The sequence below is a fragment of the Streptomyces capparidis genome (assembly GCF_054782095.1).
In genome coordinates, this window is sequence record NZ_BAAGTD010000056.1 from 1 (window position 1) to 51,139 (window position 51,139).

Annotated in this window: 34 protein-coding genes and 1 pseudogene; 21 read left to right on the forward strand and 14 right to left on the reverse strand. The window is 76.4% G+C overall.

The features are described from left to right. Positions 1–299: 299 nt before the first annotated feature. The 10 genes from ACYVO2_RS31815 (at position 300) to ACYVO2_RS31860 (ending at position 27,225) form a co-directional block, all read left to right on the forward strand. Positions 300–1,037 (forward strand): aspartyl/asparaginyl beta-hydroxylase domain-containing protein, encoded by a 738-nt coding sequence (locus ACYVO2_RS31815; protein ID WP_461011542.1) that lies wholly within the window; start codon positions 300–302, stop codon positions 1,035–1,037. Positions 1,038–1,095: 58 nt separating this feature from the next. Next, complete coding sequence (locus ACYVO2_RS31820) at positions 1,096–5,736, forward strand: type I polyketide synthase (RefSeq protein ID WP_461011543.1); 4,641 nt, start codon at positions 1,096–1,098, stop codon at positions 5,734–5,736. Between the two features lie 55 nt (positions 5,737–5,791). Next, positions 5,792–14,434, forward strand: a complete 8,643-nt coding sequence (locus ACYVO2_RS31825) for an amino acid adenylation domain-containing protein (RefSeq protein WP_461011544.1) — start codon at positions 5,792–5,794, stop codon at positions 14,432–14,434. Continuing rightward, positions 14,431–20,028, forward strand: coding sequence for an SDR family NAD(P)-dependent oxidoreductase (locus tag ACYVO2_RS31830; RefSeq protein ID WP_461011545.1), 5,598 nt, complete (start codon positions 14,431–14,433; stop codon positions 20,026–20,028). Before ACYVO2_RS31825 ends, ACYVO2_RS31830 begins: the two co-directional genes overlap by 4 nt. Further along, positions 20,025–21,980, forward strand: coding sequence for a condensation domain-containing protein (locus ACYVO2_RS31835; protein WP_461011546.1), 1,956 nt, complete (start codon positions 20,025–20,027; stop codon positions 21,978–21,980). Before ACYVO2_RS31830 ends, ACYVO2_RS31835 begins: the two co-directional genes overlap by 4 nt. Continuing rightward, positions 21,977–22,897 (forward strand): ABC transporter ATP-binding protein, encoded by a 921-nt coding sequence (locus ACYVO2_RS31840; protein WP_461011547.1) that lies wholly within the window; start codon positions 21,977–21,979, stop codon positions 22,895–22,897. The genes ACYVO2_RS31835 and ACYVO2_RS31840 overlap by 4 nt, the downstream gene beginning before the upstream one ends. Before the next feature lie 20 nt (positions 22,898–22,917). Beyond that, on the forward strand, positions 22,918–23,778 hold the full coding sequence (locus ACYVO2_RS31845) for an ABC transporter permease (protein ID WP_461011548.1): 861 nt from the start codon (positions 22,918–22,920) through the stop codon (positions 23,776–23,778). Between the two features lie 19 nt (positions 23,779–23,797). Continuing rightward, positions 23,798–26,257: a penicillin acylase family protein gene (locus tag ACYVO2_RS31850; RefSeq protein WP_461011549.1), complete on the forward strand. Its 2,460-nt coding sequence runs from the start codon at positions 23,798–23,800 to the stop codon at positions 26,255–26,257. A 152-nt stretch (positions 26,258–26,409) separates the two neighbouring features. After that, positions 26,410–26,598 carry a hypothetical protein gene (locus ACYVO2_RS31855; RefSeq protein WP_461011550.1) on the forward strand — a complete coding sequence of 63 codons (189 nt, stop codon included), beginning with the start codon at positions 26,410–26,412 and terminating at the stop codon, positions 26,596–26,598. A gap of 129 nt (positions 26,599–26,727) precedes the next feature. Next, positions 26,728–27,225, forward strand: coding sequence for a GNAT family N-acetyltransferase (locus ACYVO2_RS31860; protein WP_461011551.1), 498 nt, complete (start codon positions 26,728–26,730; stop codon positions 27,223–27,225). A 149-nt stretch (positions 27,226–27,374) separates the two neighbouring features. On the opposite strand, the gene ACYVO2_RS31865 is transcribed toward ACYVO2_RS31860, so the two are convergent. From ACYVO2_RS31865 to ACYVO2_RS31875, 3 genes are all read right to left on the reverse strand, one after another. Further along, the gene (locus ACYVO2_RS31865) at positions 27,375–29,135 is read right to left on the reverse strand and encodes a ThuA domain-containing protein (RefSeq protein WP_461011552.1); all 1,761 of its coding nucleotides are present in this window, start codon (positions 29,133–29,135) and stop codon (positions 27,375–27,377) included. Positions 29,136–29,158: 23 nt separating this feature from the next. Then, positions 29,159–31,990, reverse strand: a complete 2,832-nt coding sequence (locus tag ACYVO2_RS31870) for a PQQ-dependent sugar dehydrogenase (protein WP_461011553.1) — start codon at positions 31,988–31,990, stop codon at positions 29,159–29,161. Positions 31,991–32,272: 282 nt separating this feature from the next. After that, positions 32,273–33,427 (reverse strand): sensor histidine kinase, encoded by a 1,155-nt coding sequence (locus tag ACYVO2_RS31875; RefSeq protein ID WP_461011573.1) that lies wholly within the window; start codon positions 33,425–33,427, stop codon positions 32,273–32,275. A 389-nt stretch (positions 33,428–33,816) separates the two neighbouring features. On the opposite strand from ACYVO2_RS31875, the gene ACYVO2_RS31880 reads away from it, so the two are divergent. From ACYVO2_RS31880 to ACYVO2_RS31900, 5 genes are read left to right on the forward strand one after another with little or no spacing between them, the layout of a single operon-like run. Further along, positions 33,817–34,248 (forward strand): Fur family transcriptional regulator, encoded by a 432-nt coding sequence (locus ACYVO2_RS31880; RefSeq protein WP_461011554.1) that lies wholly within the window; start codon positions 33,817–33,819, stop codon positions 34,246–34,248. Then, positions 34,223–34,633: a CobW C-terminal domain-containing protein gene (locus tag ACYVO2_RS31885; protein WP_461011555.1), complete on the forward strand. Its 411-nt coding sequence runs from the start codon at positions 34,223–34,225 to the stop codon at positions 34,631–34,633. Before ACYVO2_RS31880 ends, ACYVO2_RS31885 begins: the two co-directional genes overlap by 26 nt. Then, on the forward strand, positions 34,603–34,908 hold the full coding sequence (locus ACYVO2_RS31890; protein ID WP_461011556.1) for a hypothetical protein: 306 nt from the start codon (positions 34,603–34,605) through the stop codon (positions 34,906–34,908). Before ACYVO2_RS31885 ends, ACYVO2_RS31890 begins: the two co-directional genes overlap by 31 nt. Positions 34,909–34,947: 39 nt before the next feature. Next, the gene (locus ACYVO2_RS31895; RefSeq protein WP_461011557.1) at positions 34,948–35,646 is read left to right on the forward strand and encodes a WD40 repeat domain-containing protein; all 699 of its coding nucleotides are present in this window, start codon (positions 34,948–34,950) and stop codon (positions 35,644–35,646) included. Further along, positions 35,643–36,083, forward strand: coding sequence for a (2Fe-2S) ferredoxin domain-containing protein (locus ACYVO2_RS31900; RefSeq protein WP_461011558.1), 441 nt, complete (start codon positions 35,643–35,645; stop codon positions 36,081–36,083). The genes ACYVO2_RS31895 and ACYVO2_RS31900 overlap by 4 nt, the downstream gene beginning before the upstream one ends. 44 nt (positions 36,084–36,127) lie before the next feature. On the opposite strand, the gene ACYVO2_RS31905 is transcribed toward ACYVO2_RS31900, so the two are convergent. From ACYVO2_RS31905 to ACYVO2_RS31935, 7 genes are all read right to left on the reverse strand, one after another. After that, the gene (locus tag ACYVO2_RS31905; RefSeq protein ID WP_461011559.1) at positions 36,128–37,321 is read right to left on the reverse strand and encodes a GTP-binding protein; all 1,194 of its coding nucleotides are present in this window, start codon (positions 37,319–37,321) and stop codon (positions 36,128–36,130) included. Beyond that, positions 37,318–38,199, reverse strand: coding sequence for an anchored repeat-type ABC transporter permease subunit (locus ACYVO2_RS31910; RefSeq protein ID WP_461011560.1), 882 nt, complete (start codon positions 38,197–38,199; stop codon positions 37,318–37,320). The genes ACYVO2_RS31905 and ACYVO2_RS31910 overlap by 4 nt, the downstream gene beginning before the upstream one ends. Further along, positions 38,196–38,933, reverse strand: coding sequence for an anchored repeat-type ABC transporter ATP-binding subunit (locus ACYVO2_RS31915; protein ID WP_461011561.1), 738 nt, complete (start codon positions 38,931–38,933; stop codon positions 38,196–38,198). Before ACYVO2_RS31915 ends, ACYVO2_RS31910 begins: the two co-directional genes overlap by 4 nt. Continuing rightward, the gene (locus ACYVO2_RS31920) at positions 38,930–40,567 is read right to left on the reverse strand and encodes a TIGR03773 family transporter-associated surface protein (RefSeq protein ID WP_461011562.1); all 1,638 of its coding nucleotides are present in this window, start codon (positions 40,565–40,567) and stop codon (positions 38,930–38,932) included. The genes ACYVO2_RS31915 and ACYVO2_RS31920 overlap by 4 nt, the downstream gene beginning before the upstream one ends. 32 nt (positions 40,568–40,599) lie before the next feature. Next, positions 40,600–42,096: an anchored repeat ABC transporter, substrate-binding protein gene (locus ACYVO2_RS31925; RefSeq protein ID WP_461011563.1), complete on the reverse strand. Its 1,497-nt coding sequence runs from the start codon at positions 42,094–42,096 to the stop codon at positions 40,600–40,602. Positions 42,097–42,213: 117 nt separating this feature from the next. Next, on the reverse strand, positions 42,214–43,875 hold the full coding sequence (locus ACYVO2_RS31930) for a choice-of-anchor M domain-containing protein (protein ID WP_461011564.1): 1,662 nt from the start codon (positions 43,873–43,875) through the stop codon (positions 42,214–42,216). 73 nt (positions 43,876–43,948) lie between these two features. Next, positions 43,949–44,656: a choice-of-anchor M domain-containing protein gene (locus ACYVO2_RS31935; RefSeq protein WP_461011565.1), complete on the reverse strand. Its 708-nt coding sequence runs from the start codon at positions 44,654–44,656 to the stop codon at positions 43,949–43,951. A gap of 82 nt (positions 44,657–44,738) precedes the next feature. Here ACYVO2_RS31935 and ACYVO2_RS31940 point away from each other — a divergent pair. Both ACYVO2_RS31940 and ACYVO2_RS31945 read left to right on the forward strand, forming a co-directional pair. Continuing rightward, positions 44,739–45,299: pseudogene (locus ACYVO2_RS31940) on the forward strand (class I tRNA ligase family protein); the annotation flags it as partial. Positions 45,300–45,450: 151 nt separating this feature from the next. After that, positions 45,451–45,642: a hypothetical protein gene (locus ACYVO2_RS31945; RefSeq protein WP_461011574.1), complete on the forward strand. Its 192-nt coding sequence runs from the start codon at positions 45,451–45,453 to the stop codon at positions 45,640–45,642. A 232-nt stretch (positions 45,643–45,874) separates the two neighbouring features. On the opposite strand, the gene ACYVO2_RS31950 is transcribed toward ACYVO2_RS31945, so the two are convergent. Beyond that, on the reverse strand, positions 45,875–46,018 hold the full coding sequence (locus ACYVO2_RS31950; protein WP_461011566.1) for a hypothetical protein: 144 nt from the start codon (positions 46,016–46,018) through the stop codon (positions 45,875–45,877). A gap of 276 nt (positions 46,019–46,294) precedes the next feature. Beyond that, positions 46,295–46,642, reverse strand: a complete 348-nt coding sequence (locus ACYVO2_RS31955) for a hypothetical protein (RefSeq protein WP_461011567.1) — start codon at positions 46,640–46,642, stop codon at positions 46,295–46,297. Positions 46,643–46,825: 183 nt separating this feature from the next. On the opposite strand from ACYVO2_RS31955, the gene ACYVO2_RS31960 reads away from it, so the two are divergent. Further along, positions 46,826–46,951 carry a hypothetical protein gene (locus tag ACYVO2_RS31960; protein ID WP_461011568.1) on the forward strand — a complete coding sequence of 42 codons (126 nt, stop codon included), beginning with the start codon at positions 46,826–46,828 and terminating at the stop codon, positions 46,949–46,951. Between the two features lie 111 nt (positions 46,952–47,062). Here ACYVO2_RS31960 and ACYVO2_RS31965 read toward each other — a convergent pair whose 3' ends face one another. Beyond that, complete coding sequence (locus tag ACYVO2_RS31965; protein WP_461011569.1) at positions 47,063–47,932, reverse strand: helix-turn-helix transcriptional regulator; 870 nt, start codon at positions 47,930–47,932, stop codon at positions 47,063–47,065. A gap of 280 nt (positions 47,933–48,212) precedes the next feature. On the opposite strand from ACYVO2_RS31965, the gene ACYVO2_RS31970 reads away from it, so the two are divergent. Both ACYVO2_RS31970 and ACYVO2_RS31975 read left to right on the forward strand, forming a co-directional pair. Next, a complete protein-coding gene (locus ACYVO2_RS31970) occupies positions 48,213–48,680 on the forward strand; it encodes a YybH family protein (protein ID WP_461011570.1) in 468 nt (155 codons plus the stop codon). 163 nt (positions 48,681–48,843) lie between these two features. After that, entirely contained in the window at positions 48,844–50,049 is a 1,206-nt protein-coding gene (locus tag ACYVO2_RS31975) for a hypothetical protein (protein ID WP_461011571.1), read from the forward strand. A gap of 224 nt (positions 50,050–50,273) precedes the next feature. Here ACYVO2_RS31975 and ACYVO2_RS31980 read toward each other — a convergent pair whose 3' ends face one another. Then, positions 50,274–50,681 carry a hypothetical protein gene (locus tag ACYVO2_RS31980; protein WP_461011572.1) on the reverse strand — a complete coding sequence of 136 codons (408 nt, stop codon included), beginning with the start codon at positions 50,679–50,681 and terminating at the stop codon, positions 50,274–50,276. A 282-nt stretch (positions 50,682–50,963) separates the two neighbouring features. Between ACYVO2_RS31980 and ACYVO2_RS31985 the strand changes: the two genes are divergently transcribed. Then, positions 50,964–51,139: ATP-binding cassette domain-containing protein (locus tag ACYVO2_RS31985; RefSeq protein WP_461011351.1), on the forward strand; the 176-nt coding region annotated here is incomplete at its 3' end.

Here is a 51,139-nt window from a genome sequence, read left to right on the forward strand (position 1 = left end):
GGCGCGGGCCGCGGCGCGCGGCCGTCCGGCGGGCGCCGGCGCAGCGCGGCGGGACCGGCCGGCACGCAGCCGGCCTGGACGGGAGCGAGGACGGCGGGCCGGGGGGCACGGCCGGCTGAGCCGCGCACCCGCGCCGGGCCGCGGGACGGCGGCCCGGCCGACGACACCGGACGACGACACCCGCCGACAGCGGCACCCGCGAGGGCGCCGCGGGACGGCGACCGAGACCACGCCCGAGACCGCACCGGGGACGGACGCCCGGGGCGGCGCTCGGCACAGCATCAGGAGAGGACCGCCACATGGACGTGGACCGGGTGATGGACGAGCTGCGGGCCGGCTTCGGCGCCGAGGGACTGGAGCGGGTCGAGGAGTGCCTGCGCGTCCTGGCCGGTGAGCGGGCCCCGCACTACCTGCACGAGGACCAGGAGCCGACCCGGCTGTTCTTCCCCGGGATCAGCGCGCTGCCCTGGCACGACACCTCGGCGCTGCCCTGGGTGGCCGGGATGGAGGCGGCCTGGTCCGCCGTCCGGGAGGAGTTCCACGCCCTGCGCGCCGAGCAGGCCAGGTTCGCGCCGTACGAGGACCTGTACACCAAGGAGCTGGGCTGGCAGGGCTGGGACACCTACCAGATCTACCGCGACGGCACCTGGCGGGACGAGGCGCGAAGCCGCTGCCCGGCCACCTGCCGGGCCCTGGCCGCCACCCCGCACGGCCCGCGGGACGGGATGTTCACCATCCTCAACCCGGGCGTGCACATCACCCCGCACACCGGCGGCGTCAACCTCCTGCTCACCGCCCACCTGCCGCTGGTCGTCCCCCCGGGGTGCTCGATCCGGGTCGGTGACGACGAACGCGGCTGGGAGGAGGGCAAGGTCATCCTCTTCGACGACAGCTTCATCCACGAGGCGTGGAACCGCGGCACGCAGCAGCGGGCGGTGCTCCTGTGGGACGTCTGGCACCCGGAGCTGACGCCCGTGGAGGTCCGCGCGCTGGAGTTCCTGATGCCCCGCTTCCAGCGCTACCTGATGGCGGTCTGAACCGCGGCCCACCCGTCCACGGCGCGCGGTGCGCCCCCTCACGACCAGGAGAACGACCTTGACTGCTGCCCCACGCACCCCCGGGGACACCCCGGCCCGCGCCCACCCCGGCGACGGCGACGGTGCCGGCGACGACAGGATCGCGATCGTCGGCATGGCCGGCCGGTTCCCCGGGGCCGAATCGGCCGACGCGCTGTGGGACCTGCTGGCCGCCGGCACCGAGGCGATCGCCCGCTTCACCCCCGAGGAGCTGCGCGCCGACGGCGTCCCCGAGGCGGAGTCGTCCCGGCCGGAGTACGTGCCCGCCAAGGGCGTCCTGGCCGACATCGCCGGGTTCGACGCCCACCTGTTCGGCTACGGCGGGCTCGAGGCGTCGGTCATCGACCCGCAGCAGCGCATCTTCCTGGAGTGCGCCTGGGCCGCCCTGGAGGACGCGGGCTGCGACCCGGACCGGGTCCCCGGCCCCGTCGGGGTGTACGCCGGCTCCCTGCTCAGCACCTACCTGATCCACAATGTGCTGCCCCGCGCCGACCTGCGGGCCTCGCTCGGCGTGCCCCTGCTGTTCCAGGGCAACCAGCCCGACCAGCTCGCCGCGCGGACCGCGTACAAGCTGAACCTGCGCGGCCCCGCCGTGAGCGTGCAGACCGCCTGCTCCACCTCGCTGGTCGCGGTGCACTTGGCCGCCCAGAGCCTGCTGGTCCACGAGTGCGACCTGGCGCTGGCGGGCGGGGTCACCGTCACCGTGCCCCACCGCGCCGGCTATCTGCCGGTGGCGGGCGGCATCGAGTCGCCGGACGGGCACTGCCGGCCGTTCGCGGCGGACGCGGCCGGGACCGTCTTCGGCAACGGCGCGGGCGTGGTGGTGCTCAAGCGGCTCGCCGACGCCCTCGCCGACGGGGACCGGGTGCACGCGGTGATCCTCGGCTCGGCCGTGAACAACGACGGGGCGAGCAAGGCCGGCTACACCGCGCCGGGCGTCGCCGGGCAGACCGCGGTGATCCGCGAGGCGCTGTCGGTGGCCGGCGTCGAGCCGCGCAGCATCGGCTACGTCGAGGCGCACGGCACCGGCACGCCCATCGGCGACCCCATCGAGGTCACCGCGCTCACCTCCGCCTTCCGCGCCGCCGACGCCGCCTCGGACGGGGCGAGCGCCGACGGGGCGACCGCCGACGGGGCCGGCGCCGACGCGGCCGCGGGCACCGGCGACGGTCCGGCGCGGGCGCGCGCCGCGTGGTGCGGCCTGGGCTCGGTCAAGTCCAACCTCGGCCACCTCGACACGGCCGCGGGCGTGGCCGGCCTGGTCAAGACCGTGCTGGCGCTGCGCCACGGCCGGATCCCGGCCAGCCTGCACGCCGAGCGGACCCACCCCGACCTGGCGCTCGCGGACAGCCCCTTCTTCGTGCCCGGGGAGCTGACCGAGTGGCCCGTGCCGGACGGCCCCCGGCGGGCCGCGGTCAGCGCCTTCGGCATCGGCGGCACCAACGCCCACGTCATCCTGGAGCAGGCCCCCGACACCCCGCGCGGGCCCGCCGCCCCCGCGGACCTCCCGGTCGCCCTGCCGCTGTCCGCGCGCACGCCGACCGCGCTCGACGCCGCCGCCGTCCGGCTCGCCGACGACCTCGCCGCCCACCCCGACCGCCCGCTGGCCGACGTCGCCCGCACCCTGCGCACCGGGCGCCGGCGGCTGCCGCACCGGCGGGTCGTCGTCGCCGGGGACACCGCGGGGGCGGTCGCCGCGCTCCGCGACGGGGGACGGCGGGTGTCGGCGCGCGGCCGCGCCGGACGGCAGGACGCGCCCGTGGCGTTCCTGCTCCCCGGCCAGGGCGCCCAGTACCCGGGCATGGCCATGGGCCTGTACCGGGCCCACCCGGTGTTCCGGGACGCCCTGGACGAGTGCGCCCGGCTGCTGCGCCCGCACCTGGGCGGCGACCGCGACCTGGTGGAGCTGCTGCGCGACGGGCACGACGGGGAACTGCGCCGCACCTCGGTGGCGCAGCCCGCCGTGGTGTCGGTGTCCTGGGCGCTGGCCCGGCTGTGGGAGCACTGGGGGGTGCGCCCCGCCGCCCTGCTCGGGCACAGCCTGGGCGAATACACCGCCGCGCTGCTGGCCGGGGTGTTCACGCTGCCGGACGCGCTGGCGCTGGTGGCCGCCCGCGGGCGGCTGATGGAGCGGACCGGGCCCGGCGCGATGCTCGCCGTGCCGCTGGCCGAGGCGGACGCCGCCGAGGCCGCCGCCGCGCACGGCCTGGACCTGGCCGCCGTCAACGGGCCCGGCGCCGCGGTGCTGTCGGGGCCGGTGGAGGCCGTGGAGCGGGCGCAGGCCTCGCTCGCCGAGCGCGGCCTGCGCCCGCTGCGGCTGCCGGTGGACCGGGCGTTCCACAGCGCCCTGTGCGAGCCCGCGGCCGAGCGTCTGGCCGACGCGTTCTCCGGGATCGCCCTGCGGGCACCCCGGATGCCGTACCCGACCAACCTGACCGGGCGGTGGGTCACCGCCGAGCAGGCCACCGACCCGGCCCACTGGGTGCGGCTGGCCCGGGAACCGGTCAGGTTCCACGACGGCCTGCGCCGCCTGGCGGAGCTGGACGAGCACCTGGTGCTGGTGGAGACCGGTCCCGGCGGGGTGCTCACCGACCTGCTGCGCAGCGCCCGCGCGGACGGGCCCCGCCCGGTCACGCCGCCGCTGCGGGAGGCCCGGCGGGGCGAGGACGAGCCGGCCGCGGCCGTGCTGACGCTGGGCGAGCTGTGGACCCGCGGCGCCGACGTCGCCTGGGAGCCCGCCGCGGCCGACGCCCGCGTCACCGACCTGCCCGGCTACCCGTTCGAGCGGCTGCCGCACTGGATCGACCCCGAGCCGGGCGACGCGCCGTCCGGGCCGCGGGCCGCGGACACGGCCGCCGCCACCGGCGACCAAGGGGTGGGAGCGCTCCCCCGAACGGGCGGCGAACCCGACGCCGTCCACGCGCGCCTGGTGTGGCGGCCCCTGGACACCGCGGACGGCCCCGACCCGCTCGCCGGGCGCCGGCAGACCTGGCTGGTGCTCCAGGACCGCGCGGGCCTGGCCCAGCCGGTCGTGGACCTGCTGGCCTCCCGCGGGCAGATCGTCACCAGCGTGCTGCCCGGCACCCAGTACCGGCGGGTGCGCCGCGGCGTGTACGAGCTGGACCCCGCCGACCCGGCCCAGTACGCCAAGCTCCTCGCCGACCTGCGGGGCCTGGTGCGCACCCCGACGGCCGTGCTGTACGCCTGGGGCCCGGACCCGGCCGACGAGACGGCCGGCTACTTCGGCCTGGTCCGGCTGGCCCGCGCGATGTCCCAGGAGAACGTCGTCAACGAGGTGCGCCTGGGGGTGCTGACCGCCGGGGCCTTCCCGGCCACCGCCGCCGACCGGCCCGACCCGGCCGCCGCCCTGCTCAGCGGCCCCGCGCAGGTGCTCCCCGAGGAGTACCCCAACCTCACCTGCACCCACCTGGACCTCGCGGCGGGCGCCACCGTGGGGCCCGAGACCGCCGGGCACGTGGTCCGGGCGGTCCTGACCGCCCCGGCGCGGCTGCTCGCCCTGCGCGACGGGCGCCTGCTCACCCGCGCGGTCGAGCCCGTCGCGCGCCCGGTCCCGGCCGGCGCCCCGGCCCGGCTGCGCCACGGCGGCACCTACCTGGTCACCGGCGGCCTCGGCGGCATCGGGCTCACCCTCGCCGCGTACCTGGCCGGGACCTGCGCCGCCAATCTGGTGCTCCTCGGGCGGCGGCCGGCCCCGGACGGCGGGGACACCGCCCGCGCCCTGCGGGAGCTGCGGAAGCTGGGCGGCGAGGTGCTCACCGTCCGGGCCGACGTCGCCGACGCCGCGGCGCTCGGCCGCGCCCTGGACGCGGCCCGGGCCAGGTTCGGGCCGATCGACGGGGTCGTGCACGCCGCGGGCGTCCCCGGCGGGGGGTCGGTCGGGCGGCGCACCGACGAGGAGATGCGGGCGGTGCTGGCCCCCAAGACCACCGGCCTGCGCAACCTGCTCGCCGCGCTGCGCCCCGGGGAGGGCGGACTACTGGTGCTGTGCTCGTCGCTGGCCACCCTCGTGCCCACCTACGGCCAGGCCGACTACGCCGCCGCCAACGCCTACCTCGCCGCGGTCGCCGAGGCCGAGTCCGCCCGCGGCGAGCGGCACGCCGTCGCCGTGGACTGGGACATGTGGCGCGGCACCGGCATGGCGGACAGCGCCGAGGTCCCCGCCGACCTGCGGGAGTTCCAGCGGCACATGCTCGCGGGGGCGCTCGCCCCGGCGCAGGGCGCCCGGGCGTTCGCCGCGCTGCTGGACGGCCCCGGCGGGCGGGCCGTGGTGGCCAGGGCCGGCGCCGTGGCCGAGGCCGACGGGACGCTGCGCGTCACCGCGGCCCCCGCCGGGCGGGGCCGCACCGCCGCGGCGCACCCCCGCCCCGAGCTGTCCACCCCCTACACCGCCCCGCGGACCGACACCGAGGCGCGGCTCGCCGGGATCTACGCCGAGCTGCTCGGCGTGGAGCCGGTGGGCGTCGAGGACGACTTCCTCGAACTGGGCGGGCACTCGCTGCTCGCCGCGCAGATCACCGCCCGGCTGCGGGCGGAGTTCGCCGTGGACGTGCCCGCCCGGCTGTTCTTCGAGGGCGGGCGGGTCGCGGACGTCGCCGCGGAGGTCGAGGAGCGCATCCTCGCCGACCTGGAGAACCAGTGAGCGCGCGCCGCCGGGGGGCCGCCCCCGCGCCGAGGCCCGCCGAAGGGAAACTGTGATGAGCATCGACGCCGAGCGCGTCCCCGGCACCGGGTCGGCGGAACGCGACGCACGCCTGGCCCGGCTCACCCCGGAGCAGCGGGCCCGCTTCGCGGCGCGGATCCGCGGCCGGGCGACCGCCGACGACGGGCCCGCGGCCGCACCGGGCGTGCCGGCGCGGGACCCGGCCGCCCCGGCGCCGCTGTCCCCGGGGCAGGAGCGGCTGTGGTTCCTGGAGCAGCTCAACCCCGGTCTCGGCGTGTTCAACGAGTACGCCGCGCTGCGGCTGACCGGGCCGCTGGACGAGGCCGCCCTGGACGCCGCGCTGACCGGCCTGACGCTGCGCCACCAGGCGCTGCGCACCGTCGTGGACCCGCACGGCGGGCCCGGCGGCGGCCCGGCGCAGCGGATCGCGGACGACCCCGGGCGGGTGCTGCGCACGGTGGACCTGGACGGCGCGGCCGAGGACGCGGACGCCGCCGAGCGGGCCCTGGCCGAGGAGGAGGCGGCCCGCCCGTTCGACCTGGAGCGCGGGCCGCTCTTCCGCGCCCTGCTGATCCGCTCGGCGCCGCGGCGCGCGCTGCTCGTCGTGGTCAACCACCACCTGGTGGGCGACGCCTGGTCCAGGGCGGTGCTGGTGGACGAGCTGTGCGCCGGGTACCGGGCCCACCGCGGGGAGGGGGCGGCCCCGGCCGCGCCCCGCGTCCAGTACGCCGACTGGGCCGCCTGGCAGCGCGGCCGGCTCACCGAGGAGGCGCTCGCCGACTCCCTGGCCTACTGGCGCGGGCGGCTCGACGGCGCCCCGCACCTGCTGGCCCTGGCCGCGGACCGGCCCCGGCCCGCCGTGCCGAGCCACCGCGGCGGCCGGGTCCAACTGCGGCTCGACGCGGACGCCACCGCGGCGGTGGAGGAGGCCGCCCGGGCCGCGCGGGCGACCCCGTTCATGGTCACCCTGGCCGCCTGGCAGGCCGTGCTGATGCGGCACTCCGGGCAGGAGGACGTGGTGGTCGGCGTGCCGACCGCCGGCCGGGACCACCCCGACCTGGACGGGCTCGTGGGCATGTTCGTCAACAGCCTGGTGCTGCGCTGCGACCTGTCCGGCGACCCCACGTTCGCCGAGCTGCTGGAGCGGGTGCGGGAGGCGGCGCTGGGCGCGTTCGCCCACGAGCGGGTGCCCTTCGAGCGGCTGGTGCGCGAGCTGCGGCCGGAGCGGGACCTCGGCCACGCCCCGCTGTTCCAGGTGCAGTTCGGCTACCGGAACGTGCCGGCCCGCGAGTTCGCGCTGCCCGGCGTCACCGCGCGGCTGGTGGACCTCGACAACGGCTGGTGCCGCACCGACCTCGCCCTGGAGCTGGGCCGGGACGGCGACGGCACCGCGGGCGTGTGCGAGTACAGCCGCGACCTGTTCGACGAGGACACCGTCCGCGGGATGCTCGACGCCTTCACGCGGGTGCTGCGCCTGGGCACCTCGCGGCCCGGCCTGCGGCTTTCGGAGCTGCTGACGCTCACCCCCGCCGAGCGGGACCGCCTGGACGCCACCGCCGACGGCGGCCCGCTCCCGGCCGGGCCCGCCGGGCCGCAGGACGTGGCCGCCGCGTTCACCCGGGCCGCCCGCGCCACCCCGGACGCCCCCGCCCTGGTCGTCCCCGGCGGCCCGCGCCCGGTGTCCCTGACGTACGGCCGGCTGGACGCCCGGGTCGGCGAGCTGCTCGCCCGGCTGCGCGCCGCCGGGGTCGGGCCGGGGGACCGGGTGGGGATCTGCCTGCGGCGCGGCGCCGACCTGCCGGCCGCCCTGCTCGCCGTGCTCCGCGCCGGCGCCGCCTATGTGCCGCTGGACCCCGACTACCCCGCCGCGCGCCTGGCCCATGTGCTCGACGACGCCGCGCCCGCCGCGGTCGTGGTGCACGCCGCGACCCGGGACGCCCTGCCGGCCGGCGCGCCGCTGCTCGACCTGGACGCGCCCGCGGACGGCACCGAGGCCGCCCCGGAGCCGCCCGCCGCCGCCCCGGTGGACCCCGAGGCCGCCGCCTACGTCATCCACACCTCCGGGTCCACCGGCCGCCCCAAGGGCGTGGTGGTCCGCCGGCGCAACCTCGCGGCGTTCTGCGCCGCCATGGACCGGGTGGTGGACGGCGGCGGGCGGCCCGTCACCTGGCTGGCCGTCACCAGCGTCGCGTTCGACATCTCCGTGCTGGAGCTGCTGTGGACCCTCAGCCGGGGCCACCGCGTGGTGCTGGGCCCCGACCCGGCCGCGTCCGCGCCGCCGCCCTCCCCCGCGGCCGCCGCCCCGGCCGTCCCGGACTTCAGCCTGTTCTACTTCGCCAGCGACCCGGCCGCCGCCGAGCCGGGGCCCGGCCAGTACCGGCTGCTGCTGGAGGGGGCGAGGTGGGCGGACACGCACGGGCTCGCCGCCGTCTGGCTCCCCGAGCGGCACTTCCACGCGTTCGGCGGCGCGTTCCCCGCCCCGTCGGTGCTGGCCGCCGCCGTCGCCCGCGCCACCGAGCGGGTGGCCGTCCGCGCCGGCAGCGTCGTGCTCCCGCTGCACCACCCGGTCCGGGTGGCGGAGGAGTGGGCCGTGGTGGACAACCTGTCCGGGGGGCGGGTCGGGCTGTCCTTCGCCTCCGGCTGGCACGCCGACGACTTCGTGCTCGCCCCGGACGCCTACGCCGACCGGCACGCCCGCACGCTGGCCGGGCTGGACGAGGTGCGGCGGCTGTGGCGCGGCGAGCGGGTGCCCTACCCCGGCCCCGGGGGCCGCACCGTCGAGGTGGCCGCGCTGCCCCGCCCGGTGCAGCCGGAACTGCCCTGCTGGCTCACCTCCTCCGGCAGCCCGGAGACCTGCCGCGCGGCCGGCGAGGCCGGGGCGGGCCTGCTCACCCACCTGCTGGGCCAGACCGTCGAGGAGCTCGCGGAGCGGATCGCCGTCTACCGCGACGCCTGGCGGCGCGCCGGGCACCCCGGGCAACCCCAGGTGACGGTGATGCTGCACACCTTCGTCGGCGCGGACCCGCAGGACGTGCGGGCCACGGCCCGGCAGCCGTTCCGCGACTACCTGCGGTCCTCCGTCGGCCTGATCCGGAACCTGGCCCGCGGCCTCGGCACGGACATCGACTCCGCCGGCTTCACCCGCGACGACGAGGAGGCCCTGCTCGACCACGCCTGCGCCCGCTACCTCGCGCGGGGCTCGCTGATCGGCACCGTCGAGGAGCTGGCGCCGCTGGTGCGGCACCTGCGCGGCATCGGGGTGGACGAGATCGCCTGCCTGGTCGACTTCGGCGTCCCGGCCGACGCGGCGCTCGCGGCGCTGCCCCGCCTGGACGCGCTGCGCCGGGCCGCCGCGGCCCCGCCGCCCGCACCGGCGGACACCGCGCTCACCGACCTGATCCGCGCCCACGGCGTCACCCACCTCCAGTGCACCCCCTCCCTCGCCCGCACCCTGCTGGACGAGCCGGACCCGGGCGCGCTCGCCGGCCTGCGGCAGCTCCTGCTCGGCGGCGAGCCGCTGGACGCCGAGCTGGTGCGGCGGCTGGCCCGGCACACGGACGCCGCCGTGCTGAACATGTACGGGCCCACGGAGACCACCGTGTGGTCCACCGCCGACACCGTGCGGCCGGACGAGGCGCGGGTCACGATCGGCCGCCCGATCGCCGGCACCACCGTGCGGGTGCTCGACCCGCACGGCCGCAGGAACCCGGTGGGCGTGCCGGGCGAGCTGCACATCGGCGGCGCGGGCGTCACCGCCGGGTACCTCGGCCGGCCCGACCTCACCGACGAGCGGTTCGTCCCCGACCCGGACGGCGCCGACCCCGCCGCCCGGCTGTACCGCACCGGCGACGTCGTGCGCGTCGCCCGCGACGGCCGCCTGGAGTACCTGGCCCGCAACGACCAGCAGGTGAAGATCCGCGGCTTCCGGATCGAGACCGGCGAGGTGGAGGCCGCCCTGGCGGCGCTGCCCGGGGTCCGGCAGGCCGTGGTCGCGGTCGGCGACCCGGGCACCCCCGCGGCGTTCCTGGCCGCGTACGTGGTGCCGCGGGAGCCGCACGACCCGCCGGAAGCGGCCGCGCTGCGCGCCGCGCTCAGCGACGTGCTGCCGCGCTTCGCCGTCCCGTCCCGCTACACCCTGCTCGACGCGCTGCCGCTGACCGGCAACGGCAAGGTGGACCGGGCGGCGCTGCCCGCACCCGCGCCCGCCCTCCCGGCCGGGCGCGCCCACGTCCCGCCGGCCACCCCCACCCAGGAGCGCATCGCCCGGATCTGGCAGGAGGTGCTGGGCGTGGAGCGGGTGGGCGCCGACGACGGGTTCTTCGACCTCGGCGGCCACTCCCTGCTCGCCGCCCGGGTCGTCGCCGCCGTCCGCCGGGAGCTGTCGGTGCGGCTGCCGCTGCGCGCCCTGTTCGAGAGCCCGGACGTCGCCGCGCTCGCCCGCGTGGTGGACGAGCTGCGCGGCGCCGCGGAACCGGCGTCCGCCGCCCCGCCGGAGCGGCGCCCCGTCCCGCTGCGGCCGGACCCGGCAGCGCGCCACGACCCGTTCCCGCTGACCGACGTGCAGCGCGCCTACTGGATCGGCCGCAGCGGCGCCGTCGGCGGCGACGTCTCCTGCCACCTGTACCTGGAACTCGACGTCGAGGACCTGGACCTGGACCGGTTGCAGGACGCCTGGCGGGCGCTGGTCCGGCGGCACGACGCGCTGCGCCTGCTCGTGGCCGACGACGGCACCCAGCGGATCCTGCCCGAGGTGCCCGACTATGTGATCGGGGCCGCGGACCTGGCCGGACTACCCGAGGCGGAGCGCGCCGAGCGGCTCGCCGCGGTCCGGGCCGCCATGTCCCACCAGGTGCTGCCCGCCGACGCCTGGCCCCTGTTCGAGCTGCGCGCGTCCCGCACCGGGCCCCGTGCCACCCGCCTGCACCTGAGCGTGGACACGCTCATCGCGGACGGCGGCAGCGTGCAGGCGCTGCTGCGCGAACTCCTCGCCGTGTACCGGGGCGACCTCGTCCCGCGGCCCCTGGAGCTGTCCTTCCGGGACTATGTGCTGGCCCAGCGCGCCCGGCGGGAGGGCCCCGCCCACGACGCGGACCTGGCCTACTGGCTCGACCGCCTGGACACCCTCCCGCCCGCCCCGCGGCTCCCGCTGGCCCGCCGGCCCGAGGACCTGGCCGCGACCCGGTTCCGCCGCCGCGAGGCGCACCTGCCGGCCGAGGTGTGGGCCCGCCTGAAGGCCCGCGCCGCCGAGGCCCGGGTCACCCCGTCCGCCCTCGCGCTCACCGCGTACGCCGCGGTGCTCGGCACCTGGGCCGCCGAGGACCGGTTCACCCTCAACCTCACCCTGTTCGACCGGGAGGGCGACCACCCCGACCTGCCCGAGCTCGTCGGCGACTTCACGGCGCTGACCCTGTTCGAGGTGGCCGCGGCCACCGCGGGCCCGTTCGCCGACCGGGCGCGGGCGATCCAGCACCGGCTGTGGGAGGACCTGGACCACCGGCTGGTCAGCGGGGTGCGGGTGGCCGGCGAGCTGGCCCGGCGCCGCGGTGTGGCCGGGGCCGCGATGCCCGTGGTGTTCACCAGCGAGCTGGGCACCGGCGACACCGGCGCGGAGGAGCTGCTGCGCGGTCTCGGCGCCCGGGTCGCCCACACGATCACCCAGACCCCCCAGGTGTGGCTGGACCACCAGATCGCCGAGGACGCCGGGCGGCTCCGCCTGACCTGGGACGCCGTGGAGGAGCTGTTCCCGCCCGGCCTGCTCGACGACATGTTCGACGCCTACACCGGCCTGCTCGCCGCGCTCGCCGACGACGAGCGCGCCTGGACCGACCCGCACCGGCCGCTGCTGCCCGCCGCCCACCTCGCGGCGCACCGGGCCCTCAACGACACCGCGGGCCCGCTGCCGCGGGGGCTGCTGCACGAGCCTTTCCTGCGCCGGGCGCGCACCGACCCGGGGCGCACCGCCGTGGTGTTCGCGGCAGGTGAGGTCAGCTACGGCGACCTCGACCGGGCGTCGGCGGCCGTGGCCCGCGCCGTGCGCGGCGCCGGGGTGCGGCCGGGCGACCTGGTGGGCGTGCTCGCGGACCGGGGGTGGTGGCAGGTCGCGGCGGTCGTCGGCGTGCTCCGCGCGGGCGCCGCCTACCTGCCCCTGGACGCGGGCCTGCCGCCCGCGCGCGTCACCCGCGCCCTCGAGCACACGGGGGCCGCGGCCGTCCTCGCCACCGCGGCGGACCCGCGGCCCGCGGGCGTCCCCGAAGGGCTGCCGGTCATCGGCTTCGCCGCCGCCCTGGCCGCCCCGGGCGACGGGGCGCCGGAACCCGCCGCCACCGACCCCGGCGACCTCGCCTACGTCATCCACACCTCCGGCTCCACCGGGGAGCCCAAGGGCGTGATGATCGACCACCGGGGGGCGCTCAACACGATCGCCGACATCAACGAGCGGTTCGGCGTCGGGCCGGACGACCGGGTGTTCGGCCTGTCCGCCCTCGGCTTCGACCTGTCCGTGTACGACGTGTTCGGCACCCTCGCCGCGGGCGCCGCCCTGGTGCTCGCCGGCCCCGGGGAGGAGCGCGACCCGGCCCGCTGGGCGCACCTGCTCGCCGACCACCGCGTCACCGTGTGGAACTCCGTCCCGGCGCTGATGGAGATGCTGCTCGCGTACGCCGCCGGGGACCGCGCCGCGGCGCTGGCGAGCCTGCGCCTGGTCATGCTCAGCGGCGACTGGGTCCCGGTCGGCATGCCCGGCCAGATCCGGGCGGCGGTGCCCGCGGCCGACGTGGTCGCCCTGGGCGGGGCCACCGAGGCGTCGATCTGGTCGGTGCTGCACCCGGTGGGCGAGGTCGCCCCGGACCGGCCGAGCATCCCGTACGGGCGGCCGATGCGGAACCAGACCATGCATGTGCTCGACGACGCGTTCCGGCCGCGGCCGGTCGGCATGCCCGGCGCCCTGTACATCGGCGGCGCGGGCGTGGCCGTGGGCTACCGCAACGCGCCGGAGGCGACCGCCCGCGCGTTCCCGGTCCACCCGGTCACCGGGGAGCGGCTGTACCGCACCGGGGACCTCGCGCGGCTGCTGCCGGACGGCGACCTGGAGTTCCTGGGCCGGGAGGACTCCCAGGTCAAGGTGCGCGGCATGCGCATCGAGCCGGGCGAGATCGAGGCGGCGCTGCTGCGCGCCCCCGGGGTGCGGGAGGCCGCCGTGGTCGTCGAGGGCCGGCAGACCTCGGCGCGGCTGGTCGCCTATGTGGTGCGGGACCGCTCGGCGGCCGGGGACGCCCCGCCCGGCGACGGCCCCGCCCGGGCGGGCACCGTGTTCGACGCGGAGCGGATGCGCAGGCTCGACACCCGCCTGCGGCAGCCCGGCCGCCGCACCGACCTGGCCGGCCGGGCCGTGCTGCCGTTCCCCCCGGCCGCGGCGCCGCCCGCCGCGGCCGGGCGGGGCGCGGCGACCGGGTTCGGCGAAGGACCGGTGACCGCGGCCGGCCTGTACGCCCTGCTCGCCGTCCTGGCCAGGCAGGACGGCGACGGCATCCCCCGGTACGCCTACGGCTCCGCGGGCGGTCTTTACCCGGTGCAGACCTACCTCGCCGTGGCCCCCGGCGGTGTGGACGGCGTGCCGCCCGGCACCTACTACGTCGATCCGGCGGGGCCGTCGCTGGTCGCGCTGGACGGGGCGGAGGGCGCCGCCGCGGTGCTCGACCCGGCGCTGTACGGCGCGGCCAACCGGCCCCTGGTGGAGCGGGCCGGCTTCACCGTCGTCCTGGTCGCCCGCGGCCGGGCCGTCACCCCGGTCTACGGCGCCCTGGCGGACCGCTTCTGCCTGCTGGAGGCGGGCGCCATGGCGCAACTGCTGCGCCGGCGGGCCGCCGAGGGCGAGGTGGCGCTGTGCCCGATCGGCGACGTGCGCCCGGAGCCGCTGCACCGCGCGCTGCTGCTGGAGGACGGCCAGACGGTGCTGCACACCCTGGTGGGCGGCCGCGCGCCGGACGCCCCGGGCGGGGGGCGCGCGGACGGCGCGGCGTGGACGGCGCGGCTGAGGGCGGCGCTCGCCGAGCAACTGCCGCAGTACATGGTGCCGTGGCAGGTCCGCGAGATCGACGCGCTGCCGCTGTCCGCCAACGGGAAGGTGGACCGCAAGGCGCTGGCGGCGTCCGCCGACCGGCCCGCCGCCGACCCGGACCCCCTCCCGGTGGCCACCGCGGCCGCCCCGCCCGCGCCGGCGCCGGACCCGGTGCCCGCGCGCACCGCCGACGCGCTGGCGGCGATCTGGCGGGACCTGATGGACGGCGCCGACGTCGGCGCCGACACCAACGTCTTCGAGGCGGGGGCGAACTCGGTGCACCTGGTCCGGCTCCAGCGGCGGATCCACGACGACCTGGGCCGGCAGGTGGAGATGGTGGAGCTGTTCGAGCACCCCACGATCCGCCACCTGGCGGAGCTGCTGGACGGGCGGGCCGCGGCGGCCGGCGAGCGGGCCGCGCCCGCGTCCGCGGCCCCGGAGGCCCCCGCCCCGCAGGCCGGGCCCGCCGCGCCGGAGCCGGGCGGCCCCGCCGCCCCGGCCCCGCCGGGCCGCGGGCGGCACCACCAGCGGCGCCGGGCGGCGCGCCGGGCCGAGGAACCGGGGGGCGGGGCGCCCGCGCCGGGGCCGGGCGGCGCGGCCGGAGCGGCTGGGAACCGATGACGTACCGGCACACGGCCCCCGCCGCCGACCCCGCCGACCTCGCCGACCTCGCCGACCTGCCGGACGCCGTGGCGGTCACCGGCCTCGCCTGCCGGTTCCCCGGCGCGCCGGACGCGGGCGCCTTCCTGGCGAACCTGGTGGCGCGGCGGGAGTCCGTCACCTTCCGCGGCCGCGCGGAGCTGGCCGCCCTGGGCGTCCCGGAGGAGCGGCTGGCCGACCCGCGGTTCGTGGGCGCGGGCGGCGTCCTGGACGGGCTCGCCGAGTTCGACGCCGAGTACTTCGGCATCCCGCCGCGCGAGGCCGACCTGATGGACCCCCAGCACCGGCTGTTCCTCCAGTGCGCGGTCGCCGCGCTGGAGGACGCCGGGCAGCCGACGGCATCCGTGGAGGGGGGCGTCGGCGTCTACGCGGCGGCCGGGTTCAACTCCTACCTCACCCACCACCTGCTGCCGCACGCGGCGGAGCTGTCCGACCTGGCCGACGTCCAGTGGCTCGCCTCGGCGGACAAGGACTACCTGGCCACCCGGACCTCCTACCGGCTCGGCCTCACCGGCCCGAGCATGAGCGTGCAGAGCGCCTGCTCCTCCGGGCTCGTCGCGGTCCACCTGGCCGCTGAGGCGCTGCTCAGCGGCGAGTGCGGCGCCGCGCTCGCCGGCGCGGTGTCCGCGGGGGTCGGCCAGGGCCTGGGCTACGTCCACGCCGAGGGCGGGATCCTCTCGGCGGACGGGCACTGCCGGCCGTTCGACGCCGACGCGACCGGCACGGTGTTCGGCGCCGGGGTCGGCGTCGTCGTCCTCAAGCGCCTCGCCGACGCCGTGGCCGACGGCGACCTGGTCCGGGCGGTGATCCTCGGGTCCGCGGTCAACAACGACGGCAGCCGCAAGGTCGGTTTCACCGCGCCCGGCCTGGACGGCCAGGTGCGGGTCGTCCGGGCCGCCCAGGCCGTCGCGGGCGTCACCCCCGAGCAGGTGGGCTACGTCGAGGCGCACGGCACCGGCACCGCGCTCGGCGACCGGATCGAACTGACCGCGCTGGGCCGCGTCTTCGGTCCCCGCGGCGGGCCCCGGGTGCTCGGCGCGGTGAAGTCGAACATCGGCCACCTGGACACCTGCGCCGGCATGGCCGGGCTGATCAAGGCCGTGCTCTCGCTCCAGCACCGCACCCTGCTGCCGACCGCGCACTTCTCCCGCCCCGCCGCGGAGCTGGCCGGCAGCGGGTTCCGGGTGCTGACCGAGGCCGCGCCGTGGCCGGGCCCCGACGGCACCCGGGTCGCCGGGGTCAGCTCGTTCGGCATCGGCGGCACCAACGCCCATGTCGTCCTCGGCGACGCCCCGCCCCTCCCGGCCGCCGGCCCGCCCCCGGCGGACCCCGGCTGGGAGGTGCTGCCCGTGTCCGCCCGCTCCCCCGAGGCGCTGGACCGCGCCACCGCCCGCCTGGGCGCGGCGCTGACCGCCCCGGACGGGCCGCCTCTCGCCGACGCCGCGCACACCCTCCAGACCCGGCGCCGCGCCCACCCCTGGCGGCGCGCGGTCCCGGTCGCCCGGCACGGCGGCCCGCCGCGCCTGCCGGACCCGCCCGCCCCCGCCGTGCCCGCCGCCGCCACCGCGCCGCGGGTGGTGCTGCTCTTCCCCGGGCAGGGCGTCGGGCACCCGGGCGTGGCCGCGGAGCCGTACCGGGCGGAGCCGGCCTTCCGGCGGGCCCTGGACGACTGCCTGGACGCGCTGCGCCCGTGGACCGGGGCCCCGCTGCGGGAGCTGCTGCTCGACCCCGCCCACCCCGACCTGTTCGACCGCACCGACGTCGCCCAGCCGGCGCTGTTCGCCCTCGGGTACGCGCTCGCCGAGTGGTGGGCCGCGCTCGGGGTGCGGCCCGCCGCCCTGGTCGGGCACAGCGTCGGCGAGTGGACGGCGGCCTGCGTCGCCGGGGTGTTCCCGCTGGACGACGCCGCCCGCCTGGTCGCCGAGCGGGGCCGGCTGGCGGCCACCATGCCGGCGGGCGCCATGCTCGCCGTCCCGCTGCCGGAGGCGCGGGTGCGGGACCTCCTCGCCGTGGCCGGGCCCGCCGCGGGCGCGCCCGGCGGCGGGGTGGACCTCGCGGCGGTCAACGCCCCGGACCGCTGCGTCGTCGCGGGCCCGCCGGCCGCCGTGGCGGAGCTGCGCCGCCGACTGGCCGCGGAGGGCGTGCACGCCCGGCCCCTGGCCGTCCGGCACGCCTTCCACTCCGCCGCCGTGGACCCGCTGCTCGCCGAGTTCGGCGAGCTGGTCGCGAAGACGCCGGGCCGCGCCCCGTCGATCCCGCTCGTGTCCACCCTGACCGGCGAGCCGCTCACCCCGGCGCTGGCGGCCTCCGCCGAGCACTGGACGCGGCAGCAGCGCGCCACCGTGCGCTTCACCGACGCGCTCGCCGCCGTGCCGGCCACCGGGGCGCTGTTCCTGGAGACCGGCCCCGGCCGCTCCCTGTCCGGCTTCGTCCGCCGCACCCTGGGCGACCGGCCCGCACTGGCCGGCCTGGACGACGGGCGCGACGGCGCGACGGCGGGCGCGGGACGGCCGCCCGCGCGGCTGGCCGCGGTGGCCCGGCTGTGGGAGCTGGGGAGCCCGATCCGGTGGTCCGCGCTCGGCGAGCGGGCGGGCCGCCGCCACGTCCCCCTGCCCACGTACCCCTTCGAGCCGGCGCGGCACTGGTACGAGCCGCGCGGCGCCGGCACCGACCGCGCCCCGGCCGCCGGGCACCCGCCCGCCGCGGACTCCCCCGCGGGCCGCGCCGACGACGTCGACCGCCTGCTGCACGTGCTCGACTGGCGGCCGACCGCCCCACCCGATCCTTCCGGCCCGCTGCCGCGGACGGTCCTGCTGCTGGCCGACTCCGCGGGCCTCGGCGAGCGGGTCGCGCGGCGGCTGACCGCGGCGGGCTGCCTGGTGCGCACCGTGCGCCCCGCCGCGGCCGGACCGGCGGGCAGCGGCACGGCAGGCAGCGACACGGTGGACGGCGGCACGGTGGACGGCGGGCCGCGGCTCGACCCCGACGACCCGGCGGGGCCCGCCGACCTCGCCGCCGCGCTCGCCGCGAGCGGGACCGCGCCCGACGCGGTGGTGTGCTGCTGGCCCGTGGACGCCCCCGACCTGGACGCCGCCACCGCGGACGAGGCGGCCCGCCACGCGCTGCACGCGGTCACCGTGCCCGCGTTCCTGGCCCGCGCGCTCGGCGAGGCGTTCCCCAGCCGTCCGATCCGGATGCTGCTGGTCACCGACGCCGCCCACGGCGCCGGCGGACAGCGCCCGCGCGCCCCGCACACGGCCACCGCCCTGGGCGCCGTGCGCGGCGTCCCCCGGGAGCTGCCCGCGCTCGCCCTGCGCGCCCTGGACCTGGACTGCCCCGCGCGGGACGGCGCGGAGCTGGAGCGGGCCGCCGACGCGGTGGTGGCCGAGCTGCCGGGCCCCTGGCCGGGCGAACCGCTGGTCGCCGTGCGCGGCCGGGCCCGCCTCGTCCCCGTGCCCGGCCGGCCCGCCCTGGCACCGCCGGACGGCGGCCGGCCCCTCCCCGGCGGGACCTGGCTGATCACCGGCGGGCTCGGCGGCGTCGGCACGGCCGTCGCCGGCCTGCTCGCCGAGGAGGCGGGGGCCGAGGGGCGCACCCTGGTCCTGGTCACCCGGCGCCCCGTGCCCGAAGGACCGGCCTGGACCGTGCTCCGGCCCGACGGCGCGCCGCCGGGCGCCCCGCTCCCCGCGGACCTCGCCGCCCGGCTCGGCGCGCTCACCCGGCACGGTGCCGCGGTGTGCCTGGCGCAGGCCGACGTCACCGACGCGGACGCCATGGCCGCGGTGGTGTACCGGGCCAGGCGGCGGTTCGGCCCGGTCACCGGCGTGGTGCACGCGGCCGGGATCCCCGGCGGCGGGGTGCTCGCCCGGCGCACGGCGGACGACGTCGCCCGGGTGCTCGACCCCAAGGTGCGCGGCACGCTGGTGCTGCACCGGCTCACCGCGCGGGACCGGCCGCTGACCGTGTGGTGCTCGTCGGTGCTGAGCGTGTCCGGCGCCGCCGGCCGACTCGGCTACATCGGCGCCAACGCGTTCCTGGACAGCCTCGCGCACGCCACCGACCGGGCGGTGTCCGTCGGCTGGGACCGCTGGGCGCAGACGGGGATGGCGGTCCGGGCCGGGACCCGCGACCGGTCCGGCGCCGGCGAACCCCTGGACCACCCGCTGTTCGACGCCCGCGCCACCGGCGGCGACGGCGCGGTGGAGCTGCGGCTGCGCCGCGGCGAGCACACCGAGTGGCTGGCCGCGGAGCACCGCCTGGCCGGTGTGCCGGTGCTGCCCGGCACCGCCCTGCTCGCGCTCGCCACGGCCGCGCACGACCTGGTGCACGGTCCGGGCCCGGTCGAGTTGGACGCGGTCTTCGCCCACCCCCTCGCCCTGCCCGCGGACCACTGGCCGGACGTCACCGTGCGGCTGCTGCCCGACCCGGACGGGGGGCACCGCTGGGAGGTGCGGTCGTCGGCGTCCCCGGGGCGCCCGCACGGCCACGGCCGGATCGCGCCCCACCGGCCGGGCCCCGCCGCGCCGCCGGACCGGGCGGACACCGGGGAGCGCCGTCCCGCGGCGGTCCCGCCCGGCCCGGGAGCCGGGCCGCGGCCCCGCGCCGAGGCCGGGGTGGTGGCCACGGGACCGCGCTGGCAGTGCCTGACCGAGCTGCACGAGGCGGACCGCGAGGCGGTGCTGCGCCTGAGGCTGCCCGACCGCTTCCACGGCGACCTGGCCGCCCACGCCCTGCACCCGGCGCTGCTGGACGTCGCCACCGGCGCGGCGGCCCCCCGCACCGGCACCCACCTGCCCGTGGCCTACCGCCGCCTGGTCGTCCACCGCGAGCTGCCCGCCGAGGTCCGCGCCCATGTGGTGCGGCACCCGGACGGCGACCGCACCGGCACCGTCCTGGCGGACGTCACCCTCACCGGCCCCGACGGCGTGCCGGCCGTCCGTGTGGAGGGCTTCGTCCTGCGCCCGGCCCCGGACGGTGCCGCCGCGCCGGCCGCCGGCCCGGAGGAGGAGGGCCTGCGGACCGGCGAGGCCCTGGCCGCCCTGCGCCGCGTCCTGGCCAACCCGCACCTGCCGCACGTCCTGGTCACCCCCAGGGGCGCGGCGCCGCCCGCCGAGCCGCGGCCCGCCGCTCCCCCGCCGGGGCGGCGGGGAAGCGGCCCGGGGCCCGTGCCCGAGCCGCCCGGGGACGCGCTGGAGCGGCGGATCGCCGACGTGTGCGGCGCGCTGCTCGGCCTGCCCGCGGTCGCCGCCGACGACAACGTGGTGGAGCTCGGCGCGGACTCCCTGCTCGTGGTGCAGATCAGCGCCGAGCTCCAGCGCGCCGGGCTGCCCGTGTCGCCCGGCGACGTCTTCGCCCACCCGACCGCCGCCCGCCTGGCCGCGCACCTGCGGGCCGGGCGGGGCTCCGGCACGGACCTGCCGGACACGGCCGCGGACCCCGCCCCGGGCGGTACCGCGCGGCCGGCCGGGCCGGGCGCCTTCCCCGACGCCGACCTCGACGCGGCGGACCTGGCGCAGGTGCTCTCCGTGTTCCGACCCGGAAAGGACAGCCGATGACGGACGTCGAGGACACCCGTCCGCTCCCCCAGGCCCCGGCGCGGCCGCCCCTCCCCGGCGGCACCGCGCCCGACCCGCTCCCCGGCCCCGCCGCGCCCGCGCCCGGCGAGCCGTTCCCGCTGGCCTGGGCCCAGCACGGGGCGTGGTGGGCCCAGCAGCGGGCGGAGCCGCCCGCGTGGCTGGTGCTGTCGGTGCGGCTGCCGGTGCCCGAGGGGGCCTCGGTCGCGGACGTGTCCCGCGCCCTGGCGATCGTGCGGGACCGGCACGAGATCCTGCGGACGACCTTCCCCGTGGACGAGCACGGCGACCCGGTGCAGGTCGTCCACCCCGGCGGGCACCTGCCGGTGGCGTCGGCCGACAGCGAGCCCGCGGCATGGCGGAAGATCACCCGGACCGGCTTCGACCCGGAGCGCGAACCCCCGATCCGGGCGGCGCTGCACATGGCGGAGGGCCGCCCGGCGCACCTGTGCGTGCTGCTGCACCACCTGGCCGTGGACGAGTACGGCAAGGCGGCGTTCGCCCGGGAGCTGGAAGCCGTCCTGGACGGGGTGGCGCGGGGAGCGCCGGCCGGGCTCGGCCCGGTGGCGCACACCCCTCGGGAGCAGGTGCGCAGCGAGCTGTCCGCGGACGGCCGCCGCCGCGACGAGGCGGCGCTCGACCACTGGCGCGCGATCCACCTGCGGCAGTTGCACGACCTGCCCCCGCGCGGGCCCGGCGACGACCGCGGGGAGCGCTGCTCCCTGACCATGCGGTCGGCCGACCTGCCGCGCCTGTGCCGGGACATCGCCCGGCGCGAGCGCTGCCTGCCCGCCGCCGTGCTGATCGCGGCCCTGGCCGTCGGCTTCGCCAACCGGCACGGACGCGACCGCGCCCTGCTGAGCATGCTGGTGGCCAACCGCTCCGCCCCGGACCGGCTGGACGCGGTGTGCACCTGGGTGCAGCAGGGCTGGCTGCTGGTCGAGGTCGGCGCGGACCGCCCGTTCCGCGACGTGGTGCGCGAGGCCGCCGATGCCCTGCGCCGGTGCCTGCGCCACGGCCGGTACGACGTCGGCGCGTTCTACATGTGGAAGCTGGCCCGGGGCGCCACCGACGCCGTGTACGACGTGCCGCTGCTGAACTTCATCACCGCGGCGGACGGGCACGACGGGGACTGCGGCCCCGGCGCCGACGTGGTGCACCGCCGGGTGGAGCGGGGCCGCGGCGCCAACGACATCAGGGTCGTCACCCACCCCTGCCACATGACGGTGCACCTCACCGCGAACGACGACCTGCTGACCGCCGCGGAGGGCGAGGAGCTGCTGCGCGGGCTGCCCGTGCTCCTGCGGCAGGCCGCCGAGGACCGGGACGTGCCGAGGACCCGGCTGGCGGGCGTCCCCCCGCGGTGGGTGCCGGGCCCTGGATGGGCCGACGTGGACGGCCGCTGGACGCACCTGCCGGACCTGGAGGGCGCGCTCGGGCGGTGCCCCGGGGTGCGTGCGGCGCGCGTCTTCCACGGGGACTGGCGCGGCCGGGGAGCCGAGCTGCTGGCGTGCGTGGCGGCCGATCCCGGCGTGACCCCGGCCGCCCTGCGGTACGCCCTGCGCACGCGCCGCGGGGCCGCCCGCCTGGCGCCGCCGCACTGGTACGTGGTCCGCGGCGCCCCACCCGGCGACCCCTCGTGCCCCGCCGGCTGGCTGGCCGCGGGCGTCCGCGCCCAGGGAGCCGGCGACGAGCCGCACCCGGCGGATCCGCGGGACGCCGCCGAGCGCGCCCTGCTGGAGGCGTTCGCCGCCCTCCACCCGGCCGGCGCCCGTGACCTGACCAGGAGCTACGCCGAGGCTGGCGGCCGGTATCTGCGGATCCCCGCCCTGGTCCGGCGCCTGGCCCGGGAGGGCTACCGCGGGCCGGCCCCGGAGGACTTCGTGACGACGGCGCCGCTGCGGGAGCTGGCGCGCGGGATGGAGCGCCGATGAGCGGACCGGACACGCCCGCCGTGCGGCTGCGCGGCGTGGTGAAGCGCTTCGCCGGCACCACCGCGGTGGACGGGCTGGACCTGGACGTGCCGCGGGGGGCGTTCTTCGGCCTGCTCGGGCCCAACGGCGCGGGCAAGTCCACCACCATGCGGATGCTCACCGGGCAGTGCCGCCCGGACGCGGGCACCGTCGAGGTGCTCGGCCACCCGATGCCCGGCGCCTCCCGCCGGGTGCGGGCCCTGACCGGCGTCGTCCCCCAGCACGACGACACCGACCCCGAGCTGACCGTGCGGCAGAACCTGAAGGTCTTCGCCGGGCTGACCGGGCTGCCCCGCGACCGGCGCGCCGCCGCCGTGGACCGGGCCCTGGCCGCCGTCCGCCTCGGGGCCCGCGCGGACAGCCGGGCCGGCGGGCTCTCCGGCGGCATGCGCCGGCGGCTGCTGCTGGCCCGCGGCATGCTCGGCGGCCCCCGGCTGCTGCTGCTCGACGAGCCCACCGTCGGGCTGGACCCGCAGATCCGCCAGGACCTGTGGGACGTCATCGGCGCCCTGCGGGCCGGCGGGACCACCGTGGTGATGTCCACCCACTACATCGAGGAGGCCGAACGCCTCGCCGACGACGTGGCCGTCGTCTTCTGCGGGCGGACCGTCGCCCGGGGCACCCCCGCCGAACTGCTCCGGGCCCACGCGGGCGAGCAGGCGTTCGAGTACGGCGGCGGGGCGGGGCGCCGGGCCGAGGTGGAGGAGCTGGCGGCGCGCGCCGGACTGCCGGGCCGCCGCACCGGGGTCTCGTTCTCGGTGCTGCGGGCCGAGACCATGCCCGCCGGGCTGCGCGACCGCCTCGGCCCGCCCGACGTCGCCCGCCGCACCACCCTCGAGGACGTGTTCGTGGTCCTCACCGGCGAGCTGTTCACCTGACGCGCCGAAGGACGTGGACGATGACCCGACCCATGGACGCCGCCGCGCCCCGGCACGGCACGGCGCCGCCCGCCCGCCCCGGCACCGGGGACCGGCCCCGGGACCCCGGGGAGCCGCCCGCCGCCCTGTGGCCGGTGGTGCGCGCCGTCTGGACGCGCGAGCTGCTGCTGTTCCGGCGGTACTGGCTCGCCGTCACCTTCGGCTCCCTGGTGGAGCCGCTGGTCTACATGGCCGGTTTCGGCCTCGGCTTCGGCACTCTGGTCGACTCGGTGCAGGGCCACCCCTACCCGCAGTTCGTCGGGCTCGGCATGGTGGTCACCTCGGTGCTGTTCGCCTCCGTGTTCACCGGCATGTTCGAGACCTTCAACCGGCGGCGCCACCAGCGGGTGTACGACGCGATCCTCAGCCAGCCGGTGGACGTGTGGGAGCTGGTGACCGCCGAGGCGAGCTGGATCGCGGTGAAGTCCTCGGTGTACGCGTGCGCGCCGCTGGCCGTCACGCTGGCCGTCGGACTGCCGCCGACCCCCGGGCTCCTGCTGGTCCCCGTGATCGCGCTGCTGGCCGGGGCCGGGTTCGCGTTGATCGGGATGTGGGTCTCCTGCCTGGTGCCGGGCATGGACTGGCTCCGCCTGGTCGTGTCCGGGGTGCTGACCCCGCTGGTGATGGCCGCCGGGGTCTTCTTCCCCGTGGACGACCTGCCCGGCTGGGCCCGGGCCGGCGCCGCCGCCAACCCCGTCTACCACTGCACCGAACTGGTGCGGCACAGCGCCTTCGGCGCGCTGGACGCCACCGACCTGTTCCACGCGGCCGCGCTGGCCGCCTTCACGGCCCTGTCCTGGCACCTGGCCGTCCGCGCCATGCGACGCGGGCTCATCGACTGAAAGCGAGCACACCCAGCCCATGACACGTCTTCTCCGCAGGCTCCGCACCCGGCTCCGCGGCCGGCCCGGCACCCCCGCGCGCCGCAAGGCCGCCACCCTGGCGGTGGCCGGCCTCGCGCTGGGCGGACTCGTCGTCCCGGCGTCCGCCGCCCCGGCGCGGCCGCACGTGCGCAGCGTCATCCAGTACACGGAGTACGGCGTCCCGCACATCACGGCGTCGAACTTCGAGGACCTCGGCTACGGGTACGGCTACGCCGCCGCCCGGGACAACCTGTGCGTGCTCGCCGAGACCTATCTGACGGTCGACGCCCAGCGATCCCGGTACCTCGGCGCCGACGCGCCCGCCGGCCGGGGGCTCGGCGTGGCGCGCGACAGCCTCACCAGCGACCTGTACTTCCAGCGCGTCAAGGACAGCGGCGTGGTGGAGCGCCTGGCCCGGCAGGCGCCCCCGACCGGCCCCCGGCCGGAGGTCACCCGACTGGTCCGCGGCTACGCCGACGGGTACAACCGCTATCTGCGCGAGACCGGGGTCGACCGGATCGGCGATCCCGCGTGCCGCGGCAAGGCGTGGGTGCGGCCCATCACCGAGCTGGACGTCTTCCGCCATCTGCACGCGACGAGCACGGTCGCCGGCAGCGGCCTGATGATGGACGGGATCGTCGGCGCCCGGCCGCCGGCGTCCACCACGGCCCCCCGGTCGGCGGCGGACCGGGACGCGGCGGCCCGCATCGCCGCGGCCGTGCGGGGCTCGAACGGCGGGACCGGGCTCGGCAGCAACGCCATCGGCGTCGGCGCCGAGGGCACCACGTCCTCCCGGAGCGTGCTGCTCGGCAACCCCCACTTCCACTGGCAGGGGCCCCTGCGCTTCTGGCAGAGCCACCTGACGGTCCCCGGCCGGATGAACGTCTCCGGCGCCGGCCTGCTCGGCCTGCCCATGGTCCTCATCGGGCACAACGAGGACGTGGCCTGGAGCCACACCATCTCCACCGCCGCCACCTTCGGGCTGTACGAGGTGCCCCTGGTGCCGGGCTCACCCACCACGTACCTGGTGGACGGCGAGCCGGAGGCCATGACCGCCCATCCGGTGAGCGTGGCCGTCCGCCGCGACGACGGAACGATCGGCACCGTGCGGCGGACCCTGTGGTCCACCCGGTACGGCCCGGTGGTCGGCTCCGGGCCCGGCGGCACCCCGCTGCCCTGGGGCGCCACCGCGTACGCCCTGCGCGACGCCAACGCCACCAATCTGCGGGCGCTGAACACCTGGCTCGACATGGCCCGGGCCGAGAGCACCGACGACGTCGCCGAGGCCGCGGCGCGGGCCCAGGGCCTGCCGTGGGTGAACACCGTGGCCACCGACCGCCGGGGCCGGGCCCTGTACGCCGACATCCAGGTGGTGCCCCATGTCACCGACGAGCTGGCCGCCCGGTGCAGCACCCCCCTGGGCTCCCACCTCTTCGCGCTCAGCGGCGTGTCCGTGCTGGACGGCGGCCGCGGCGAGTGCGCCTGGGGGACCGACCGCGACGCCGTCGAGCCCGGGCTGTTCGGCCCCGGCCGCATGCCCCGGCTGAGCCGCGCCGACTATGTGCTCAACGCCAACGACAGCCCCTGGCTGACCAACCCGCGGGCGCCGCTGACGGACTACCCCCGCGGCCTCGGCGACGTCGGCACCCCGCGCACGGCCCGCACCCAGGAGGCCCTGGTCTCCGTGCAGCGCAGGCTCGCCGGCACCGACGGCCTGCCCGGCCGGGGGTTCTCGGGCGCGACCATGCGGCGCACGCTGTTCGACGACCACAGCAGGGTCGCCGAGCTGGCCGCCGCGGACACGGCCGCGATGTGCGCGGAGCTGTCCGCGGACGGCGCCCCGTCCGGCACCGGACCCGTGGACGTCTCCCGGGGCTGCGCGGCGCTGGCCGCCTGGGACGGCCGCTACGACCTGGACAGCCGCGGCTCCCTGCTGTTCGCCCGCTTCGCCCAGCGGCTCGCGCGGATACCCGGCGGCCCGTGGCGCACGCCGTTCGACCCCCGGGACCCCGTCCGCACCCCGAACACCCTGGCGGTGGAGCGCCCGGAGGTGCGGCAGGCGTTCGGGGACGCCGCCGCCGAGCTGACCGCCGCCGGCATCCCCCTGGACGCCCCGCTGGCCGACCACCAGACGGTGACCAGGAACGACCGGCGGATCCCGGTGCACGGCGCCCCGCACGAACTCGGCGTGCTCAACGTGCTCTCCCCGGTCTGGGACCCGGCCCGGGGCAACACCGAGGTCGTCGAGGGGTCCAGCTTCATCCAGGTGGTCGAGTTCCCCGCCCGGGGTGCCCCCCGGACCTCCACCCTGCTGACCTACTCCCAGTCGAGCGACCCCACCTCCCCGCACCACGCCGACCAGACCAGGCTGTTCTCCCAGGGCACCTGGGTCTCCGAGCGGTTCACCGAGCGGGACATCCTCGCCTCGCCGTCGCTCCGCACCCGGATCCTGCGCTGACCCCCCGGGGCCCGGCCGCCACCCCGGTGGGGTGGCGGCCGGGCCCCGGGCGTCTCACGTGTCGGAGTCCGTCTGCCCGCGTCCGTTGCGCCGTTGCGCCGTTGCGCCGGCGGTGGGCGTGCCCGTGCCCGGCCCGGTTCGTTGGACCCGGGGTGGACATCCCCGCCCTGGCCCGCGTCACCGTCGTGCCCCTTCTCGTCGCGGTGGCCGCCGTGCCGTACCCGCCCCTCCAGCGATGCGGCAACGAGATCGTCGTCATCGGGATCAGCACCCCGATCCTCTCCCCGCGGATCGCCGGGTGCCTGGACGCACCGCCCACCGGCCGGGCGGCAGCCGGCTGACCCCGCGGGCCCTGACGTGGCGGCGGGCGCGCGGCGCCGTCCGGCCGGGTAACGGAAGGATCGGATCCTCCCCGTACCCGCGCCCAATCCTGGTTGCGGACGACTCCCGCCCGGGAGCATTGTCACACCATGGTCGAACTGATTTCCCTGAAGCCCGATGACTGGCCGGTGTGGCGCGAGCTACGGCTGGCCGCGCTCGCCGAGGCGCCGTATGCCTTCGGCTCGACTTCGGCGCAGTGGCAGGGGCCGGGCGACCGGGAGGAACGCTGGAGAGACCGCTTGGGAATTCCCGGGTCCCGCAATGTCGTCGCGGTCCGCGCGAGCGGGCCGGTCGGGATGGTCAGCGGCGTACCGGCCGAGCGGCCGGAAACCGTGGAGTTGATCTCGATGTGGGTCAGCCCCACGGCTCGAGGTCAGGGGGTGGGAGACCTTTTGATCGGAGAAATCGCGCGGTGGGCCGTAGAGAGGAATGCGAGAACCTTGCGGTTGTCGGTGATGCCGGACAATCGCGCGGCTGTCGCGCTCTATGAACGTCACGGCTTCAAGGACACCGGGGAGCCGGGCGGCCTGCTGCCGGACGGTGTGCGCAGGGAATTGGTCATGGCGAAGGCGCTCGCTCCCGGGTGAGGGGCTGTCGACAGGTCTCGGACATGGCCCGCCCCCTGCACCGCGCCGCCTTCCCGCCGCCCGCATCGCTGACGGTCCCCAGACCCCAGCGGCGGGGGCCGGGAGTGCTCCCGGCCCCCGCTCGGCGCGCTGTGCTGTCGCGGGGGTCGCTAGGGCAGGGTCCACTTCTGGTTGGGCCCGGTGTGGCAGGTCCACAGGTGGACCGGGGTTCCGTCGTTCCAGGTGCCGCCGGACGCGTCGAGGCACTTGCCGGACTGCGGGTTGCGGACGGTCCCGTCGGGTTGGGGCGCCCACTTCTGCGCGCCGGAACCGTTGCAGGTCCACAACTGGATCCTGGTCCCGTCGGCGCTGCCTCCGCCGGAGACGTCGAGGCACTTGCCCAGGGCCGCGAGGGTGCCGTTGGTGCCGACGGTCCAGTTCTGGGCGCCGGTGCCGTTGCAGCTCCACAACTGGATCTTCGTCCCGTCGGCGCTCCGGCCGCCGTCCACGTCTAGGCACTTGCCGTTGACGCCCTTCACCGCACCCGAGCGGGGACCGGGCGCGGAGCCCGATTCCTTGATCCGGATGTTGCGGAAGGCCACGTCGTCGCCGTCACCGTGGTTCTGGATGCCGATGTGCCCCTGTGCGAGGCTGCGCGCCGGGTCGGTGTTGGTGAAGTCGTTGATCCTCCGGCCGTTGAGGAAGACCTCCAGGCGCTCGCCCGTGACGCGGATCTCGTAGGTGTTCCACTCACCCGGCGGGTTGAGCGCGGCGTCGCGGACGGCGATGTCGGCGGACCTGTACCCGTAGACGGCTCCGGTGGTGCGCTCGGGCGCGTCCGTGGCGTCGATCTGGATCTCGTAGCCGTTGTCGACCGCCGACCACGGGTCGTCGGAGGCCGGGAAGCCCACGAAGACACCGGAGTTGTCGTCGCCGGACAACCTCCAGTCGAGCTTGAGGGAGTAGTCCCCGGTGAACTCCTTGGCCGAGTACCAGAGCATGCCCATCCCCCCGTGCGAGGTGAGGGTGCCGTCGGCGAGGGTGAACCCGCCCGGGCCCGCCTGCTTCCAGCCGGTCGTGCCGGAGCCGTCGAAGAGCGGCCGGTAGCCCGTCTCGGGCCGGCAGTCGGCTTCGGTCATGCCCGCGGCCCACCGGATGCCGCCCAGCAGGTGCCTGCGGAAGGCCGGCTCGCCGTACGACTCGTCGGTGTGGCCGCCGCCGGTGTAGAAGGCGCGGCCGCCCTGGTAGTCCTTGCACCAACTGATCGGGTGGTCCCCGGACATGGAGCCCCCGCTGTAGCTGGACTCGTCGAGCGAGGCCAGGACGTGGGCCGTGGTGCGGGGGTTGGTGCGGTAGTTGTACCACTCGTCGGTGCGCTGCCAGGCGCCGCCCAGGTGGGCGGTGGCGTCGTGCGCGCGGTCCTCCACCTCGACGGTGGCGGGCTGGATGGCGGGATGCGAGTGGAACAGGGCCCCGGCCAGTCCCTCGTAGAAGGCCCAGTCGTACTCGGTGTCCGCCGCGGCGTGGATGCCGACGTAGCCCCCGCCGCCCTTGATGTACTGCTCGAAGGCGGTCTGCTGGGTGCCGTTCAGCACGTCCCCGGTGGTGGAGAGGAAGACGACGGCCCGGTACTGGGCGAGGTTGCCGCCGGTGAAGGCCGCCGCGTCCTCGGTGGCGTCCACTGTGAAGTTGTTGGCCGCGCCGAGACCACGCAGTGCGGCGATGCCGTCGTCGATGGACGAGTGCCGGAAGCCGGCCGTCTTGGAGAAGACGAGGATCTTGTAGGCGGGGTCCGCGGCCACCGCCGCCGGCGCCCGCCGAGCCGATCCGGGGTCGGTGGGCTGGTCGGCGGGCTGGGCGGTCGCCTGCGGCGCCGCGGCCAGCACGGCCGCGGCGAGCAGCAGCAGGCCCGCTCGGAATCGGTTGCGCATGCGCGTTTCACCTCCTCTTTCGCTCACGGCAGGGTCCATTTCTGGTTGGATCCGGTGTGGCAGGTCCACAGGTGGACCTGGGTTCCGTCGTTCCAGGTGCCGCCGGACGCGTCGAGGCACTTGCCGGACTGCGGGTTGCGGACGGTGCCGTCGGGTTGGGGTGCCCACTTCTGCGCGCCGGAACCGTTGCAGGTCCAGAGCTGGACCACCGTGCCGTCGGCGCTGCCTCCGCCGGAGACGTCGAGGCACTTGCCCAGGGCCGTGAAGGTGCCGGTGGTGCCGGCGGCGCCGACGGTCCAGTTCTGGGCGCCGCTGCCGTTGCAGGTCCACAACTGGATCTTCGTCCCGTCGGCGTTCTGGCCGCCGTTCACGTCGAGGCACTTGTCGTTGACGCCTTTCACCGCGCCCGAGCGTGCCGAGGTGGCGAAGGAGAACTCGTCGACGTCGAACAGGGACCCGGCCCCGCCCTTGAACACCAGGTACAGCGTGGTCGTGCCGGCGGGCTGGCCGGCGAGGGATCCGGTGACCTCCTGGAAGGTCTCCCAGCCGCCGGTCACCGGCACCGCGACGGAGCCCAGCAGGGTGCCGGTGGCCGATCCGGCGCGCACCTCGATCGTGCCTCCCGTGCCCGCGGAGGAGACGCGGGCGGTGAACCCGGTCGCGTTGTCCAACGCGTACGGTGCGAACGAGATCCAGTCGCCGGATTCGATGTGCCCCACGGTCCTGCCGCCGTGCGCCGGGGCGTGGCTGACGACCTGGACACCGGACGCGTTGCCGTAGTGCTCGGCCTGCCGGTGACTGGGCTGGGTGATGTGCTGGTCGCGGGTGGTCAGCGCGGGCTGCCCGTTCGCTCCCTTGTCGGTGTACTCGGCGTCGACCACCCCGAAGACGTTGGCGTTGGGGTCGTGCTCACCGTCGGCGAGGGTGTACAGGGTCCCGGTGCAGCCGGTGGCCGAGGTCTGCGGGTGGCCGTGGCTGTCGTGGCCGATGATGAAGCTGACCTTGACCGCGGAGCAGTCGATCGTGCCGTCCTCGGGGTCGGTGACCGTCACCTTGAAGGGGATCGCCGCGCCGAAGTCGTGGATACGGCCGTCCACGGGCAGGTCGAGCCGCACCGTCGGAGCTGTGTTGCCCACCGTGATCAGCACGGACGCCGTGGCCGACTTGCCGGTCGAGTCGGTCACCGTCAGGGTCGCCGTGTACTGGCCGTTGGCCTGGTAGGTGTGCGTGGGGTTGGCGGCTGTGGAGGTCGCGCCGTCGCCGAACCGCCATGAGTGGCCGAGGCTGTCGCCGTCCGGGTCGGAGCTGCCCGCCGAGGAGAACGACACGGTCAGCGGCGCCCTGCCGGACGTCACGTCCGCCCTGGCCTGGGCCATGGGCGCGCGGCCTCCGGTCACGTGCTCGATCCGGTACAGCGCGGAGTTCTGGTCGCCGTTGAAGTACCCGGTGCCGTAGTCCAGGACGTACAGGGCGCCGTCCGGTCCGAACGCCATGTCCATCACCTGCGTGCCGCTCCACGGGAAGGCGTTGATGGACTGGACCGTTCCGTCGCCACCGGACTCGATGCGCTTGATCCAGCGGCGGCCGAACTCACCGGCGAAGAAGTCCCCGTCGTACTCCTGCGGGAACTTCACCTCCGAGGTCGAGGAGGCGTCGTACCGGTACACCGGGCCCGCCATGGGGGATTCGGAGCCGCTGCCGAACTGCGGAACCGAACCGCCGCTGTACGGGATCCACGCGGGCTGGGCGGGCGGCAGCTCGGTGAGGCCGGTGTTGTTCGGCGAGGTGTTCCTCGGGGCGGCGCAGTCGAACGCGGCACCGGACCTGCCGGTGGCGAAGTCGTAGTCCACGTAGGCGTCGTTCCTGCCGGTGCAGTAGGGCCAGCCGTGGTTGCCGGCCTTGGTGATCCGGGCGAACTCGACCTGCCCCTCGGGGCCGCGCGCCGGGTTGGCGGTGCCGGAGTCGGGGCCGTAGTCACCCAGGTGGACGATGCCGGTGGCCTTGTCGACGCTCATCCGGAAGGGGTTGCGGAAACCCATCGCGTAGATCTCCGGCCGGGTCCTCGCCGTGCCGGGCGGGAACAGGTTGCCGCTGGGGATCGTGTACGAGCCGTCGGCGTTCACCTTGATGCGCAGGACCTTGCCGCGCAGGTCGTTGGTGTTGCCGGCGGAGCGCTGGGCGTCGTAGGCGGGGTTGCGTGCGGCGCGTTCGTCGATCGGGGTGAAGCCGTCCGAGGCGAACGGGTTGGTGTCGTCGCCGGTGGACAGGTACAGGTTGCCCTGCGCGTCGAAGTCGATGTCACCGCCGACGTGGCAGCAGATGCCCCGGGACGCCGGCACGTCCAGGATCCGCTTCTCGCTGGCCAGGTCGAGGGTGCCGTCGGTCCTGAGCACGAAGCGGGACAGCCGGTTGACGCCGTCGAAGGGCGCGAAGTTCGCGGCCGAACCCTCCGAGGGGGCGTCGCCGCCCGGAGTGGCGAGCTTGGGCGCGTAGTACAGGTAGACGTGCCGGTTGGTCGCGAAGCCCGGGTCCGCCGCGATCCCCTGTAGTCCCTCCTCGTCGTGCGTGTAGACGTCGAGCTTGCCGGCCACCTTGGTGGTGCCTGCGGCGTCGGTGCGGCGGACGGTGCCGTCCCGCGAGGTGTGCAGCACCGAACGGTCCGGCAGTACCGCGAGCGTCATGGGCTCGCCGGTCTCGGCCACTCCCTTGGCCAGCGTGACCTGCTGGAACTCCGGAGCGGCGGCCGCGTCGGGAGCGGCTGTCACCGGTGTGGCGGGCAGAACGACACCGACGGCGCAGGCGACCGCCGGTACGAGCCATCGAAGGAGTCTTCGTCTGAACGGTCTTGTGCGCACAGATGTCTCCCGCGGGTGAGGAATGGTGGCAGGCCGGAGTGGACCTGCGAGGGAGTACGGGCGCGCGCCGTCGCGCCGTCGAGAACCGGTCGTGCGATCCGGCCGGCTCGTTGTAGCGAAGTTAGCGGCCTTCGTCGGGGCGCGTAACCCCTTTTGCACAAGATCGCTAGACTTCTTCCCGACCGGGGACAAAGAGGGGAACGGGCGCCGCCCGCCCGGACCGACCGCCGGCCGGACGCCGCGGTCCCTCACCGGGCTTCGCCCGCACCGCCTCGGCGAACGTCAGCCCGCGACCCGCGCGAGCTTCCGGTCCCGGGGCGCGCCCGGCGATGCCTGGGGCGTGCCGGGGAGCCGGACCGTGACGAGGAGGCCCCCGGTGGGGCGGGGAGTGAGGTCGAGGGTTCCGTCGTGCGCCCGGACGATGCTGTGCACGATGGCCAGCCCGAGGCCGACGCCGGCGTGCTCGTCGGTGCGTACGCGTTCCGTTCCGCGCTGGAAGGGTTCGGTGAGGGTCGGCAGCAGCGCCGGTGGCAGCGGATGGCCCGTGTTCTCGATCCGCAGCACGCTCACGTCGTGCCGCGCCTCGGTGTGGACCGTCACGGTGCCGCCGGCGGGGAGGTTGTGCACGATGGCGTTCTGGACGAGGTTGGTCACCATCCGCAGCAGCAGCGCCGCGGAGCCGGCGGTCCATGTCCTCTCGCCGGTGACCTCGAGCGTGATCCCGCGCTTCTCGGCGAAGGGCAGCAGCGTCTCGGCGGCCTCCTCGGCGAGCAGGGAGAGGTCGACGGGCTCGCGGACGAAGCTCCTGCGGTCGGCGCGGCTGAGCAGCAGGAGGGCCTCGATGAGGTCGATCGCCCGCTTGTTGACCGTGTGCAGGCGCTCGAGGACTTCGCCCTGGTCCCGTGCGGGGTCGTTGCGGGCGGTGTCGATGAGTGTCTTGGAGATCGCCAGCGGGGTGCGCAGCTCGTGGGAGGCGTTCGCGGCGAACCGCTGCTGTTCGGCGACATGGGATTCGAGTTGTTCGAGCATGGCGTCGAACACGTCGGCGAGTTGGCGGAACTCGTCCTTCGGGCCCGTCATGCGGATCCGGTGGGACAGCGATCCGTGCGCGGCCGTCCGCGCCGCGTTCGCGATCAGGGTGAGTGGTGCCAGCATCCGGCCGGCGAGGATCCATCCTCCCAGGAGGCCGAACACCAGGAGGAAGGCCAGCGCCGCGGCCGTGGCGGGAGCGACGCCGCGCAGGAGTTCGGAGCGGTCGGGCCCGAGGAAGAGCACGTCGCCTTTGTATTCCCCCGGGGGCGGTGGTTCGTGGTTCGGTATCCAGCGAAGGGCGAACACCCAGACCACGGCCACCAGGAGAGCGCCGGTGAGGAAGAGGAATCCCGCGTAGCTGAGGGTGAGCTTCAGTCGGGCGCTGAGCCTCGAGCGTCTGTTCAGCTGTCCGGTCATGAGTGCTGTCCGGGTGAGCGGTGTCCATGCCGGCGGCGATTCGGTGGCCGGCGCCGGGCACCGTGGGGATGAGCCGTGGTTGGCCGAGTCGTTCGCGTGGCGGCATCGCCTCCGGCCGGGGGCCCGTCGGGGCAGGGTTCGTCCTCCACGATCAGCACGCACATACCCGCACTCTAAGCAGCGCGGCATATCGCCGGCATATGCAAACCAAGCCGGCCGGGAGGCGCCGGAGGAGCAGCGCATCGCGAAACATGAACCATCACTCATATGATTATGGGTATCATTATCGTCCAAGGTTGCGGGGCGCGGTACGCAGCGAGCACTGACGGAGGTGAGCCGCAGTGGGCGGCCGGATGACGCCGCAGCGCAGAGCGGTCATGGGTGTGCTCGCGGGCTGCCAGGACTTCGTGTCCGCCCAGGAGCTGCACGCCCTGCTGGTGGAGCGCGCCCACTCGATCGGACTGACCACCGTCTACCGGGCCCTGCACGGGCTGGAGGCGGACGGCGGTGTGGACGTCGTGCGGGACGAGGCGGGCGGACGGCTCTACCGGCTGCGGCCCGCCGACGGGCACCGCCACTACCTGATCTGCCGCTGCTGCGGCCGCAGCCGGCCGGTGGACGCCGAGGCCGTCGAGCAGTGGGCCGGACGGATCGCCGCCGACACCGGGTACGCCGCGGTGGAGCACACCGTCGAACTCACCGGCCTGTGCACCGACTGCCACACCGCGGGCGACCCGCACCCCTTGCCCCCCGCCCCCCGACCAGAAATCACCGGAGCCCGCATTGACCACCGCAGCGGAACCCCGTGACGAACGAGTTCCCGTCACCGTTCTGACCGGCTTCCTCGGCTCGGGCAAGACGCCCCTCCTCAAAGGCATCCTCACCGAGACCGAGCACCAGCACGACACCACCGTCACCTCGGTCGGCATCGAACTGGACGGCGAGCTCGACGAGGACCGCCTCAACGCCTGGCTCGGCGAGCTGCTGCGCAAGGGCATCCTCGCCGTCACGGGCGACCTACGGCAGTACGTCTTCCAGGGCGTGCACATGCTGCTGGACGGCACCTCCGGGCGGGAGTGGCGGGGCGGCGAGGAACGGCGCAGCCGGCTCGTCCTCATCGGCCGCAACCTCGACCGGGAGGCCCTGGAGCGCGGGTTCGCGGCGTGCCTGGCCACGGCGGGGGCGGCCGCCTGAGCACGACAGTCGCCTCCGCCCTCGCCGTCGCCTGGGAGACCGGCCTCGACGACGCGCCCGTCGCGCTCGGCGCCCGCGGCGGCCTGGTGGCCGTGGCGGGCGCCGAGGGGGCGGTCCGGGTCCTGGACGAGCGGGGCGCCTTCGAGCTGCCCGCCGGGACGCTGCGCGTCGTGTTCGCCCCGGACGCGAGGAGCCTGGCGGTCACCGGCCCGATGGGGTACGCGCTGTGGCGGCGCGCCGACGGGCGGGCGATCGTGCGGGAGTTCGGAGGCTAGTCCGCGGCCGCCGCGTGGGCGGACCACGAGCGCCTCGCCGTGGCGTCCGGCCGCCGCGTCCCCGTCCTCGACGGGGAGGGCGGGGAGTTGTGGCGCACGGAGCCCGCCGCTTCGACCGTCACCGATGTCGCCTGGATGCGGCGGGACAGGCGGCTCGCGGTGGCCGCGTACGGGTCCGTGCGCTGCCACGAGCGGCACAGGCCGAAGCCGGTGGCGACGTATCGTTACGTCGGTTCACACCTCGCGCTCGCCGTCGCGCCCACCGGCCGGTGGACATGCAGCGGCAACCAGGACGCCTCGATCCACATCTGGCGCACCCGGGACGGCGGGGAGCTGACCATGTCCGGCTACCTGGAGAAGGTGTCCCGGCTCGCCTTCGACGACACCGGGGTGTGGCCGGCCGCCGACGGGGCGCCCGACGTGACGGTGTGGGACTTCTCCGGCAAAGGGCCGGCGGGGACGGAGCCGCGCTCCCTGCGCTGCCACGAATCGGTCACGGCCCTGGCCTGGCGGCCGGGCGCCGGTGGGCACCCGGCCGGCGGCGGTGCCGACGGCACGGTGGCGCTGTGGCACGCCACGGCGGACCGGCCCGGGCAGTGGCTGCGTCCGGCCCGCGCCCTGGACGGCGGGGGGCTGGAGGCCGCGGCGCCGGCCTGGGCCGGACCGCACCTGCTCTTCACCGCCCACCGCGACGGCCGCGTCCGGGCGTACGACGCCCCCTCCAGGACCGCCCTGTGACCCCGCGGACACCGCCGCCGCTCCGCTCGCCCCGCACAACCGCCGTCGGCGCCGCTCGGCGGCAGCCGTGCACCGTGGTCGTCTGCCGGGGCTGCTGCTGCGGCAACCCGCGCAAGCACCCCGGCACCGACCACGCCTGGCAGTTGGCGCGGCTGCGGGCCGGCGCCGCGGCGTCCGGCGGCGTCTTCGCGGTGCGCACCACGGACTGCCTCGGCCACTGCGACCGGGCCAACGTCATCGTCGTCCAGCCCTCCACCGCCGGGCGCCTGGGCGGAGGCCGGACGACCTGGATCGGCTTCGCCGTGGACGACGACTGCACGGACGACATTCTGCGGTGGGCGGCCGACGGCGGGCCGGGCATCGCCGAGCCTCCGGCCGCGCTGCGGCTCCGGTTCATCCGCCCGCCGGGGGCGGCCCGGTCCCGGGCACGCCGGTGAACCCGGGGGCCGGGCGAGGCCGCGGGCGGCCGCGGCCGCCCGGGTCACGAGGGCTCGGATCCGCCGAGCAGGGGATCGTGCACGGCCGTCCACCTCTCGCGGCCGAGGGACAGTTCGCCGTCCGTGAGCAGGGCGGAGTCCAGCGCGGCGCGGATGCTCCGCTCCTCCAGGCCGACACCGGTGAGGACGAGTTCGCTGCGCCGCTCGCCGTGGCGGTCGTCCCAGAACCACGAGGCGAGCGTGCGCCGCTGCGGCGACGCGGCCTCCCAGGCGCCGCGCGCACCGGGCTCCAGCCAGCGGCCCGCTTCCCGCAGCTCCAGGTGGGATCCCGCCGAACGCCAGGTGACGACGGAGTCGGGGCGGCTGGTGAGCCACAGATGGCCGCGGCCGCGCACCACCCCGCGCATCACCACGGGGAGCGCGTCGGCGAGGCGTCCGGGGTGAAGGGGGCGCCGGGCGCGCCACAGCACGGACTCCGCGTCGTGGCCCGCGCCGCCGCCCCGGCACAACGGCGGGGAGACGGGTTCCAGGCGTGCCCGCCACTCGTCGTACCCCCCGCGGGGCCCGGGGCCGGGACACGTGCGCATGGGGCGCTCCGCGGCGGGCGGCACCACCTCGGCGTGCCCGTTGAGCCGGGCGGCCAGTGAGCCGACCCCGGCCGTGCACCGGGGGTCGGCCGCCCCCGCCGGGGTGAGGATCAGCGCGTCCGCCGCCTCCACCTGACGCACCGCCGCCTCCGCCTGCGTCAGCGGCCCTCCGGGGCCCCACCCGTTCCAGGGGCGCACCGCCCGGCGCACCGAGCGGAGATCGGCGAGGAACGCCTCCGGGTCCAGCCCCACCAGGACGCGGGCCGGCCGGTAGTGGTCCCCCAGCGAGCCGCCGCCGGGCCCGGCCCGCCACAGCTCGACCAGGAGCGGGAGCACGTCGACGTCCCCCGGCAGGGCGAGGACGACGTGCGCCCGGTGCGCACCGCGCCGCAGGCACAGCAGGTCCTGGCGCAACACGACACCCGGCGCCCCGGCCACCCCCAGACCGCCGGCTCCGCGGAGCCGGCGGCCCTCGCCGTGCAGCAGGCGCTGCACCAGCGGGTACCCCTCGCCCTCGCCGTGGACGGACACGGACAGCACCACGGCGCGCGGGCAGGCCCGCACCAGTTCGTCCACCACGCCGCCCCGGGCCCGCGGCGTGTTGCCGGTGACCACGCTCAGCAGGCCGGCCCGCGCACCGCCCGCCGTCACCCGGGCCGCCCCGCGGGCCCGGAGGCGGGCGCCGCGCGCAGGCCGCGCAGCGCCCGGGTCAGCAGGCCGTGGCGCGGGGCGAGCAGCCATACCAGGGCGAACACCGAGGTGAGCACGACGACGATGGAGCCGCCGGCCGCCAGGTCGTAGCCGTAGCTCACGTACAGGCCGGCCACGCTGCCCGCGCAGCCGATCGCCGACGCCAGCAGCGTCATGGTGCCGAGCCGCTCGGTGAGCATCCGCGCCGTCGCGGCCGGGGTGATCATCAGCGCGAGGACGAGGACGTTGCCGACCGCCTCCAGCGACATCACGATGGTCGCCGTCACGACGACGTAGAGGGTGAGGTCGAGCCGGAAGACCGGCAGCCCGGCGGCGCGCGCCGTCTCCCGGTCCAGGCTCACCGCCACCAGCTCCTTGCGCAGCCCCAGCACGACCGCGACCAGCGCGGCCCCGATCGCCGCGGCGGTCCACACATCGCCGGAGCTCACCGCGAGCACCTGCCCGAACAGGAACGACGACAGGTCGGTCGTCCACGTGTCGCGGGTGGAGACCAGCACGATGCCGAGCCCGAAGGCGAACGCGAAGAAGACGCCGATGACGGTGTCCTCCTTCAAGCGGCGGTTCTGCGACACGAAGGCGATGCCGACGGCGGTGACGATCCCGGCCGCCGCACCACCCAGCAGCAGGTTGCCGTGGAAGGTGTAGGCGAGTGCCACCCCGGGGAACGCGGAGTGGGCCACCGCGTCACCGATGAAGGCCATGCCGCGCAGCACCACGAAGACGCCGACCACGCCGCAGACCAGGCCGGTGAGGGCGGCGACCGCGAAGGCCCGCTGCATGAACGGGAGGTCCCAGGGTTCCAGCAGGAAGTCGATCACACCGTCACCGCCTTGGCCGCCGCCGCCCGGTCCAGGCCGAAGGCGCGCAGCATCTGCTCGGGATCGGCCAGCAGTCCGGGGCCGCCCTCGGCGACGACCGTTCGGTTGATCAGCACCACCCGGTGGCAGGTGCGGGCCGCCGCCGCCAGGTCGTGCGTGGTCATCAGCAGCGCCGTGCCCTCCCCGGCCAGGTGGCCGAACAGCTCGTTCAGATGCTCCTGGGTGGGCGCGTCGACGCCGGTGAACGGCTCGTCGAGCATCAGGAGCCCGGGCTCGGCGGCCAGCGCCCGCGCCACCAGGACGCGCTGGCGCTGGCCGCCGGACAGCTCGCCGATGGGCCGGCGGCGCAGCGCGGTGAGACCGGCCAGCTCCAGGGCCCGGTCCACCGCCTGCCGGTCGGCGGTCCTCGTGCGGCGCAGCCAGCCGATGGAGCGGGTGCGGCCGGACATCACCGCCCCCGCGATGTCGATGGGGAAGTCCCACGCGAACTCGTGCCGCTGCGGCACATAGCCGATCGGGTGCCCGGAGGAGCGGCGCACCCGGCCGGAGGCCAGCGGGACGAGTCCCAGCACGGCGCGCAGCAGGGTGGTCTTCCCCGCTCCATTGGGGCCGATCAGGCCGACCAGCTCGCCGCGTTCCACGCTCAGCGACGCGTCCTGGAGCGCGGGACGGCCGCCGAGGGTGACGGAGACGGACTCCACGGCGAGCAGGGGCTCGGTGGCGGTGGCGGTCATGCGGGTGTTCCTCCGCCGCTCCGGCGGCGGGAGAGCCACAGGACGCCCGCGCCGGCGGCGGCCAGCCCCGCGGCGGCGGCGCCGAGGGGCACGGGGTCGCCGGCGCCGGTCGAGGCCATCGACCCGCCGGAGGAGCCGGAGGAGCCGGAGGCCGAGCCGCCGGAGCCGGAGGTGCCGGAATCGGAGCCGGAGGTGCCGGGGGTGCCGGAGGAGCCCGAACCGGAGCCGGACCCCGACCCGCCACCCGACCCCGACCCGGAGCCGCCCCCCGACCCGGACCCGTCGCCCGGCGTCACCGAGTTCGGGTCCATGTCGCCGACCGCGAAGGCGATCGTTTCGGTGTCGCCGGTCTTCCTCCCGTCCGGGAGGGTGCCCGTCATGGTGAGCGTCAGCCGGAAGACGCCCTCCTTGCCGAAGGCCCAGCCGCCGTGGGCGTGGGTGTTCCGCGGCACGTCGAAGGAGTCCGGCACACCGTCGCCGCTGTTGAACAGCACCGACGCCCCGGAGATGCCGTCGTAGGTGAACAGTGCGACGTGGCCGGGCCCCTGGACCTTCTCCAGCGTGAACCGCACACCGCCGGTGGTCGCGCCCGCCTCGATGTTCTCCGTGGACCAGCCGGGCCACAGCAGCCCGTCCTGCTGCACCTGGTCGAGCAGCCACACCGGGTCCCCGGCCTTCCCGAGGAAGGCGAGGTCCTCGTTGTCCGGGACCTCGTTCCTGGCGGCGGGTTTGACGTGCAGCACCACCGAGGAGGGCTCCCGCCACGTCGTCTCCCCGGGGACGGTGCCGTCCTTGAGGTGGATCTGCATCCTGCCGTCCACCACGCGGGCCGCGATGTCGAGGTGCCCCTCGTCCAGGACCTTCTTCTCCGACACGACGGTGCCGTCCGCGGCGGCGGCCGGCGCCCGGGTGAGCGGCTCGTTCGTCCGAGGACCGGCCCCGGACGGCTCGCCGTCGCCCCCCGGGCCCGCTCCGGGCCCTGCTCCCTCGGAGGCGTCGCCGGTGCCGGGCGCGGCCCCGTCCGCCGGGGGCGCCTCGCCGGGCCGTGACGGAGCGGGGGCGGTCGTGTCCCCGCCCGCCGGGCCCGCCACGGCGGCGTCCCCGACCCGTACCTCGTACACGGTCGCGGTACCCGGTCGCTCGCCGTCCGCGTCGAAGGCCAGCCGGTACGTGCCCGGGGCGGTGAACGCCCAGCGGGCGGCGGCGCCGGGCGGCGGGTCTCCGTGGTCGGGGAGCCGCCCGGCGCTGTGGAAGCGCACCACCGGCTCGCCGTCCGCGCCGAGCCCGAACGCGGCGACGTCCCCGGGGCCCTCCACTCCGGTCGGGGACCGCCCCGCCCGCTGTGCTTCGCCGGCCTCCCAGGGGACATCGGCCGTCTCCCAGTACCAGGTGCCCGGCTTCCCGAGGAAGCGGTACGCCTCGTCCCGCGGCACGACGGTGGCGTGCGTGTCGTCCACCTCCACGACCGGCACGGCCGCCGCGCCGGGTTCGCCCGGGACGATCCGTGGTGCCGGGGCGCTTGGGGGTGGCGCGGGGGTCGCCGCCATCGCCGTGGCGCCCCCCGGCAGCAGGGCCGCGGCGAGCAGTCCCGCCGCCAGCCCTCTGCTTCTCCTTGTGGCTGCTGTGGCCTTCACCGGCCCCGGTCCTTCCTGTCGGTGCACGGGCCTCAGCCCGCCAGGCACTTCGCGAGCTCGTTCGCGTTGTGCCGCATCATCGAGACGTAGTCGTGGATCTTGTCGTCGAAGGAGTCGCCGTAGATCGTGCAGACCCGCACGCCCTGGTCCTCGGCGACGCGGCGCAGCACGTCGGCGCGGGCGGCCAGGTTGGGTTCCAGGAAGACGGCGGGCACCCGCTTTTCCCGGATGGTCTCGCCGAGCCGTTTGACCTCGGCGGCGCTCGGCTCCTGGCTCGGCACGGGGACCACGAAGCCGGCGATCTCCATGCCGTACGCCTCCGCGAGATAGCCGAAGGCGTCGTGCGTGGTGATCAGCTTCCGGTTGGCCTCGGGAATCGCGGCGAGCTTCCGTGCGACCTCCTGGTCGAGGGCGCCGAGCGTCTTCAGGTAGGCGGCGGCGTTCTTCCGGTAGGTCGCCCGGCCCTCGGGGTCCGCCTTGCCGAGCTCGGCCTCGATGCGCCGGACGTACGCCTCGGCGTTGGCGACGTCCTCCCAGGCGTGCGGGTCCATCTCGCCGTGGACGTGCTTGCCGATGACGGCCTGCGGCAGCACCCACAGGTCGTCGCCGGGCTCGCCGAGGAAGCGGTAGGCGTCCTCCTTCGGGACCGCCTCCCTCGCCTTGTCGGGCACGGACAGCACGACGGCGCCGGCCGCGTGGTACGCCCGCTCGCCGGTCTCCGGGTGGTCGGTGCGCACGGACACCTCGCGCTTCGCGGCGTTCAGCGTCACGTCGGCGTGGCCGGTGCCGAGGAGGGTGCGGCCCTGCGCGCCCCGGTCGCCCGTGCCGCCCACCGCGAAGGTGACGGTGCCGGTGCCGGCGCCCGCCCGCCGGCCATCGAGGGTCTCGGTCTCCCCCTTGACGGTCAGCTCGTAGGTGCCGGGTTCGGTGAACGCCCAGTTGACGTGGGTGTGCGCCTCGGGCGGCAGGGTGAAGGAGTCCTCGGCGCCGAAGCCGTCCGCGGAGTCGATGTAGCTCTTCGGCCTGCCGAGGGTGTCCGTCAGGTACACGTGCAGGTCGCCCGGGCCCTTCAGCCCGGTCGCGGTGACCCGCACCTGTGAGCCCTCGCCCGCGACCTCCCCCTCGACGGCCCAGCCCAGCCACAGCACGTCGAGCCCAAGGTCCTCCCGGAGCTTGATGACCGTGCCGCCGTACTCCTCCAGCGTCTCGCTGAGGGCGACCTTCGGCGTGCCCTCAGGGGTGTTGCGGTGGACCATCTTCATGATCCCGGGCTCCTCGAGCAGCAGCCCGTTGCTGAAGACGATGTCCGACCTGTGCACCCTCGCGGCGTCCCCTGGGCTGGGCTCGTAGGAGTGCGGGTCACCGTGGTGCGGGACGATCGGCGTCGCCTTGACCCGGTCGCCGCCGACCTGCTCGACGAGGTCGGCGAGGATCGCGGTGGTGGTGGACACCTTCAGCGCGCCGCCGCCGGAGTCCCCGGCCCCGCCGCTGCACGCGGCGAGGAGGGCTCCGGCGAGGGCGGCGCCCACCGCGGCCCTGCCACGCCGGTGTCGGCGCCTTGGCCCGAAGTCTGTCACTGGGTCAACCTTCTTTCCGAGGAGGCCGCTGCGGGACGGGGGGTGTGACCGCCCCGTCGCGCAGCGGGGTCAGACGGCGCCGGTCGTGCCGCCGGTGCGCCTGCGGCGCGCGGCCACCACGGCGGCGACCCCGACGGCGACGGCCGCGGCGCCCGCGGCCAGGGGCACGGCCGCCCCCGTACCGGTGGCGGCCAAGCCGCCGTTCGGCGACGCACCACCTGCGCCGCCGGAGGAGGCCGGTCCGGATCCGGGCGGTGGAGCCGGGGCGCCACCGCTCGGAGACGCGCCGGGCGGGCCCGTCCGGGTGGGCACGGCGGTCGGTGCGGCGCTGCTCGGGGGAGGCGGCGCGGGGCCGCCCGACCCGGTCGGGGTGGCGGAGGCCGTCGGGGTGGCGGACGGCTCCCCGCCGCCGCCCTCACCCGGGAGGACCGTCGCGGGGTCGACCTCCCCGACCGCGACCGCCACCGTCCCGGCGTCGCTCACCTCCTCCCCCGACGCGAGCGTGGCGCGCACGGTGAGCGTCATCCGGTACACGCCCTCCTCGGTGAACACCCAGGTGGCGTGGGCGTGCCGGTTCGCCCCGAACGGGTACCGGTCGGGGAGGCCGTCGGCGCTGTTGAACTGGGTGAAGACGCCGCCCGTCGATCCCCCCTGGTAGACCGCGACATGCCCCGGCCCGCGCAGGGCGGACAGCTCGTACGACAACTCGGTGACCTCGGTCCTCCCCAGCTCCGTGGATCCGAAGCCCAGCCACAGCAGCCCGTTGGCCTGGGCCTGCGGCAGCACCCACACCGTGTCACCCGGCTCGCCGATGAACCCGAGCCCCTCCCCGAGCCTGCGCTTGGCGCGCGACTTGACGTGCAGGACCGTCTTCTCCGGCTCGTGCACCGTGAAGTCGGCGCTGGAGCCCTCCTTCAACTGGAACCGCAGCCGCCCGTCGGGCATGCGGGCCGCCAGGTCCACATGCCCCTCGCCGATCACCGGCGCGGCCGGGGAGGGCGGGGCGGACGACGGGGGCGGGCTCGACGGGGCCGCGGACCCGTCCCCGGGCGCGACCTGCCCGGGATCCACGTCGCCCACGGCGACCGCCACCGTCTCGGTGTCCGTGCCGGGCGTCCCGTCGACGGTCGCGCTCACCTCGAAAGTGATCCGGTAGACGCCCTTCGCCAGGAACCCCCACATCGGGGCGAACCGTTCCCCGTCCGCACCGGTGCGCGGAAGGGTGAACGACTGGTGCTCCGGCAGCCGCTGCACCAGGTAGGGGACCGCGGCCTCCGCCCCGTTGGCGTAGTCCCAGTCGAACATGGCGAACTGCCCCGGCCCCTGGACGCCCTTCAGGCGCACTTGGGCCCCCCCGCCCGAGCCGTCGGGCAGCCCGGCCGTGGACCACCCGGGGTCCAGGTCGAACCGCAGGTCGGACTCCACCCCGTTGAGCAGCCAGATCGGCTCCCCCGGCGTGGCCGTGAACATCTCGACCGCGTCCACCATGGGGCTCTCGACGGTGGACTCGGTCTCCGGCTTGGCGTGCAGCACCACCCGCGAGGGCTCCCGCCACACCGGCCCGTCCGGGCCCGTGCGGTCTTCGATCCGCAGTTGGAGCCGCCCGTCCACGACCCGGGGAGCGAAGTCGATCTCCCCCTCGTCCAGCACGGCGGCCGCGGGGGCGGCGCCGGCGTCACCGCCGCCCACCGTCACGGCGCCGAACGCGCCGACCAGTGCGACGGCGCTCACAGTGGCGACGGCCCCCGCTCGCGGGAGCCGTCGCCCATCGGTCGCTCTCACCGTCCGCGCCCTGGTTCCCCGCCTAGTTCCGGACGGTGAAGACGTACGACTCGGTGTGGGACGGCGTGGTGCCGTTCGAGGTCAGGGTGCCGCTGACCCGGAAGGTGAGCCGGTAGGTGCCGGCCTGCTCGAACGCCCAGTTGTAGTGGAAGTGGCCGCCGACGGCGAAGCTGCGGGCGTCGGCGGAGCCGAGGCCGTTCCCGCCGTCGTAGTACTTGGTGACCGTGCCCGAGCCGGAGACCCCGTACACGCTGAACTCGGCGGTGCTGTCCTCGTAGGTGCCGTCGCCCGCGGCGTCGTACTGGGCGCCGGTCAGGGTGTAGGTCACGCGGTTGTTGGTGAGGACACCTGTGGCCAGGTGTTCGGTGGAGATCCCGGGCCAGATGACGTTCCTCGACGTGGCGGTGGCCTCGCTCTGCGGCAGCACCCACACGGTGGAGCCCGCCGCGCCCAGGAAGTCGTAAACGGTGCCGGAGGGGCGCGTGGTCCTGGCGGCCGGCTTGACGTCGAGGACGACGTCGGCCGGGTCGTACTCGACGTCCGGGGTGGCCGACTCGTCGTGGACGTGCAGGTGGAAACCACCGTCGAACTCGGCGTCGAGGACATCGACGTGGCCGCTGCCGATCGTGGCCGCCGCGGCGGCCGGGGAGGCCGCGAGTCCGGTGAGGGCGACGGCGGCGGCGAGGGAACCGGAGACGGTCAGAGCGCGGGCGCGGCTGAAGGCACGCAAGAGAGATCCCCCATCGTGGACGTGCGCGTGTCGATACGCGCACCATTAAAGATGATGATATTCATTTTCAATAAGTCCCGCAATGGTTCTCCGGGCAGGGGCGGTCGGGGGACGGGGCGGGGCCGGAGGCGTCCGGCCCGGCGGTGGAGTGGCGACGGCAAGGGCAGGCGGGCGCGGGCCAGGCGGGCCGGCCGGGCCGGCTCGGCCGCGCGGGAACGACGCCGAGAACGGCCCGGCAGGCCCCCAGCCGGGGCGGCGGGCGATCGACGTCAGCGGTCGAGGTCGAGAACGGGCACGCCCCGTCCCTCGTACGCCTTTTCCCCAGGACCCGCCTGCTGCCCTACTGCGTCCTCTGCGACCGCTGGCTGCACGGGCGCATGTCACAGGGGCCTGCCCGCACTGCGGCACCCGAGGCCACGGGGACCTGTGCCACAAGTGCTCCCGGCCGGGCGACGACCTGCTGGATCCGGTGTGCGCCCGGTGCGGCGCGCCGGGCCGGCCGCGGCGCGGCCGCCGCCTCTACCTGGCCCTGGAGCCGTTGCGCCAGATGCTCGCCGACCACTGGCGTTCGGCGGCGCTAGCGCCGCGGCTCGCGGTGCTGTGCGAGGGCCTTCTCGAGGAAGGGCTGCCGGACGTGGCCGTCGGGCACCCGGGGAGCTGGGAAGTGCCGGTCCCCGTGGAGGGGTTCTCCGGGCACCGTGTGGACGCCCGCTTCGAGGCGGCGGCGATGCACCTGTTCGCCGTCGGCCACGACAACGTCTGGAACGGCTGGCTCGCCGCGGCGGCTGCACCGGATGGCGGAGGAGCTGCGCGAGGCCTACGGGCCCGAGGCGTTCGCCCCCCGCCGTGCCGTCGCCCTGCTGGACGAGGTGGTGCGCTGCACCGCGGACTTCGGGCACGTCAACCGCTTCGAGCGGCGCAGGCCCGCGGGCGCCCGGCAGCACCTGCCGCCGCTCGCCCCCAGTTGGCGGTGGCAGCCGCGCTGACCTCCTGGGAGTGGCCCGTCATGCCCGAGGGCGCGGAGCGGCTGGCGGCGGCGCTGCGGAGCAGGCCGGGCGGCCCGGTGCTGCCGGAGTCCCTGGCCCCGCCCGTTGCCGGGAGCCGTGTGGCACCCCCGGCTGGGCCCGTCTTCGGGTTCTGAACGGCTGTCAGTGCCCGTCGCCAGGCCAAGGCACGGATGCGCGGGAACGGGTCTGTCCGGATCAGCCCATGTCGGCGTCAGTCCAGCCAGCCCAGACGGGTGGCCCGCACTCCAGCCTCGAAGCGGCTGGAGGCGCCCAGCTCCTGCATCGGCTCGAAGATCCTCTTGCTGACCGTGCGCAGGGAGACCCCGACGCTGCGGGCCACCTTCTCGTCCTTCATGCCCGAGGCGAGCATGCGCAGGGCGGCGGACCGGTCCTGTTCCCCGTACGGTGCCGCCGAGTGCCATCGCGATCTGGCGCCGGTCGCGGCTCAGCGCCCGCTCGGGGATCTCCCTGCCGCGCACGATCGGATGCATCGAACGCAGTGTGTGCCGCACGGCGTTCGTGATGTCCTCCAGCACCTGCTGGATGCGGCGGTGGTCACGCAGGATCTCCACTTCGGCGCCCGCCGCCCGCTCGGGCGGCCCCGCGTGGAGGAAGCTCTCCGCCAGCGCCGTCAGCCTGCTGTGCACGTCCAGGTGGTCGCGCAGTCGGCTGCGCTCCTCCTCCAGCAGCCGCACAGCGCGATCTCGGGCGTGACGACGGTGACCGCGTCGCTCTCCGCCTCCGACGCCCCGCCCGCCTCCAGTTCGAGGCGGTTGTCGTGGGCGCGCCCCGTCGGGATGACGAGTCCGAGACCGACCAGCTCCGCACGGCAGCGGTCCAGCTCGTCGTCCGTCAGCCCCAGCTCCGCGGCGACCGCCGGCAGGCTCGACGCCTCACGTGCGCGCAGCTCCCGGTAGAGGACGAGTGCCAGATCGGAGGACCGCCCTCCGACCGTGCCGCCGCCGTTGCCGCTGACCACCGTGGAGTGAGCCCTCTTCGAACGGTTCTTCTCGCGCCGTCGCACACGGGCCGACCGGGCGGAGCCTCCCGGCTCCGACACCGCGCCGACGCCCGCCCCGCGCAATACATATACCCGGTAAGGGTATAACCGTGCCATGTTCTCTTTCGGCAGGGAGATCGCTGCCTGCGAGATCAGGACCCCGTGCACGAAGCTCTGCCGAGGGGCCCGGGCACAGGCGAGGCCGTCCTGGTGGGCCGGGTGTTCGGCCTGTGCCTGCGCCTCGGCCTGCGGCTGAACGCGGAGTGCTCCGCACGCGCGGGCGGATGAACGGCCTCCGGCCCGGACGGTTGATCCGCCCGGGCCCGGAGTGCTCGGTGCCGGGCCGCTCGCACGAGCCGGGCGATGGCCTGGAACGCCGCGTCGCGGGGTTTCCGGTGCTCAGCCTGTCGGGCGCCGCCCCAGTGGTACGGGCGGTGCGGCGGGCAGGTCGGCGGCCATCGTGCCGAGGAGCGCCAGGGCCTGCTGGGAGGCGCTGCCGGGCTCGGCCTGGTAGACGACGAGTTGCTGGTCCGCCGCGCTGTCGACGGTGAAGGAGTCGTAGGTGAGGGTCAGCTCACCGACGTGGTGGTGGTTGAAGGACTTGGCCTCGTGGGCCTTGCCCCGCACATCGTGCCGGGCCCACAGGGTGCGGAACTCCGGGCTCCGCAGGGACAGCTCGCCGACCGGTTCGGTGAGCCGGGGATCGCTCGCCGGGTCTCCGCCGCCCGCGCGCAGGGCCGCGTGCGAGGACCTGGCGACCCGCTCCCAATCGGGGTAGAAGTTTCGGGCGGCCGGGTCCAGGAAGACGAACCGGACCAGGTTGGTCTCGCCCCGTTCCAGCATGACGGCGAAGAGGGCGCGGCCGAGGCGGTTGCCGGCCAGCACCTCCAGCCGGCGGTCGAGGACCAGCGCGGGTGTGTGCAGCCAGTTGTCCATCAGCCGCAGCAGGCTCGGTCCGACGGGCGCGCCGCCGCCGCGCCGGACGGGGCCACGGGCCGTGCGTGCCAGTCGGTGCAGGTGTGCCGTCTCCTCGGCGTTCAGTCCGAGGGCGCGGGCGAGGGCGTGCACCACCTGGGCGGAGGGGTGCCGCTCCCGTCCCTGTTCCAGCCGGGTGTAGTAGTCGGTGCTGACTCCGGACGACTGGGCGACCTCCTCCCGGCGCAGGCCCGGCGTCCGGCGCCGGCCCGAGGAGGGCAGCCCGGCGCCGGCCGGGCTGATCAGCTCCCGGCGGGCACGGAGGAACTCACCCAGGGGGTTGCCGCTGTCCATGCCGCCACGATAGGCGCGCACCTGCTCGGTCTGCCTGGGTGTGGCGCACCCTGGACACGCCCGCCCGGTCGGCCCGCGGCCCTGCGGGAGGGCACCTCCGACGAACCCGCGCGCCTCGCTGGGCCCTCGCGGGGTGCGGGTGCGGTCCGTGGACGCGGCGTTCGCCGTCACCGAGCTCGGCTGAGGACGGCGCGGACGGGGCGGGCGGCGGGGGCGCCCCACGGATGGGTGGGGGTGACGGACCCTGCCTGGGTCCCGTCCCCGGCCGTAGCGTCGAGACATGACCGATGAACAGGTGATCGCGGACCTGCACACCCGGTGGGTGTTCGGGTGGGAGCGCGACGAGGGGGACGCGCCGTTCGACTTCCGGCGCGCCTTCGGCGAGTTCTACGACTTCCACTCCTCGGACGTCCGCTTCTACGACGACTTCGACCCCGAGCAGCGTGTGGCCACGACAGCCGCCGAGTACGGCTCGATCTGGGAGCCCCACTTCCACGCGATGGTCTCCGCGCACCACGCCGTGGACGACGGCCCGCACGTCATCGCCGGCCACGACCTGGCCGCGTCCACCCTGACGTTCGTGGCGCGGATCACCGTGCCCGACGGCGCCACGGACATCCGCACCACGACCTCACTGGTCTGGCGCCGCACACCGGACGGCTGGCGGATCGTCCGCGAACACAACTCGACCAAGGTGCTGCCCGCGGGACACCTCGACGGCGTGCTGCCGGCGCACCGGGCTCCCTGATCCGGGGCGCGGGGGCCACCGATCGCCCGATCACCCGGTGCGGCGCAGCGGTCGGATCGCCCGGGACCCGGATCAGGGAACGGTGGCTGTGACGTGGGAGCGGGTTCGGGGCGTCGTTCGGTTGGGGGAACGGATGGTCCGTTCCAGGAACGAGGACGATGTCATGCGTGTGCTCGCCCGCGGCGCCGGCGTGGTGGCCGCCGCCGCTTTGCTGTTCGCCGGGACGGTGCTGCCCGCCCACGCCGGGACCGGGACCGGGGCGGAGGCCCGCGGGCCCGTCGGCTGGTCGGAGACCGAGCTCGCCCCCGGGCAGGAGTTCCTCCCCTACGGGGGGATCGCCCGGCCGGACCGCCACACCACCTGGGTCGCGGGCTCGGTCCTGCACGACGACGGCTTCACCCCCAAGCTCGTGGCGCGCGATGCCCGCACGGGCGGCGCCTGGCGCGACGTGCCGCTGCCGGCGCTCCCGGCACAGGCCAGTGCGCAGCTCAACGACCTCGACGCCGCCTCGGCCACGGCCGCCTTCGTGGTCGGCGAGTACGACCGCGTCCTGGGCGGATACCTCACCGAACGCTGGGACGGCACCTCCTGGCAGGTGGCCGTCGCACCCGCGCCCGACGGCATCGTCGGCGGTTCCCTGCTCGATGTGGAGGTGATCGCCCCCGACGACGCGTGGGCGGTCGGGTTCTCCCAGGTCGACACCGGCACCCCGGACGACCTGTTCGACACCGTGATCCGCCACTGGGACGGCACGTCGTGGCAGGTCGTCGACGTCCCGCAGGTCCCGGGCGGCACGGCGCTGTTCTCGCTGACCGCCGTCTCCGCCACCGAGCTGTGGGCGGTCGGCCGCACATGGGACGACCTCCAGGCGACGATGATGCGCTACGACGGCACCTCCTGGACCGTGGTCGACCTGCCCCCGCACGGCGGCGTCAACAACGAGCTGCGGGCGGTGGCCGCCCGCGACTCCGGTGACATCTGGGCGGTCGGCGGCTCCCGGGACGAGCAGGGCGGCACCCGGGCACTGGCGCTGCACTTCGACGGCACCACGTGGACCGAGAAGCCCTTGCCGGCCGGAACCGACGTCCTCGACCAGGTGGCGCTCACCCCGGACGGGATCGCGGTCACCGGCAACGGCGACACCGCCCCGTTCGGTCTGCGCCTGGACCGCGGCCGGTGGAAGCCGCTGGGCCTGCCGGCGGACAGCGCCCTGAGCGTGAACGGCCTCCATGTCGAGGCCGGCCGGGTCACCGTCGTCGGCGTCCGCTCCGGCGACACCCTGTCCGGGGTCACCCTGACCAGCAGGCTGTGGCGCCGGGCCCCCTCCCCCGCACCGGTACGTCCTCCTTCTCCGGCCCTCGCCCCGTGACAGCGCATGCCGTGCCGCGTGCACGAGGTGTCGTGTTCGGCCGCTTCCGGTCCGCATCGCTGGTCGTCCGCGATCGCGGGGCCGGGGCCAGGTCGGCCGGGACGCCCGAGAACCCGTCCCCGGGCCTCGGTTCCGGAGGTCCGGGGACGGGTTCTCACCGGCCTCCCGCGGCCGCCGGCCGCCGGCCGCGGGAGGCCGGGTGGGCGGTCCCGGTCCTCATGCCGTCATGCGGCGTCGAGGGCGGCGGTGATCTTGCGGGCCATCTCGGCCATGGCGGGGCCGGGCTCGCCGCCGTGGGCCCGGCCGGCCGCCTGGAGGGCGATCAGGACGGTGTCGCGGAAGTTGTCGGCCTCGGCCGGGGACTGCTCCCTGAGCAGGGCCATCGCCGCCGTCAGGGCCGGCAGCACCCGGTCGGCGAGGCCGGCGGTGGACCTGCCGTCCAGCTTCAGGCCCTTCACCTTCCCGGCGAGCGCGTGCCCGACCGGTCCGGTCGCGGAGGACAGGGCGATGCTGCCGTGGGTGGCCACCCTGTGGGGGGAGCCGGCGGCACCGGCGGCGGCCATCAGCGAGACGGCGCCGTACGCGGCGGTGTGCAGGGTGAGCCTGTCCTGGGCGGTGAGGGTGAGGGACACGGCGGTGGGCTCCTTCGGATCGGTCGCGGCCCCCGGCGGGGCCGCGTCGTCTTCGTTGTGGCACTCAGCCTGCACCCGCCCGCTTTCACGGCGCTCTCAGCACGATGTCAACCGCGCTCCCGGCGGACCCACGGGCGACGCGGGCCGGGTGAGCGCGAAGAGTGCGACACGTTGTCGCGGACTACGCTCTGACCGGCGCGTTTCATCGCGGCTCCGGTCGGCGGTGGCCGTTGACAACGGGCTGAAATGTCGTTGCACGCGGCGCCGCGCACACTCCGGGGCATGACGACACCGACCTCACCCCCACTCGCCATCGCGGCCACCGGGCTGCGGAAGTCCTACGGGGACAAGCCGGTCCTGGACGGCATCGACCTGGCGGTGCCGGCCGGCACCGTCCTCGCCCTCCTCGGCCCGAACGGCGCCGGCAAGACCACCACCGTCAAGATCCTCTCCACCCT

What these genes read in the sequence shown, in the direction of transcription:
- ACYVO2_RS31860 (WP_461011551.1), top strand. Translation starts at nt 26,728, where the DNA reads ATGGTCGAACTGATTTCCCTGAAGCCCGATGACTGGCCGGTGTGGCGC.
- ACYVO2_RS31975 (WP_461011571.1), top strand. Translation starts at nt 48,844, where the DNA reads ATGCGTGTGCTCGCCCGCGGCGCCGGCGTGGTGGCCGCCGCCGCTTTG.
- ACYVO2_RS31825 (WP_461011544.1), top strand. Translation starts at nt 5,792, where the DNA reads ATGAGCATCGACGCCGAGCGCGTCCCCGGCACCGGGTCGGCGGAACGC.
- ACYVO2_RS31945 (WP_461011574.1), top strand. Translation starts at nt 45,451, where the DNA reads ATGGCGGAGGAGCTGCGCGAGGCCTACGGGCCCGAGGCGTTCGCCCCC.
- ACYVO2_RS31965 (WP_461011569.1), bottom strand. Translation starts at nt 47,932, where the DNA reads ATGGACAGCGGCAACCCCCTGGGTGAGTTCCTCCGTGCCCGCCGGGAG.
- ACYVO2_RS31950 (WP_461011566.1), bottom strand. Translation starts at nt 46,018, where the DNA reads ATGAAGGACGAGAAGGTGGCCCGCAGCGTCGGGGTCTCCCTGCGCACG.
- ACYVO2_RS31845 (WP_461011548.1), top strand. Translation starts at nt 22,918, where the DNA reads ATGACCCGACCCATGGACGCCGCCGCGCCCCGGCACGGCACGGCGCCG.
- ACYVO2_RS31850 (WP_461011549.1), top strand. Translation starts at nt 23,798, where the DNA reads ATGACACGTCTTCTCCGCAGGCTCCGCACCCGGCTCCGCGGCCGGCCC.
- ACYVO2_RS31830 (WP_461011545.1), top strand. Translation starts at nt 14,431, where the DNA reads ATGACGTACCGGCACACGGCCCCCGCCGCCGACCCCGCCGACCTCGCC.
- ACYVO2_RS31840 (WP_461011547.1), top strand. Translation starts at nt 21,977, where the DNA reads ATGAGCGGACCGGACACGCCCGCCGTGCGGCTGCGCGGCGTGGTGAAG.
- ACYVO2_RS31880 (WP_461011554.1), top strand. Translation starts at nt 33,817, where the DNA reads ATGGGTGTGCTCGCGGGCTGCCAGGACTTCGTGTCCGCCCAGGAGCTG.
- ACYVO2_RS31865 (WP_461011552.1), bottom strand. Translation starts at nt 29,135, where the DNA reads ATGCGCAACCGATTCCGAGCGGGCCTGCTGCTGCTCGCCGCGGCCGTG.
- ACYVO2_RS31970 (WP_461011570.1), top strand. Translation starts at nt 48,213, where the DNA reads ATGACCGATGAACAGGTGATCGCGGACCTGCACACCCGGTGGGTGTTC.
- ACYVO2_RS31915 (WP_461011561.1), bottom strand. Translation starts at nt 38,933, where the DNA reads ATGACCGCCACCGCCACCGAGCCCCTGCTCGCCGTGGAGTCCGTCTCC.
- ACYVO2_RS31815 (WP_461011542.1), top strand. Translation starts at nt 300, where the DNA reads ATGGACGTGGACCGGGTGATGGACGAGCTGCGGGCCGGCTTCGGCGCC.
- ACYVO2_RS31835 (WP_461011546.1), top strand. Translation starts at nt 20,025, where the DNA reads ATGACGGACGTCGAGGACACCCGTCCGCTCCCCCAGGCCCCGGCGCGG.